The sequence below is a fragment of the Streptomyces sp. NPDC014870 genome (genome assembly GCF_043081505.1).
GTDB lineage: Bacteria > Actinomycetota > Actinomycetes > Streptomycetales > Streptomycetaceae > Streptomyces.
The window spans coordinates 1-56,305 of sequence record NZ_JBIBWQ010000011.1; the positions used below are offsets into that span (position 1 = coordinate 1).

Sequence of the window (56,305 nt, forward strand, 5' to 3'; positions counted from 1 at the left end):
CCTTGATGGCCTCCGGCGGCAGGCCCGACGGGGCGGGAGCCGCCCCGTCGGGAACCTTGTCGAACTTGTCAGTCACAACGACTGCCCTTCAGTGGTACGTACTTCAGTGGCACGGAGGGGTCAGGAGCCGCCGTTGATCTCGGCGGAGGTCACCGCACCTGTGCCCGCGCCCCACTTGTCCAGCGCCTTCTTGTACGAACCGTCGAGGATGATGGCGTCGAGCGCCTCCTTGAGCGCGTCGCGCAGCTGGGTGTTCTTCTTGTCCACGGCGATCCCGAAGGGGCCCGCGTCGACCTGGTCCCCGACGATCTCGAAGGCGTTCCCGCCCTCGGCGGTGCGCGCCAGGTGTGCCGCGACGGGGTAGTCGTTGATGCCCGCGTCCGCGCCGCCCGCCTTGACGCGGGTCTGGGCCTCGGCGTCGGTCGGGAACGACTCGATCCTGACGGCCGGCTTCCCGGCCTTCTCGCAGGCCTCCGACTGGGTCTTGGCCACCGTTTCGAAGGTCGTGCCGCGCTGCACGGCCGTCGTCTTCCCACAGAGGTCCTCGAGCGACGCGATCTTCTTCGGGTTGCCCTTCTGGACGTACACGATGGAGCCCGCGTTGAAGTAGTCGACGAAGTCGACACCGTTACCGGTCTTCTGGCCCTTGTCGTCCAGACCCTCCTGGCGGGCCTTGGTGTCGGTGATGGACGACATCGCGATGTCCGTACGGCCGGTCGGCAGCGCGGTGAGCAGGGTGTCGAACGTACCGCTGGTGAACTGGAACTCCACGCCGAGCTGCTTGCCGAGGGCGGCGGCGATGTCGGGGTCGACACCGACGATCTTCTCGCCCTCCTTGAACTCCATCGGGGCGTAGGTGGCGTCCGTGCCGACCTTGATGACACCGGACTTCTGGATGTCGGCGGGCAGCTTGGAGAACAGCGGGGCTTCGCTGTTACTCCCCTGGTTCGACGATCCGCTGCCGGTCTGGTCTCCACAGCCCGTGAGGGTCAGGGCTGCCGCGCTCACGAGGGCGAGGGTCGCGACCGTCCCTCTTCTTGCTGCCGCTCCGGTCATGATCGGTGGACTCCTTCGAGGAAAGGGTGGGAAACAGCGGGGAGTTGGACGTGCGGTGGTGCGTTGGCGGCCGGTGGTGGCCGCTCGGTCAGGCGTCGACGACCCGGAGGTGGGAGACCGTCGGGTCGACCGCGCCGCGGACGTGCCCGGTCGGCGCGGCCGCGGTGAGCTGCAGGAAACGCACCGTCTGACTGGTGATGACCTCACCGGGCAGCACATTGGGGATGCCGGGCGGGTAGGCGGCCAGGGTGTCCGCGGACACCCGGCCCACGGCCTCGACGGCGGGCACGACCCGGCCGGGGCTCATGAAGGCCTCGCGGGGGGTCAGGACGGCCTCGCCCGGCTCCGGGAGCGAGAGCCGTATCCCGCGGTCGGTGTCGGTCCCGAGCGGGCGCGGCAGGGTGTGCAGCGCTTCGACGAAGCGGTCGGTGTCCGGGGCGCTGCCCGCCCCGAGGACCGCGACGACGGCGGAGTCGGTGGAGACCTCGACCATGATCTGGTGGTCGCGGAACAGCAGGCGGCGGGCCTCGTGACCGCTGATCCCGCCGGCCCTGGTGTCGATGGCGACGCGCAGCGGGTCGGCGGCGACGATGTCCGGGAAGCCCCCGAAGCCGTCGCTGACCACCCCGTACCGGCCCAGCCTTCTGACGACCGACCGGATCCGGTCCGCGGCCTCGATCGACGCCCCGAGGGTCTCCTGACCGCAGGCCAGGGCCCTGCGCGCGACATCGAGCGAGGCCAGCAGGATCGCGCTCGCGCTCGTGGACTCCACGAGCCGGAAGGCACGGTCGACGAGGGGTTCGAGGAGATCCGCGAAGGGGCCGTGTCCCAGGTGCAGCATGGCCGACTGGGTCAGGCTCCCGGCCAGTTTGTGCGTGCTGGAGGTCACCAGGTCGGCGCCCTGGGCGAGGGCGCCCGAGGGCAGCCCCGGGTGGAACCCGAAGTGCGATCCCCACGCCTCGTCCACGATCAGCGGCACGCCGTGCGCGTGCGCCGTGTCGGCGATGGCCCGGATGTCGGCGACGGCGCCGAAATAGCTCGGCGAGACCACGTACACGGCCGCCGCGTCGGAGTGGGACGAGAGCGCCTCGGCGACCGCCTCGGCCGTGACGCCGTGCGCGATGCCCTGCCCGGTGTCGAGGGACGGCTGCACGAACGCGGCCTTCAGACCGGAGAGCACCAGGCCGTCGATCACGCTGGAGTGCACGCTGCGCTGCACGACGAGCGTGCGGCCGAGCATCGGCGTGACCAGGGAGGCGATCTGGTTGCCCTGCGAGGCACCGTTGGTCAGGAACCAGGTGCGGCGGGCGCCCCAGGCCTCCGCCGCCAGCTCCGTGGCCCGGTCCATCGGAGTGTCCGTGCCGAGGTCGAGCCCTTCGAGCAGCGGGGGGAAGTCCAGCGTGAGGAGGTCGGGGCCGAAGGTCTGGGCGAGGGGGCTCGTCGCCTCTGCGGCGTGACCCGGGACGTTGAGACGGAGCCAGGCGCGCTCGGCGTGCGTCCGCACGGCGTCCGCGTACGGCGCCACGTCCTGGCGTGTTCCGGTCGGGCAGGGGTGGGGTGCTACGGCTGTGGTGCTGTTCACGTCGCCCAGTGTGGGATTCGCCGACCGTTAAGGGAATGCTGCATTCCTTGAGGTATCTCCATACTCTGTCTATATGCTTGAAGTACGTCATCTCCATGTCCTGCGGGCCATCGCCCACGAGGGTTCCCTCGCCGGGGCCGCCCGCGCGCTGCACTACTCGCAACCGACGGTCACCCACCATCTGACCGTCCTGGAGCGGCACTTCGACGCCCCGCTGGTGCAGCGGGGCCCGCGCGGCGCCGCGCTCACGGAGCTGGGGGAGACGCTGCTGCCGCACGCCGAGGCGGTGCTCGCCCGGCTGCGCCTGGCGGAGCGTGAGGTACGCGCCCAAGCGGCGCGCGGCACCCGCACGCTGCACGTCGGGACCTTCCCCACCGCGGGGGCGCTGCTGCTGCCCGGCGCGGTCCGCGCGCTGCACGCACAGGGCGTGCACGTCTCCCTCACCGAGGGCGAGCTGCCCGTCCTCCTGAACGGACTGCGCTCCCGCGAACTGCAGGTCGCGCTCGTCTTCTCGCAGCCCGGCGACCGGCTCGACCTGGAGGACGCCTTCGAGGTGCACCCCCTGCTGACCGATCCGCTCCTGCTGGTCCTGCCCGCCGACCACCGGTGCGCGGCCCTGGAGCGGGTGCCGCTGGAGGAGCTGCGCGAGGACGACTGGGTCGGGGCCGCCGACCCCCGCGACCCCTGCGACCGGCTCCTGTCCTGGGCCTGCGCGCGGCACGGCTTCGAACCCGTCCATGTGATGCGCACCGACGACTACGGCGTCGTGCAGGGCTTCGTCGCGGCCGGTACGGGAGTCTCGCTCGTCCCCCGCCTGGCCCTCGGGGCCCCGCGCGCCGACGTCGTCGTACGCCCGCTGGAAGGGCCGCCGCTGGCCCGCGAGATCAGCGTCGCCGCCCTGCGCTCCACGGCCGCGCCCAGCGTGCAGGACCTGGTCGCCTCCCTGCAGAGCCAGGCGGCCCGCGTCACGGCGGCATGGGACGCGCAGCCCCTGGGCTGACGACCGGGAGCGGGCGCGGCGCCCCGACTCCGCACGGCGGGCTGGTGAAAACGGACCAGCGACGGTGAGTCCGGCCCACCCGCGGGACCCGGGGCCGGACCTAGCGTGGCCGGGCGGAGAACTCCCCGCGCCCCTCCCACCGAGGACCTGATCCCATGCCGATGCAACCCTGGTTCCCCGATGCCAAGTTGGGCATCTTCCTCCACTACGGCATCTACGCCGTCGACGGCGTCCCCGAGTCCTGGGCCTTCTACGACGGCCGGGTCCCGCACGAGAAGTACATGGGCCAGCTGGACCGCTTCACGGCGTCGGCGTACGACCCGCGCGCCTGGGCCGAGCTGTTCGCCCGGGTGGGCGCCCGCTACGCCGTGCTCACCGCGCGCCACCACGACGGCGTGGCCCTGTGGGACACCGAGCACGGCGACCTGAACGTCGTACGGCACACCCCGGCAGGCCGCGACCTGGTCGCCGGATACGCCGAGGCCCTGCGCGAGCACGGTCTCAAGGTCGGTCTGTACTACTCGCACTCCGACTGGAACCACCCCGACTACGCGAGCGTGGTCCACCCCGACGCGCCCAACGGGGACGTCGCCACGAACCCCCTCGTCACTCCGGCAGACGGCGTCGAGGACCCGGAGGCCTGGGCCCGCTACGTCGCCTACCGCGACGCCCAGGTCGGCGAGCTCGTCGCACGGTTCCGTCCCGACCTGCTGTGGTTCGACGGGGAGGGGGAGCGCAGCGAGGAACAGTGGGGGATGCGCCGGCTCGCCGAGCGGATCCTCGCCGGAAACCCGGACACGGTCCTGAACGCCCGGATGCTGAGCCACGGCGACTACGCCACCCCCGAGCAGGGCGTGCCGCTCCTGCCGCCGGACGGCCCCTGGGAGCTGTGCCTGACCGTCAACGACTCCTGGGGCTACCAGCACGGCGACCACAACCAGAAGTCGGTGCGCCAACTGGTGCGCTACTTCACCGAGACCATCGGCATGGGCGGCAACCTGCTGCTGGCCGTCGGCCCCCGCGAGGACGGCACGATCCCGGCCGAGCAGGTCGAGCGTCTGGAGGGCCTCGGCGACTGGATCGCCCGGCACGCCGAGGCCGTGTACGGCACCGTGGCCGGCCTCCCGGCGGGGCACCACTACGGACCCAGCACCCTCTCGGCCGACCGGCGCACGCTCTACCTGGTCTGCTTCGACCCGCCGCGCGAGTCGGTCTCCCTGCGCGGACTGCGGACACCGGTCAAGCGCGTCCGGGTGGTCGGCACCGGCGCCGAACGGGAGCACCGGACCGTCGGCGGCCTCGGCGAGGTGCCCGGCGTGCTGTGGATCGACGCCCCGGAGGGCGCGGACACCGACGAGCGGGCCACCGTCCTGGCCGTCGAACTCGACGGCGAGCTCGACCTCTACCGGGGGACCGGCCGGGACTGAGCCCCCGGGCCTCGACGAAAAACACCGGCGGACCGGGCGCACCGACGCGCCCGGTCCGCACGGGCCCGCCCCCTCGGGTGCCGGGACGGCGGCTACCCGAGGGGACGGAGTTCAGTGGTGGCGTGTTCGACCAGCGCGATCAGGACCTCCTTGCCCGACTCCCGCTCGCGCGCGTCGCACAGCACCACCGGGGTGCCCTCGTCGAGGTCGAGCGCGGCCGCCACATCCTCGGCGCTGTAGTCGCGCGCCCCGTCGAAGCAGTTGACGGCCACGACGAACGGCAGTCGCCTGCGCTCGAAGTAGTCGATCGCGGGAAAGGAGTCCACCAGCCGTCTGGTGTCCGCCAGCACCACCGCGCCCAGCGCGCCCCGCGCCAGTTCGTCCCAGAGGAACCAGAAACGGTTCTGGCCGGGTGTGCCGAAGAGGTACAGCGCCAGATCGTCGCCGAGCGTGATGCGGCCGAAGTCCAGGGCCACCGTCGTCGTGCGCTTCTCGGTCACGCCGTCGAGGCTGTCGGTCGGGCGGCCCGCCTCGGTCAGCAGCTCCTCGGTGTTCAGGGGCCGGATCTCGCTGACCGCCCCGATCAGGGTGGTCTTGCCGACGCCGAAGCCACCGGCCACGAGGATCTTCAGGGCGAGGAAGGATACGTCAGAGGGCTCGGAGTCCATCGATCACTCTCTTGAGGACGCGCTGGTCGGGGAGTTGGGCTGGGGGTACGGGAGGACTGACCCGGACGAGTCCGGCCTCCAGCAGGTTGCCGAGAAGCACCCGTACGACGGCGAGCGGCAGGCCCGCGTCGGACGCGATGTCGGCCACGGGCCGGGGGCGGGCACCGCAGAGCCGGTGGATCTCCGACTCCTCCGGCGAGATCACCGGGCCCCGTTCGGGGCGCGGCAGGCCGTGCACGAGGGTCATCAGGTCGAACGTCTCGCTGCCGGCGGGCCGCGCCCGGCCCGAGGTCATCGCGTAGAGGCGTACCAGCGGGCCCGCCTCGTCGTCGTACCAGCGCCTGCCGTGCTCAGTCATCGAGGAGCGGCATCGCACCCGCGTCGCCGCGTGCCGGTGTGCCGAGGTGGGCGCCGACCCGCTTGACCAACCGGGCCATCTCGTACGCGACGAGGCCCACGTCGGCGCTCGCGTCGCTGAACACGGCGAGACAGGAGCCGTGGCCGGCGGCGACGACGAAGAGGAAGCCGTCCTCCAGTTCGACCAGGGTCTGGATGACCTGGCCGGCGCTGAAGTGGTGTCCCGTGCCCTTGGCGAGGCTGTGGAACCCCGAGGCGATGGCGGCGAATCTCTCGCCGTCGTCCCTGGTCAGGGCCGCGGACATGCCGACGGGCAGCCCGTCGCCCGACAGGACGACGGCATGGTGGATCGCCGGAACGTGCGTGACCAGTTCCTCCAGCAGCCAGTCGAGTTCACCGGAGCGGTGGCGGTTGCCGGTCATCGGCTCTCTCCTTCACGATCTGTGGTGTCCCCGTGTGCGGTGTCCGGTCGAGGCACACGGTCGGAGTTCCCGCGGGCCCAGCCCGCACGGAACGAGGTCATGGCGGCCCGCGCCTGTTCCGGGGAGCGACGGGGCCCGTCCGGCGCCGGCGGCGCGTACGGGTCCGGCTCGGCGACACCGTCCGCGACGCCGGGCGCGGACCGCTGCCGCACGCGGCGCGGCAGCGCGGCCTTGTCGCCCGGCGCGGGGACGGCCGGAGACGGAGCGAGCACGTGCGGTGCGGCGGCAATCTGGGCCGTGTCCGGCAGGGCCGGCACGGGCGCCACGTCTGTCGCGGGTGCCGCTGATGCCGCCTCGGCCGGGGAGGACACGCCCGGCACGGACGTCACCGATGCCGCCCCCGTCACGGGGGCCACGACGTCCGGACGGGGCACGGCCGGTCGGTGCTGCTGCTGCGGGACCGCGAGCGGCTCGGCGGCCTCCACGGCGGGGGCCCGGTGACGACCTCCGCCGCGGCCCGCCCGCACCGGCCGCCGCTCCGGGCGGCGGCGCGGCAGGGAGTCGTCGCCCCCGTCCGCCTCCGATTCCGCCGGAGCCTCGCTGATCAGGGACGTCGGCAGCAGGATCACGGCCACGACACCGCCGTACACCGAGGGCTGCAGGGCGACCCGCGCGTCGAGGCGGTGGGCCAGCCGGTTCACCACGAACAGGCCCAGCTGCCCGCTGTCGAGCAAGTCGATCCTGCCCGTGTCCTCGATCCGGCTGTTGGCCTCGGCGAAGCCTTCGGTACTCATCCCGAGGCCGCGGTCCTCGATCTCCAGGGCGACCCCGGAACCCACCCGCTCACCGCGCACCCGCACCGTGGTGTGGGGCGGTGAGAAGGCCGTCGCGTTCTCAACGAGTTCGGCCAGCAGATGGATGAGGTCGGCGACCGCGGCGCCGTGCACGCGGACCTCGGGGACGGCGTGCACCTCGACCCGGCGGAAGTCCTCGACCTCCGCCACGGCGGACCTGACCACGTCGAGCAGCGGGACCGGCTGCCGCCAGCCACGCCCCGGCGCCGCGCCGGAGAGGATGATCAGGCTCTCGGAGTGCCGGCGCATACGGGTGGTGAGGTGGTCCAGGCGGAAGAGGTCCTCCAGCTCCACCGGGTCCTCGTTGCGCCGCTCCATGGTGTCGAGGAGGGCGAGCTGACGGTGCAGCAGGGCCTGGCTACGGCGCGCCAGATTGACGTACACACCGGAGATCCCGTGGAGGACCTGGGCACGCTCGGCCGCCGACACGACCGCCGCGCGGTGCACGGCGACGAGCGCGGCACCGACCTGCCCGACCTCGTCGTCGCGGTGCGCGCGCAGCGGTGCGAGGACGTCGAGGTCGACGCTCTCGCCCGTGTGCAGCTTCCGGATGGTCTCGGGCAGTTCGCGCCCGGCGAGGGTGAGGGCGGAGTTGCGCAGGTCCGTCAGCTCGCGGACCAGGCCGCGGCCGATCCGGACCGAGATGAAGAGGGAGAGCAGCACGCCGAGCAGTCCGAGCGCCACGGCGACGCCGGAGCCGCCGAGGACGGCGAAGGAGACCGGGCTTGCGGCGTCGATCGCGGCCGTGCTCGCCCCCGCCTGGGCCGTTGCGAACTGCTGGAGGACGTCGTCGGCCGACGCCTTCCACTCGGCGGACGAGGCCAGGCGGCCGGCCGCGGAGGCGCTGCCGGCGGCGCGCATCCGGTCCTCCGTCGCGCGCATCTCACGCATCGGGTTGCCGGAGAGGACCGCACGGTACGCGGCGGCTTCGGCAGACGGCAGATCGTCCACTGCCCCGAAGAGACGGCGCTGGGTGTGGGCCGAGCCCACGAACTCCTGGTACTGCTCACGGGTGAGGCGGTTCGCCGCCTGGGCGGTGCCCATCAGGGCGTCCTCACGGGCGATCATCTCCCGGGCCCACGCGAGTTCGAGGACGACCCGGGCAGGTGAGGCGTGCTCCGGTTCGTGCAGCGCGGCCAAGGAGCCCTGCACGGCGAAGGCGTGCTCGATCACGCGCCCGTAGGCGTCGTACACGTCCTTCCAGGCCTCGTCCGACGCACGGGCCTGCTTGCGCAGCGCCGTCACACCGTCGAGGTCCGCCATGAGCTGGTCGACGCGCCCTGAGAAGTCCGCGCCGACGGCCTGGACGTCCAGGGTGCTCGCCCGGGCGCCGCGGCGGAGGGCGGCGGAGGCGGAGTCGGTGTCCTTCTCCAGGCCGCCCAGGGAATCCGCCCGCTCCGTGCTCGGGGCGGCCAGATGACGCAGGGCTCCGGCGCGTTCCGCCTGGAGCGAGACGACCAGGGTGTCGATCGGTTTCAACAGGGTGGAGTTGGCCTCCTGGACGCGGCTCAGCTCCGAGACGCCGCGCGCGGTGGTGACGGTCGCGTACGCCCACAGCGCCATCAGGGACACGGCGGGGACCATCAGGAGGCAGACAATCTTCGCCCGGATCGAGCGTGGCACCAGACGTGCGCTCATCGGTTCCTCGAACAGTCAGGGGGAGGGGGATGCGGGGGAGGTCGGTGCTCAGCGGGACGGCACGACCGCCACGTCGAGCGAGGCGGCCTCGGCCGCCTCCGCGGCCTCCGCGGCCTCGGCGTTCTCCGCGCTCTCCCGCGCGGTGGGCGAGAGGGCGACGAAGGCGGAGGCGAGGAAGAGGAACGATCCGAGCACCACGGCGAGGGGGAAGACGAACTCCGTCGCCGTGACGCCGTCGAGCACCGTGCGGCGCGGGGCGAGTTCGACGACGACGGCGGCCATGCCCGTGTAGTGCATGCTGCTCACCGCGGCTCCCATGACCAGGGAGGCGATCACCGCGCCGGCCGCGCCGTGCACCGTGAGTGCCGCCCACAGGGCGGCGGTTGCCGCGACGACGGCGATGACGAGCGAGAGGGCGACCAACGGCGGGTCGTAGCTCACCGTTCCGTTCAGACGCAGCGCCGCCATGCCGAGGTAGTGCATCGCACCCACGCCGAGTCCGGTACCGAGACCGCCGAGCAGCAGGGAACGCCACCGGTTGCGACCGTGGCCGACGGTGAAGACGCCCAGGCCGACCACCGCCATGGCGACGACGAGGCTGAGGAGGGTGAGCGGGACGTCGTAGCGGATCGCCGACCCGGCGACGCCGAAGCCCAGCATCGCGACGAAGTGCATGGTCCAGATGCCGGAGGCGATGGCGACGGACGCCGTGACGAGCCAATTGCGTCGCGAACGGCCCTCGGCCGCAAGCGCCCTGACGGTACAGCGCAGTCCGAGTGCGGATCCGACACAGGCCATCGCATAGGCGAGGACCGGGGAAAGCCAGCCGGCGCCGAAGTGGTGCAGATGCGCCACAGTCCCTCCGTTCACGGTTCAGAGTTCAACTTCGCGGCGACGGACGCTAGCACCGAACCCGACCGGGGAAATTCCGTGAAAACGATCGGAGTCGGCATTCGGCTCGCGCGAGGGCACGGAGTGCTGTCCTACCAGCGAGTTCAGTGAGCGTCTATGCGCGTCATCCGGACAGAACCGTGCCCCGGAAACCGCCCCATCCGTTCGTCGAGTGATGCGGATCACCGGAATTCCCGACGCTTTTTCACCAAGGGGGACCACGGGGTCTTGACGTCTTCGCGACACATGGAAAGCGGCGCGGAAAGAGAACACCGCACGGAGTCCAGTTGACGGGGGATTCGGTACTCCGTGCGGTGTCTGTATCCATTCTCAGTTGCGCGGGAACGCTTCCGCGCTGACCTTGGTGACGGGTCGCGCTGACGAAAGTCACCGTCACCAGTCGGCGACCGATTCCTCGACCACCCGCAGGCCGAGACCGTCCGCGTCGGCGGCCCCGCTGACACGGCCCCCCTTCGACCGGGACACCGCGGTGAGAAAGGCCACCGTCTCCGCCGTGATGACCTCACCGGGCATCAGGACCGGCACACCGGGCGGGCACGCCGTGACCGTGGCGGCGGAGACCATGCCCACCGCCGTGGCCGAGGGCACCACCCGAGCCGTCCCGAAGAAGGCCTCGCGGACGGTGAGCCGGCCGGGCCCCGGTTCGGGGAGGGCCAGCCGCAGGGGCTCCGGCAGTTCGGTGGGGAGGACCGGCAGGGCGTGCAGCGCGTCGAGGAACCCTTCGGCGTCCGGCTCGACCTCGGTGCCGAGCACCACGGAGAGGACGGTCCCGGTGGCCGTCCCGACGGTCACGCCGCGGGCCGCGTCCGCCAGTTGCCGGAGCGCCCGGTGCCCGCGGACGCCACCGTCACGCGTGTTGACCGTGATGCGGAGCGGCTCCGCCGCGGCGATCCCGCCGATGCCGGCGAACCCCTCGTCGACCAGGGTGAACCGGCCCTCCTTCCGGACGCCCGCGCGGATCGTGACGGCAGCCTCCAGCGAGTCGAGGACGTGGTCCCAGCCGTGCGGGGGCCGTGCCGACGGCGGCACCTCCCCGTGCGCACGGCCCGCGAGGTCCACCGCGCGATCGATGAGCGGCCGCAGCAGGTCGGCGTGCGGCCCGTCTCCCAACCGGAGCACGGGAGTCGCGCCGCGTACGACCGTCAGGTCCGCGCCGTACGCGAGCGCGTCCGGCAGCACCTCCGGATGCCCGCCGAACAGCGGAGAACGCCAGGTCTCGTCGACGATCAGCGGAACCCCCGCTTCATGGGCCGCGTCGGCGAGCGCCCGGACGTCCGCCACGGCGCCGTACCGGGTGGGGGAGACGATGTGGGCCGCGGCCAGGTCGGCGCGGGTCGCGGCCGCTTCGGCCAGGTCCTCGGCCCTGACGCAGTGCGCGATCCCGTGGGCGAGGTCGACCGAGGGCCGCAGGAACGCCGCGTCGAGGCCGGACAGGACGAGGCCGTCCAGGACCGAGGCGGGGGCGTCCCGCTGGACGGCCACGCTCCGGCCCAGGGCCGGCACGACCAGAGCGGTGATGAAGTGTTCGAGTGGGCTGCCCTGGGACAGCACCCAGATCTTCCGGGCGGGCCGGACCTCGGTGGGGGACATGTCTGCCGTGCTTCTCCCCACCGGCCTGCGGCTGCCTGGAACGGTCGACGCCGTCCGGGCAGGTGGGGTGCGCCTCCGCACGGCATCCGTTCCATCGTCACCGCCCGGCGACGGCCCCCGACCTTTCGAAAGTCACGGCCGGGCCCGACCTCCGACAGGCCGAACGGCCCGGAGTCGACGACCTGGGGCTTTCGTTCGGATCATGCCGGCGACGCGAAGGCCTGAACGGGTCAGCCCCGGCGGCGCTCACCGAGCCCCGCCGGTGCGCGCTGGATACCGTGACAGCATGCCCGCGCCCCCGCACTCCCGCTGGCCACCGAGGCGTGTGGACGCCTTGGTCACCCTGGTCGTCGTCGCCCTGGGCATCGGCGACTCGTGGGTGAAGCCGTCCAGCGGTCTGCTGACCGGGCTGCCCACGCCGGTGATCGCGGCCTGCGCCGCGCTCGTCGGAGCCACGCTCTGGTGGCGCAGACGACGGCCGTACCTCGTGGCCGACTTCGTGCTCGTCATGCACGTGGTGTCCTTCACCCCGGTGGCGCTCGCCGTCGCGATGTACACCGTCGGCAGCCTCGACCGCAGGTTGAGGGTCCTCGTCGCCTACGGCGTGGCAGGCTTCGCCGCCGGCCTCGTCGGCCTGCACGGCGGACTGCCGACCGCAGGGGTACGGGAGGCCGCCTATTCGCTCGCCGCGATCGTCGGACCGCTCGCCGTCGGGTACGCGGTGGGTGTACGGCGCGACCTGACGGCGACCGTACAGGCCCGGGTCGCCGATCTGGAGCGCCAGAACCAGCTCCTGGACGAACGGGCGCGGGCCGAGGAGCGGGCCGAGATCGCCCGGGAGATGCACGACGTGGTCGGCCACCGGGTGAGCAACATGGTGCTGGCCGCCGGCGCCCTGGAGGTCGGCGCGGACGGACGCGCGCCGGAGACCGTCCGCACCGCCGCGCTCATCAGGTCCGACGGCTGGCAGGCGCTGGAGGAGTTGCGCGAGATTCTCGGCGTCCTGTCCCCGTCCCGTGCGGCCGCCGGGCAGGGCGGGCGGGGCGCGGAGCCGGACGCCGAAGGGGTGTCCGAGCTGGTGACGCAGGCGCGCGAGCGCGGACAGCGGGTGGAGCTCCGGGTGGACGGCCACCCCGAGACCCTGCCGCCCGCGGTGCAGCGCGCGCTGCACCGGATCGTGCGCGAGTCGCTCACCAACGCCGCCAAGTACGCCCCCGGCGCCACCGTGCGCGTGGCGGTGGACTGCCGCGCCGACGGCGTGCACCTGGCGGTCGCCAACACGGCGCCCACCGGTCCGCCCCAGGTCGACCTGCCCAGCGGGGGCCACGGCCTCGTCGGCATGACCGAGCGTGTGACGCTGCTCGGCGGGACACTCACAGCGGGGCCGCACGAGGGCGGCTTCCTGGTCTCGGCCGTCATCCCCCACCGCCGAGGAACGCCATGAGTATCCGGGTCCTCCTGACCGCCGTCTGCGGGCGGCGTGGACGGCCCATCGCGCGGGGCTCGACAGGCCCTGATCGGTGCTGATCGAAGCACCGCCGGAGTGGTAGGGCTATCGATCGGAATGATCGGAAGTTTTTTCCGTCGCCTCGCCACAGGACGCGCGTACCCGCAGCTCAGGCAGCAGATCGACGTGCCGGCGAGCCCCTCCCGAGGTCCCCGCGGCGTGCTCGCGCACCCGCTGGAGGAGCAGCTCGGCGGCGGTCGCCCCGACCTCGTACTTCGGTGGAGCGACCGCCGTGAGCGGGAGGTCGGAGAGCGCGGCCACGTCGTCGTCGTACGCCACGAGGGCGAGGTCCTCCGGGACGCGGAGGTGGGCCGCGCGGCTGCGCAGGCTCTGCAGGAGCAGGATCGCGTCGATGTCGCTGAGCACGAGCGCGGCGGTGACCTCGCCACCGTCCACCAGGGCGGCCAGCCGCTCCGCGACGGCGTCGATCCGCTCCGTGTCGATCTCGCCGCCCTGCAGGGCCAGGGGCTCGACCGGCGGGCCGGCCACCCCGAAGGCGCGCAGTGCCGCCTCGTAACCGCGCCTCACCTGGACCGCGGTCGGGCTGTCCCCGGCGACGAGCACGATCTTCCGGTGCCCCATCTCGATCAGGTGGCGCACCGCCACTCCGGCGCCCGCGGCGTGATCGGTGCAGACGTGGTCGAGCCCGGCGACGCGGGTGCCCACCTCGCCACGGCGCTCCACCAGGACCGCCGGCAACGTGAGCTCCCCGCCTGTGGCGTCCGCCCCGCCCGTGTCCCCGGCCCCGCCGGTGCCGCTCGGCCAGCTGGGCGTCAGGAGCAGACCGTGGACACCGGCCTCCAGCATGCGGTCCACCTGGGCCGTGTCCTGTTCGGGCCGGTAGCCGGAGTAGCCGAGGATGAGCCGGCCGCCGGCCGCGGCGACGGTCTCCCGGGCGCCCCGGATGATCTCGCCGAAGTAGTGCTGGGACTGCGGGACGACCATGCCGATCACCGGCGCTTCCGGCTCTTCCGCGGGGGCGGGACGCAGCTCGGGGATGGGCTGCGGCACGTTTCCGCGCGGCGCCGGGGTGCCCGGCCAGTGGACGGCTCCGCGCACCCGGTCGAGCCGGCCGCCGGAGGCCAGCGCCTCCACGTCACGGCGCGCGGTGACCAGGGAGATGCCGAGGTGGTGGGCGAGGTCGGCGACGCGCAGGCTGCCGTGCTCCCGCACGAGCTCCACGATCCGCTCGTGCCGTTCGTCCACCGTGTACCGCACACCGTCTCCCAGCTGTCCCTCGACTCCGCGCTCAGCTTCGCGCGATCACCCTACTCTTCCGATCAAACTGCGTGTTTTCATACTATCGCTCAAGCGATCTTGACGATCGAAAGAGCGATCAATATGGTCATGCGTCATGACCTCGCTGTACATCCGCACGGCCGAGCAGATCATGCGGGACGCCCGCGGCCGGGCCGGCGGCGAGTCCGGCGTGCGCAGAATCCCGAGCGAACGCGCCCTCGCCTCCTCCCTGGAGGTGAACAGGCAGACGGTGCGACGCGCCCTGGAGCACCTCCGCGCGGCCGGGCTGATCCGCACCGACAGAAGCGGCACCTACGCCTACACCGGGACGTCCACCCCGGAGCGGTCCGCCGCGGGCCTGGGCGCACAGCCCCTCTATCCCGGCGGAGCCGACTTCGGCGGCCTGACCGTCCGCGCCGCCGCCACGCTCTCGTACGAACCCGTACCGCCGCCCATCGAGGCGCTGCTGGGGCTCGACCCCGACAGGCCCACGCTCGTCCACCGGCACCGGCTCGTCCTCGGCTCGGGGGAGACCGTGCAGCGGGCCGTCTCGTACTTCTCGCACACCGCCCTGTCGCACGTGCCCAAGCTGAGTCGCGGGGTCCGCCGCGTCCGCCGTCATCCGTACGGGCCGCAACCCGATCTGCGCCATCTCTACGTGTGGATGGCGGAGGCAGGGCTGCGGCCCGTGCGACGGGACCGGGTGCGTGTGAACCCCGGCCAGCGCGGTGGACTCTGGCTCTCCATACGGAAGCTGGTGCACGATCAGCACGACCGGCTCCTGGAGGTCACGGACCTCAGCATCGACCCGCGGCGCGGGGAGGTCGGCTACGAGTTCGTGCTGCCGGCCCTCCCCTGACGCTCATAGCCAGTCGCCGGTGAGGGTGCCGGTCTTGTCGGTGCACAGCACGTCCATCGCGCCCAGGTTCTGGATCGCGTTGAGCTGCTTGACGACGACCTTCTTCTTCGCCATCGCCACCGCGCCGCGCGCCAGGTTGGCGGAGACGACCATCGGCAGCATCTCCGGGGTCAGCCCGACGGCGACGGCGACCGCGAACAGGAAGGCCTCGTGCCAGTCGCCCTTGGTGACCCCGTTGATCGCGAAGACCACCGGGACCATGACCAGCATGAAGCGGATCAGCAGGAAGCTGACCTTGCGGACGCCGATGTCGAAGGTGGTCTGCGGGCGCGCGCCCACGAGGGAACCGGCCATGGAGCCGAAGTACGTGTCGGAGCCGGTGGCCACGACGACGCCGGTCGCGGTGCCGGAGGTGACGGAGGTCCCCATCAGGCAGAGGGTGTCGGCCTCGGCGGGGTCGAAGCCGGTACGACCTGTCCGGCTCAGGGCCGTGGCGGTGCCCGTGGTGCCCGCCGTGCCCGCCGTGTCAGCCTTGGCGACGGGCAGCGACTCGCCGGAGAGCGAGGCCTGAGAGACCATCAGGTCCTTGGCCGTCAGCAACCGCAGGTCGGCGGGGACGAGGTCACCGGCGGCCAGCCGCACCACGTCACCGGGGACGACCTCGTCGATCGGGATCTCGACGGCGGTGGGCTCCGCCCCGCGCCCGGCCCTGCGCTGGACGGCGGTGGTCGTGGCGACGAGCGCCTTCAGCGCGTCCGCGGCCCGGCCGGAACGGTACTCCTGCCAGAAGCGGAGCAGTCCGCTGATCGCGACCATCGTCGACAGGATGACGACACCGGGGTCGGCGGGGTCCTGCCAGTACATGACGGCGGCCAGGAGGACGAGGACCGCGATGAACGGGTTGCAGTAGGCCTTGACCAACTGCACGGCCCAGCCGGGCGCGTGCTCCTCGGCCACGACGTTGCGGCCGTGGACCTGCAGGCGGTGGGCCGCCTCGCGGTGGTCGAGGCCTTCACGCCCGGCGGCGAGGTCGGCCAGCACGTCGGCGGAGGTCTGGTCCCGGACCTCGTGGAGCCGGTCGGCGGCGGCGTTCGTACGGGCCTGGAGTTCGGCGAAGCCGCGCTCTCGGCGCAGCGTCCTGGTGGTGAGCAGGGTCATGGTGAGCCTCCCTCCCGAGATCCGCGCGCGGCAGGGCCGGGCGTGGCTCAGGGAGTGGTCGTGGGGCACGCGGGCGGCACAGCCGGCCCGGGCCCTCACAGGAACAGGTGAAGGGGGAGCGCCCTGTGTCGAGGGCGCGCAGGAGACGTGGCCTTCGCCGGTCGACCGGCGGGAAGGCGCGCATGCGTCGACGTCCGCCGGAACGCGGGCCGTGTCGGGACCTGGTCAGGACCTGGTGTCAGGACCTGGCGTGAGGACCCGCTGAAGGGACCCGGTGTCGGGACGGCCTGGACCGGAGGGGCCGCGAGTGCCGCGAAGCCGGTCGGCCATACGGTGACGGGCGGCGACGGGAAGGCGGCCGGATCAGCGAGTCGGTTCAGACGGCCGACGCGGTACGGCAAGGACTTCCTTCGGGACTCATCCCGAACACCTCCTCGCTTCGTACCGACAGGACTGCCGCCGCGGCAGCTCACGCTCGCGGCGACAGGTCGACCCTAGCCCGGACCGCGTGGCACTCCCGATGACGAAAGTCGCGAAGGCGCATCGGCCGCGATCCGCCTCCCACCTCTCTGACCTGCGATTCCTCGACCGTCGCGGTCCGCGGCCGCGGCGCTCTCCCTTTGCCGGTTCCTTGTCGACCGATGACGACCGCAAGGGGTTCACGCGCGCGGAAGGCCCTCGCCCCATTTAATGGGAAGGTGACTGGTGAGGGATCAGAGCCCGCGATGATCAGTGTGCTGGTCGCGGACGACAGCGAGATCGTGCGCCGGGGACTGAGCGACATCCTCGCGTCGGCCGACGACATCCATGTCGTCGGTCAGGCGTGGGACGGACACAGCGCCGTCGACCTCGCCCGCCGGATGAGCCCCGACGTCGCCCTCGTCGACATCCGTATGCCGGGCATGGACGGCCTGGCCGCGACCCGCGAGCTGCGTGCGTTGCCCGCCGCGCCCCGCGTCCTGATCCTCACGACGTTCTCGGCCGACGAGTACGTCGAGGAGGCGATCGCGGCCGGGGCGGGCGGCTTCCTGCTGAAGAACAGCCCGCCCGAGGAGCTGCTGCGCGCCGTGCGCTACGTCGCGACCGGCCACGGGGTCCTCGACCCGGCCGTGGCGGGGCGGGTGATGGAGCAGGTGGCCCAGCGGAGCACCCGGCTCACGGCCGAGGAGCAGGGCCGGCTGGACAGCCTGAACGACAAGGAACGCCGACTGCTGGGCCTGATCGGCAGGGGCCTTTCGAACGCCGGGATCGGCGAGGAGATCCACGCCAGCGAGGGCACGGTGAAGAACCAGGTCAGCCGACTGCTGGCCAAGATCGGCGCGGACAACCGCGTACAGGCGGCCCGCCTGGCGTACCGGGCGGGCCTGGAGGACTGAGCCGGGGTCGCTCGGTCGGCCGGCACCCTCGGGGCGTCGGCGCCGCCGAAGCGGCGGGGATCACGCGGCGGCCGGGACCTGGAACCAGACCCACTTGCCCCGCGAACCGACCGTCGCCACGCCCCACGTCTCGGCCAGCATGTCGAGGAGGTCGAGACCGCGCCCGGTCTCCAGACCCGCCTCCTCTGCCTCGTCGACCTGGCAGGACCGGACGCCGGAGCCCAGGCCGGGCTCCGCGTCGAAGACCGCGCCGGTGATGACCCCGGTCCCCTCGTCGAACCCGACCGCGACCTCGATCTCGTCGCCCTTGGCGTAACGGACGGCATTGCCCACGACTTCGGAGAGCAGCAGCTCGGCCGCGTCGCCGCCGCTGTGGTCGCCGGGCGTGACGGCCTTCAGCACGCCACGGGCCTCGGCGGCCGCGCGCGGGTGACGGGACAGGACGGCCGTACCGCACAGCTCGTTCATGATGGCTCTCCACATCGAAGTGGTCGGCCCCCCTGGCTTCCTCTTCCAGCGTGACCGCGCGGAGGCCGCCGATCCGCTCACTTTCTCCCTCGCCTCGCGGTACGCGCGTCACCGAGGGGGGTGACGATCGTCATCGTGCGGGGAGGCGAAAGGCCGCGAAGAGTAGCTGGAAAGCGCTTGCCGAGTACTCTGGCGTGGTGCGTCGTGGCGGGCGTAGAGTACCGGCGTCCCGAGGCCCCGCCCGTGGCAGAACTGCTCGCTCACCACCACGCCCGAGGATCGTGCCATGACCGTCGTGCCCACCGCCGCACAGCTCGCCTGGCAGGAAAGCGGTTTCGGTCTCTTCCTGCATTTCGGCGTCAACACGTTCCACGGCAAGGAGTGGAGCGACGGGACTCTCGACCCGGCGACGTTCGACCCCACGGAGCTGGACGCGCGCCAGTGGGCGCGGACCGCGGCCGAGGCGGGAGCGGGCCATGTGATCCTGACCGCCAAGCACCACGACGGATTCTGCCTCTGGCCGACCGGCACGACCGCGTACTCCGTGGCCTCGTCCCCGTGGCGCGAAGGCCGCGGCGACGTCGTCGCCGAGCTGGCGGAAGCCTGCCGCGAGGTCGGCATCGGGCTGGGGCTCTACCTCTCGCCGTGGGACCGCAACGCGAGCTGCTACGACGACCCGGCCGCGTACGACGCCTTCTACGTCCGGCAGTTGACCGAACTCTGCACCCGCTACGGGCCGCTCACCGAACTGTGGTTCGACGGGGCGGGATCGGAGAACCGCCGCTACGACTGGGACGCCGTCATGGCCGTGGTCGACGCCCACCAGCCCGACGCCATGGTCTTCAACATGGGCCGGCCCACCCTGCGTTGGGCGGGCAACGAGGACGGACTCGCGGAAGACCCCTGCTGGTACGCCACGGACTCCACGGGCATCAGCGTCTACGACGACGGCGCCCACGGCCTCGACCAGGTGCGCTACCTGCCGCCGGAGTGCGACGTACCCATCCGGCGCAACTGGTTCTGGCACCCCGACGACCTGCACACCCTCAAGAGCCAGGAGCACCTCCTCGCTCTCTGGTACCGCTCCGTGGGGCTCGGCGCCGGTCTCCTCCTCAACGTCCCCCCGGACCGCCGCGGCCTCATCGACGCGACCGACCGGACCCGCCTGCTCGACTTCACCGCCGAGCTGCGGCGCCGCTTCGCCGCACCCCTGGCGGGCGACCTCAGCCCCGCGGGCGAGGGCGAGACCCTCGTCCGATTCCCCGGCCCGGTCAGCTTCGATCACCTCGAGCTGCGCGAGGAACTGACCTCGGGTCAGCACATCACCGGGCACGAGGTCCTCGCCGACGGCCGTCCCGTCGCGTCGGGCGGCACCGTCGGCGTACGGCGCGTCCACGCGACGCGCGCCACGACGGCCCGTGAACTCCTCGTCCGCCTCCGCGGCGGCTCCACTCTCGCCTCGGTCACCGCGTACCGCACCGGCCACACCTCCTTCCCCGCCCTCCAGCCGCAGCCGGCGTCCATGACGGACAAGTTCGACGCACCCCAACCCCGGTGACGCTGCGTCATCAGGAATGCGGCACGATGGCCGCATGAACGAACAACGGGGAAGCACAGCAGGGGAATCCACCACGGTCGAGGAGCCGCTCGGGGACCTCGCGCGCAGGCTCGTCGCGGCCGACACCGACGACTGGACGCCGGAGGGCATGCGGGCGTTGGCCGCCGAACTCGGCTGGGCCTGGGGCGGCACGGCGGACGCACCGGTGCTGGCCACGGGCCGCGCCGCGGGCGATGCCCGGCTGCGCCCGGTCGGCGAGTACGAGAAGCGGTACGTCGGCGGCGAGTCGTACGTCGAGATCGTGGTCCCGGTCGCGGTTCCCGCCCCGGACGCGCCGGCGCAGGCGGGCGCCTTCCGGGCCGCCAAGGAGGAGCTGACCAAGGCGCTCGGCGTGCCGTCGGTGATGGGCTCGCACGGCGACATGGGCCCCTTCTACGACAGCCAGCCGCTCTGGGGCGCACCCTTCCTGCGCTGGCGCGGCCAGGCGGACACGCTCGAACTGCGCGCCGGGAAGACCGGTCCCGAGCTGGTCCTGCAGCCGACCGACCCCGCGGAGAACTGGTTCTGGCGTCAGGGCGTCGGCGAGGAACACTCCATCAGCGGCTTCTTCGGCAGCAACCGCGACACGGCCAACGTCGGCCTCGGCTTCCCCGGCGGCTGGAAGGCCCGCAGCTGGGAGACCGTCACCCGGTCGCTCGCAGACTTCCTGGGAGCGCTGCCCGCCGAGACCGCCGCCCTGGACATCCGGATCGGGATGCCGATCTACGGGCGCAACGGGCAGAGCGCGCCCCTGCTCTTCGACGTGGCGTGCGGAGAGCGGCTCTCCATCGGCTGTTTCGCCCCGGACTCCGTGGATCTCGCCGCACTCGGCTGGGGCACGGTCGCCGACCACCCGCACACCGCGTCGGTCTTCTCCGACGACGACCCGGTGTGGCGCGTGGACGGCGGCGGCCCGGGCGAGCCGAAGGGCCACGCGCTCGCCGAGATGCTCGTGGCGACGGCCAGGGCTGCGGGCGCGAGCGAACCCACCGACCTGATCGTCGGCGGGGAGGCGTCCTACGTGGACGGCTACCACGTCACGTACTACGGCCTCGGCCTGCCGACCGGCTGACCCACCGCTCAACACCCTGAGGGGGCGCGCCGTAGCGGGTGCGCCCCCTCGGGCGTCCGGCCCCTCAGGCCTACGGCGCCCCAGGCGTCCAGCGCCCCAGGCGTGCGGCCCCTCTGGCGTCCACCGCCCGCCGCTCCGGCAATCCGGCCCGATCGGCGGGACACCCCCTAGAGTGCGCACGTGCGTAGTGAGACCTCCCCGTCGGACCGTCGGACCCGCGCGTGGCGGCGGGGTTGGCTCTGGTGGCTGCCGCTCCTGGGAGTGGGCCTCGCCCTCGTCGCCGACGTGGTCCTCGGGGGCCGGGAACCGGTCAGCTTCGTGCTCACCGGCGTCCCTCCGCTGGTCGCGGCGACGCGTGGGCCCAAGGGCACGGCCCTGTCGGCCGTGGTGTGCCTCGGTCTCCAGATGCTGCTGGCCGGACGGCGGCCCGGACACTTCGACGAGCAGCACCATGTGGCGCTGTACGTCGCGACGCTCGTCATCGGAGCGGTCAGCGTCCTCCTCGCCCAGCAGCGGGAGCGCGCGCAGCACCATCTGATCCGCGCGAACTCGGTCGCCGAGGCCATGCAGCGGACCCTGCTGCGACCCGTGCCCCGGCGGGTCGGTGATGTACGCGCCGCCGGCTTCTACACGGCCGGCGAGGGCGGCACCCTGGTCGGCGGTGACCTCTACAGCCTGTGCGAGACCCCCTTCGGCGTACGCGCGGTCATCGGCGACGTACGGGGCAAGGGTCTTGACGCCGTGCAGGCGGTCGCAGCGGTCCTGGGCAGCTTCCGGGTCTCCGCCCACGAATGGCGGGACCTCCCCGTCCTGGCGGACCGCCTGGAGCTCAGCATCGACCGCAACGTCCCGCGCGGGGCGGACGGCGATCCCGAACTGTTCGTGACCGCCCTCGTCATGGAACTCGCCGAGGGCACCGTACGCATCGTGGACTGCGGCCATCCGCCGCCGATCGCCGTCGGCCCCCGGGGCGCCCGCCCCCTGGACACCGTCCCCGACCTCCCGCTCGGCCTGCGGGAACTCCGCCCCGAACCGTCCCCGACCACCGAGCACAGGCTGAGCCCGGGCGAGGCGCTCGTCGTCTACACGGACGGCATCAGCGAGGCACGCAGTGCGGAAGGCGTCTTCTACCCGGTCCTGGAGCGTCTGGACGAACGCTTTCGCGACGGCTCCGCGGTGGATCCGGACACGGTCGTGTCCTTCCTGGAGGAGGACGTGAAGACGTGGTCGCCGACGGCAGAGGGGGACGATCAGGCGGTGCTCGCCATGACCTTCGTCCCCCGGTCGGCGGACTGAACCCCGCCGTCATCCCTGTGGAGCCCTGCGGCACCGGCGGCTAGGGTGAGGTGAGAAGGCCCGTGGGAAGCCGGGAGCCGTCATGCGCGGACACCGCGGACACCGCCCCGAGCCGCCCGACAGCGTGCAGGAACTTCTGGTCGCTCTCGGGCAGCTCGTCGACCAGGCCGTGGAACGGATCGAGTTCCAGCGGGCACGGGTCGAGCTGGCCCTGGCTCTGCAGCGCCACATGCTGCCGCCCGGGCTGCCGGAGCTGCCCGGGCTCCACCTCGCCGCCCGGTACGCGCCCTCACGCGACGGCCTGGACGTGGGCGGCGACTGGTACGACGCGTTCGTCATGCACGACGGGTCGCTCGGGCTCACCATCGGCGACGTCCAGGGCCATGACGTGGAGGCGATCGCCTTCATGGGGCAGGTGCGCACCAGCCTCCGTGCCCTCGCGCAGACGACGAGCGACACCCGGGAGGTCCTGGGCCGCGCCAACGACCTGCTGATCGCCATGGGCGTCGGCCGCTTCGCGACCTGCTGCTTCCTCCGCTTCGACCCGGCCACCCGCGATCTCACGGTCTCCCGGGCAGGCCACGTCCCCATGGTCTGGGCCACGGCAGGAGGCCGGTACGGTATCGCGCTCGACAACGGCGGGCCGCCGCTCGGCATCGTGTCGGGCGAGCAGTACCCGGTGACCCACCGGCGTCTGACCGAGGCCGGGGCGCTCGTGCTCCTCACCGACGGCGTGGTGGAGGGCCCGCACTATCCGATGGAGTCAGGGCTCGACGAGGTGGCCACCCTGGTGCGCGCGGGCTTCGACGCCGACCCCGACGTGCTGGCCTCCGCGGTCGTCAAGGTGGCCGACCTGACGGGACACCGGGACGACGCCGCGGTCCTCGTCGTCTGCTACGACGGCCCGGGGCCCGAAGCCTGAGCCGCGGCGGGCGCTGGGTCGCAGGCCGCGGGATCCGCGTGCAGACTGCTGTCGTGCGCAGTCTGGAGTGGAGTCGTCACGGGTCCGCCGCCCTGCGCATGCTCGCCGTCGCCGCCCTGTACTACGGCTCGGCACGGATCGGACTGCTCCAGCAGCTGGTACGCGACCAGGTCACGCCCCTGTGGCCGCCCACCGGTGTCGCGCTGGCGTCGCTGTTCCTGCTGGGGCCCCGCGTCTGGCCGGGCATCGCGCTGGGCGCGTTCCTGGTCAATGTGTCCCTCGGGCCCTCGCTGCTCGCGGTCCTCGTCATCACCGTCGGCAACACCCTGGCACCCGTCTGCGCCTTTCTGATGCTGCGGGCCGTGGGGTTCAGGACCCGGCTGGACCGCCTGCGGGACGTACTGGCGCTGGTCTTCCTCGGCGCGCTCGCCGGGATGTTGATCAGTTCGACCATCGGCAGCGGCGTCCTGGTCCTCTCCGGAGCCCTGGACGCCGGCGACTTCTGGCCCACCTGGTCGGTCTGGTGGACCGGCGACGCGATGGGGATCCTCGTCGTCACGCCGTTCCTGTTCGTGCTGCGCCGGGCGCGCTGGCCGTCGCGGGCCGGGCCCGGCCGCTGGATCGAGGCGGTGGCACTGGCGCTCGGTACGTTCCTCGTCACGCTCCTGGCGACCCGAACGGACGACTCCAACCTGCTCTTCCTCGTCTCGCCCTTCCTCATCTGGGCTGCCTTCCGCTTCCGCCTGGCGGGCGCGGCGCCCTGCGCGCTCGGCGTGACGATCCTCGCGGTGCTGGCCGCGGCCGGCGAGCACGGCCCGTTCACCGGCGAGGACGTCTTCGCCGACATGGTCACCCTGCAGGCCTTCAACGGCACGACGGCGCTGACCGCGCTGCTGCTCGCGGCCGTCATCACGGAACGTGACGAGACACACGAGGAGATCAAGCAGGTGTGCACGCGGCTCGCGGAGATGGTGGCCCGGCTGGAGCCCCGGCCCGAGACCTACCACGTGACACGCGAGCCCCCTGAGGATCCGCCCGGAACCCGGCCGGATCACCCGTCGTCCTGACACCGCCTGTCACCCTGACGCCGTCTGTCGCCCTGACACCGCCTGTCCGCCCTCGGCCTCCGAGGGCGGACTGGCGGGTGGGAGAGCGGGCTACGGAGCCATCTCGTACGCGCCCGACAGCGCCTCGACGCGCTGCCAGACCCGGCCCGAGCGGGCCTCGTCGACGACCGGCCGCCGGACGGCGCCCAGCGACCACCGCTGCTGCTCGTCGGTGGCGGAGTCCTTGCCGTGCAGCTCGACGGCGTGCGCGGAGAAGTCCCGTACGAGCACGGCGAACAGCTCGTCCAGGACGTCCTCGTCGAGCTCCGCGAGCCGGGCCTGCTCCAGGACCAGCTGGCCGTGGACGACGAGCGCGAAGAGCTGGCCGACGGCGAGGAGGAGGTCGAGGTCGCGGCTCTGCTCCTCGTCCGGGGCGGCGGTGGTGACGAACGCGCACAGCGCGTCGGCCTGCTCGCGGAAGCGCTCGACGTTGGGCAGGTGGGCGTACGCGTCGTACGCCGTACGCCAGTCGTGGAAGCGTACGGAGCCCAGGCCGCGGGCCGGGCCCTGACGGAACAGGAAGGCGTCGTCCGCCGCGTCCAGACGGGTCGGCACGGGCTCGTACGCGACCGGGTCGAGCAGGTGGTTCCTCATGAACTTCAGGATCAGCGCCAGGTTGACGTGGACGGTGCCCTCCAGCTTCGGCAGGCCCCGGATCTCGACGGCCGCCTGGGCGAAGTAGTTGTCCTTCTCGAACCCCTTCGCGGCGATGACGTCCCACATCAGGTCGATGACCTTCTCGCCCTCCGTGGTCACCTTCATCTTCGTCATCGGGTTGAAGAGGAGGTAGCGGCGGTCGTCGGGTCCCGCGGTGCGGAAGTAGTCGACGGCGCGGTCGCTGAACAGCTTCATGCCGACGAGCCGGACGTAGGCGTCGGTCAGCTCGCGCCGCACGTGCGGGAAGGCGGTGACGGGGCGGCCGTAGAGGATCCGGTTCTGGGCGTGGGTGACCGCCTCGTACATCGCGTGCTCGCAGATGCCGATCGAGGCGGTGCACAGGTTGAACTTGCCGACGTTGACCGTGTTGAGGGCGGCGTCGAAGGCGGCCCGCCCGGTGTGCAGGACGTCCTGCGCCGCCACGGGGTAGTCCTCCAGGCGGAACTCGCTGACGAACTTCGACGAGTCGACGACGTTCTTCACCAGGTGGTACGCCTCGTGCCGGCTGTCGGCGGCGAAGAAGACGTAGCCGTCGGGGCCTTCGACGTCGGTGCGGCGGCCGAAGACGGAGACGAGCCCGGCCGCGTTGCCGTTCCCGATGTAGTACTTGGAGCCGGTGGCGCGGAAGCCGCCGTCGCCGTCGGGGGTGAGCAGCATGTCGGTGGAGTAGATGTCGGCGCCGTGAGTCTTCTCGGACAGGCCGAAGGCGAACACCTCACCCTGGGAGAGGAGTTCGGCCGCGCGGGCGCGGGCGGCCGGGTTCTCGCTCTGCCAGACGGGGCCGAGGCCGAGGATGGTGACCTGCCAGGCGTACCAGTAGTCGAGTCCGTAGAAGCCGAGGATCTCGTTGAGGGCGGCGATGCGCGCGGTGTCCCAGCGCTTGTCGCCCTCGCCCTCGCCCTCGGCCTCGCCCTCGGCGGCGGCCGACGGCGTCAGGAACGTCGCGAACAGTCCCTCCTTGGCCGAGAAGGCCAGGAAGTCGGCCAGCCAGGCACGCGACCGGTAGTCCGCTATCAGCTTGCGCTTGCCACGCTCCTCGAACCAGTCGACGGTGGCGCGCAGGAGCCGGCGGGTCTCGGGGTCGAAGTGCGCCGGGTCGTAGGTGTGCGGGTTGAACAGCAGCGAGTCGGCCATGTGCTCCGTCTTTCGGTCCGGTGAGGGATGAGGGGTGAGGGTTCAGCGTTCGGAATCGAGTCGGTGGAGCGTGGCGAGGACGTCGTCGAGCCAGGCGAGGGTCATCCGCTCGTACGCGATGCCACCGCGCAGCACGACGTGCTGGAGCTCCGCCCCCGCGTCGGGCCGGTCGTCCGCCGTGTCCGGGGCGCCGGGGCCGGTGAAGTCCCTCTCCTCGCCCGCGAGGTAGTGGGCGAGGCGCTCGGCGTGGGCCTGCCGGTGCCGCTCGACCTCGCCGATGAGCGCGGTGGGGTCGTCGAAGGCCGCGCCCCGGATCTTCACGGCGAGGTCGTGCCGGACGCTCTCGGGCTCGACGGGCTCGTGCAGCCAGGTGGACAGGGCGGCGCGTCCGGGACCCGCGACGGAGTACTCCTTCTTGTCCGGGCGGCCCTGTTGCGGCACGTCCCTGACGTCGATCCAGCCGTCGCTCTCCATCCGCTTGAGGACGCGGTAGATCTGCTGATGGCTGGCGGTCCAGAAGTACCCGATGGACCGCTCGAAGCGCCGGGCCAGTTCGTAACCGGAACCCGGCTTCTCAAGGAGGGAGACAAGAATCGCGTGCTCGATCGCCACGGTCGAATCCTTCTATGCAACTCGTTGCATAGGCAAGCCCGGCCGCCCCGGTGAGACGTGACTCACCACCCCTCGCCGGGGCGGCCGGAGCACGGTCAGGACTGCTGCCCGCTGATGTTGACGAGCCAGGTGACGCCGAACCGGTCCGTACACATGCCGAAGACATCGCCCCACATCTGCATCTCCAGCGGGACCGAGACCGTGCCGTCGCCGGAGAGCTTGGCCCAGTAGCCGCGCAGCTCCGCGTCGTCCTCCCCGCTCACGCTCACCGAGATGGTGTTCCCGGGCCGGAACTCCATCCCCGGGGCCACGTCGCCGGCCATGAGGGTGAAGCCGCTGTCGGTCTCCAGTTGGCTGTGCATGATCTTGTCGACGGCGTCCCCGGCCTCCTTCTCGCCGAACTCGCCGTAGGTGTTCAGCGCCAGGGTGCCGCCGAAGACCTCCTTGTAGAACTCCATGGCCTGCCGGGCGTCTCCGTCGAACGTGAGGTACGGGTTGAGTCGGGACGGCATGAGATTCCTTTCGTGACGTTCTGTCGGCTCTGCGTAGATTGACATCTACGCCCGGAAACGCGGATGCCGTGGGGGCGTTGCCGACGGTAGGTTGACCCTGCTGGGTGAGGGGTGGCGAAGCAGGGGGGCGACGCCGATGCTGTTCGGGTACTCGGACGACTGGTGGGCGCTGCTCATGCTCCCGGCGCTGCTGTGGGTGCCGTTCGGGCCGTTCGCCATGGTCCTGCTGGGCGTGCGGTGCGCCTCGGCGCCCGGTCGGTGGCCCCGGCTGTGGTCGGTCCTCGTCCCGCTGACACCGGTGCTGACCTCGGCGATCCTCATGACCTTCCCGCTGGAGAAGTGGGAGCGGCCGCGGCGGGTGGACGGCGGCCTCGACCCGCCGCCGGCCCTGGACGACCTCCTCGGCTACCTGCTGGTGTACGTCGGCGGGATCACGGTGCTGCCCTGGCTCCTCGCCTACGGCATCACGCGACTGGTGCGCCTCGCACGAGCCCGCCGGCGCGGCCCGGCGGAGCAGCCCGGGGCGGGCGCGGCATGACGCCGCACGGCCGGACGCCCACCTGTGCGAAGGTGCCCCGGTGACCGACACGAACGAGACCACCGACCACCGACTCCTCCTGGGCTGCATGGGCCTGGGCGGAAGCTGGGACACGAGCCCCCACACCACCGCCGACATCGACGCCGCGGAGGCCGCCGTCGAGGCCGCCCTCGACAGCGGCATCACCGCCTTCGACCACGCGGACATCTACCGGCACGGAAAGTCCGAGGCCGTCTTCGGCGAGGTCCTGGCCCGCTCGGCCGGGCTGCGCGAGCGGATCACCCTGCAGACCAAGTGCGGTATCCGGCTGGCCGAGGGGGACCGGCCCGGCATGTACGACCTGCGCGGCGCCTCCGTCGTCCGCAGGGTCGAGGAGAGTCTGGAGCGGCTGCGCACCGACGTCCTCGACGTCCTCCTCCTGCACCGGCCCGACCCGCTGGCCGACCCCGCCGACATCGGCGAGGCCCTGACCTCTCTTCACCGGCAGGGGCTCGTCCGGCGGTTCGGCGTCTCGAACATGAACGCAGCGCAGATCGCCAGGCTCCAGGCCCACCTGGATCTGCCGCTGGTCGCCAACCAGCTGGAGATGAGTCTTCACCGGCGCGCCTGGCTGGAGGACGGAGTCCTCGTCAACACCCCCGAGTCCGCCGCCAACGGCTTCCCCGCGGGCACCGTCGAGCACTGCCTGTCCCACGGCCTCACCCTGCAGGCCTGGGGCGCGCTGGCGCAGGGGCGCTACGCCGGGGCCCAGCAGACCCCGCAGGAGACGGCCACGGCCGCGCTCGTCGGCCGGCTCGCCGCCGCCAAGGGCACCACGCCGGAGACGATCGTCCTCTGGTGGCTCCGCCGCCACCCGGCCCGTATCGCCCCCGTCATCGGCACGACGAACCCGCGGCGCATCCGCGCCTGCCGCGACGCCGCGACCGCCGAACCGGCCCTGAGCCACGACGAGTGGTACGCCCTGTGGATCTCGGCCCGCGGCGCCGCGCTGCCCTAGGTCACGTCCGGACTCCCCGGCCGGTGGCCTGTCTCCGTCGAAGCCGTCTCCGTCGAACCTGTCTTTGTCGAATCGGCCAATCCGGCGACCGGTGAACGCGCCGGCTCTCCGTTGTTCCCCGTGGGCCATGGCCTCAGGCTCACTCGCAACCCGCGGATCGAGCGGGTGCACAGGGATCCGAAGGAGACGCCATGGGCTCGTTGGCAGGGGAGTTGACGCGGCGCAAGCCGCTCGACCTGATGATCGCGGAGGCCGGCTCCGCGACGGAGTCCGGCCGCTCCGGGCCGCCGCTGCGGCGCACCATGGGGCTGTGGCAGCTCACGCTGCTCGGGATCAGCTCGGTCGTGGGCACGGGCATCTTCTTCGTCCTCGGCACCACCGTGCCCAAGGCCGGTCCCGGCGTGGTCCTGTCGTTCGCGCTCGCCGCGGTGGTGGCAGGGCTCGGCGCGCTCTGCTACGTCGAACTGGCCGGTGCCGTCCCCGTCGCCGGCAGCACGTACGCGTACGCCTACGCCTCCCTCGGCGAGGGCGCCGCGTACCTCGTCGCCTCCTGCCTGATCCTGGAGTACGGCGTCGCCGTCTCCACCGTGGCGGTCAGCTGGGGCCAGTACCTCAACGAGGTCACGAGCACCCTCTTCGGCTTCACGCTCCCGGATGCCGTCAGCCAGCCGCCCGGTGCGGGTGGTTACGTCAACGTCCCGGCGCTCGTCGTGGTCCTGCTGTGCTCCCTGCTCCTCGCCCGGGGGACGCGGGAGTCCGCCGCCGTGAACGCGGTCATGGTCTGCGTCAAGATCGGTGTACTGGTCTTCTTCGTCGCGGTCGCGCTGACCGCGTTCGACAGCGACCACTTCTCCGACTTCGCACCGCACGGCATGGGCGGCGTGGCCGTCGCCGCCTCGGGCGTCTTCTTCTCCTTCATCGGGTTCGACGCCGTCTCCACCGCGGGCGAGGAGGTACGCAACCCCCGTCGCACCATCCCGCTGGCGCTTCTCCTCACCCTGCTCACCGTCACCATCCTCTACATGGCCGTCGCCGGTGTCGGCGCCCAGCCGGCGGGCGAGTTCGGGAAGCAGGCGGACGCCGGCCAGGCCGTGCTCGCCGAGATCCTGCGCGACGTGACCGGAGCGGGCTGGCCCGCGCTGCTGCTCTCCGCCGGAGCCGTCGTCTCCATCTTCAGCGTCGTGCTCGTGACGCTCTTCGGCCAGACCCGCATCCTGTTCTCGATGGCGCGCGACGGGCTCGTGCCGGAGGTGTTCCGCCGCGTCGACCGCAAGCGCTACACCCCGGTCGGCAACACCTGGATCGTCGGCGCGGGCGTCGGGGCGCTCGCCGCGTTCGTGCCGCTCCAGCACCTGGCGGACCTGACGAGCCTGGGGACGCTGATCGCGTTCATCGCCGTCGCCGGTGCCCTCGTCGTCCTCCGCCGGATCGCCCCGGACGCCAGGCGCCCCTTCCGGGTGCCGTTCTACCCCGTCGTCCCCCTCCTGTCCGCGGCGTCGTGCCTGTACCTGGCGTGGCTGCTGCCCGGGCTCACCTGGACGCTGTTCGGAGGCTGGCTCCTGCTTGCGGCCGCCCTCTACCTCGGCTTCGGCCGCCGGCACTCACGGCTGCGTGCCGGAGCGGACGCGCCCGTACCGGACGCGCCCCAGGACGCGGACACGGCCGGGGCTACGTCCGGGGACGAGGCCCGGCCGTCGGCCGGACCGAGCGAGCCCGCTCCGCCGCACGTCTGAGTTCGATCCAGGCGATCAGCCGCACATCGGGGTCGTCGAGATCGACGCCGAACAGCTCTCGTATCCGCCGCAGCCGGTGGCGCAAGGTGTTGGGATGCACCCGCAGCCGCGCCGCGGCGGATGCGACGTCCCCCACCGCGTCGAGCCAGGCCGTGGCCGTCCTCGCGTACTCCGTGCCCTGGGTCTCGTCGTGGGCCACGAGGTCGTCCACGGCCGAGAGCCGCAGCCAGGGATCGCGTTCCAGTTCGTCGCCCAGCCGGTCGAGCAGGATCCGGTGCCGTACGTCCTCGGCCGTGGCGGCCGGACCGTCCGGCCCGCTCCGCGCGACCGCCCGCAGGACGCCGTCCGCCTCGCGGCGCAGCACGGCCGGATTGCCGAGGTCGGGGTACGGCCGTGTCACCGCCGCGCACACACCGTCCCCGACCGCCCGCCGGACGGTGGCGAGGGCGGCATCGGCGAAGCGCCTGCCGGCCTCCGGCCCCATGGCCGGCAGCAGGACGTAGACGGCGCCGGACGTGGCGGCGACGGTCGCCTCCGCGCGATGAGCGGCGCAGTGCCGCACGAGCACCAGCTCGACGTGCGTCAACAGCGCGGACTCGGCGGCACCCCGGGGACCGTCCGCCGGGACCCCGTCCGGCCGGGCGGGCGGCGCGAAGGCGGCCAGACAGATCTCCCCGCCGGGCCGCAGCCCCAGCAGCTCCGCGGCCTCCTCGGCGGACGGGCCGGAGTTGTTCAGGACGGCCCGCAGGGTGTCCCGCCGCATGCGCCGCTCCGCCTCCGGGAGGTTGAGCGCGCGCAGCAGGTGCGGTGCGGCGACCTTGGCCGCCTCCACCAGAGCCTTCTCGGCCGTCGCGGCCAGGCCCTCCTCGGGCTCGATCGCCCACAGGGTGCCCAGCGGCAGGGTGCCCGCCCGGATCGCCACGGCGGCCCGGGGCAGTTCCTCGCCCATGGCGGGGAACCGGACCGCTCCCGAGGCCGCGAGGACCTGCCGGTACTGCCGCCGCTGCTCCGGCACGTCCGGTACGCGACGCTGCAGGATGCCCCGTTCGCGTACGGCGTCGATACGTGCCCCGGCGACCTTGGAGTACGCGACGATGTTCTGGTCCAGGTCCTCGATGGCCACCGAACCGCCGACGACGGCCGCGAGGTCGTCGGCCAGGGCGAAGAGCTCCTCGCCGCCGGCCGGGGCCGAACCGGTCGGGACTCCGCTGCCGTAGGCCGCGAGCAGGGCGCTCAGGGCGGCGTCCGCGTCCCGCCACGACGTGTCGTCGGCCACCGCGAGCACGGCGATGCCGCAGGACCGCGCCTCCTCGACGAGCGCCGACACGTCCCGGCCGCGCTGCTTCACCACGACCGCGGCGAAGCCCCGGTCCGCCGAGCGGCGCAGCACGCCGGAGGCGCGGACGTCCAGCACGTTGACCCCGACCAGCAGGAGCAGGGCGCCCGGCGAGGGAGCCGGATCCTCCTCCGGGTCGTGGATCACGGTGCCCCGCACCGGGACGTCGAGCCCGGCGGGCGCCACCAGGGTCCGCGCGGGGGAGTGACCGAACCCGTCCACCAACCCTCGCAAGGTGGCCGAATCCCCGGCCGCCTCAAAGGCGGCCGCCTTTGTCGGCTCGGACAACGCGGACCTCGATTCATGGGCTGATCGGCCATCTCCGGCCGCCTCTGCGGCTGCCAGGATAGCCGTGCACCGTACCGCCGAAGCCGATGGGAAGCCTCGCTGATGAACGCGCCCCACCCCTCGCCCGCACCCGCGGCCGACCTCGTCTCGCTCTTTCCGCAGGGCTCTCACCTGGATGAAGACGGGCAACTCGTGATCGGCGGGTGCCGCGCGAGCGAGCTGGCGGACCGGTTCGGAACCCCTGCCGTCGTGGTCGACGAGAACGCCCTGCGCGCCCGTGCGCGCCAGTACGTACGAGCCCTCGCCGAGCATTGGCCGAACAGCCAAGCCGTCTTCGCCTCGAAGTCCTTCCCGTGCACGGCCGTCGTCCGCACCCTCGTCGAGGAGGGCCTCGGGGTGGACGTGGCGGGAGCGGGCGAACTGGTCGTCGCGCTCGCCGCCGGCGTCGACCCCGCGCTCCTCGTCGTCCACGGCAACGCCAAGACCGAGGAGGAACTGGCGATGGCGGTGGAAGCCGGCGCGGGCACGATCGTCGTGGACAACTTCCACGACATCGACCGCCTGGAACGCCTCGTCGGTGACGGCGGGCAGCGCGTCCTCCTGCGGGTCATCCCCGAGGTCGACGCGGACACGCACGCGGCGATGGCGACGGGCCACCGCGGTTCGAAGTTCGGCCTCTCCGTCCCCGACGCGGTGCGCGCCGCCGAACGGCTTCGCGCCAGTGACCGGCTCCGGCTGGACGGACTCCACGTCCACGTGGGCTCGCAGCTGCTCGGCACCGAACCCTTCCAGCGCGCCGTCGAAGCCCTGGCCCGGCTCGGTGAACTCGGTGAGCACGCGGTGTACGACCTCGGTGGGGGCCTGGGCGTCCGCTACACCTACGGCGACCGCCCGCCGACCGTCGAGGAGTACGTCCGCGCCCTGACCGACAGCGCCCGCAAGCACCTCCCGGCCGGCGCCCGTCTCCTCGTCGAACCCGGGCGCTCCCTCGTCGCCGAGGCCGCGACGACCCTGTACCGCGTGGTCACGGTCAAGCCGGGCGAGCGGACACTGGTCGCCGTCGACGGAGGCATGGCGGACAACCTCGAACCCATGCTCTACGGCCAGCGTTTCGAGGCCGCCATCGCCTCCCGGGTGGGCGGCGGCGAACCGTGCGACCTCGTGGGCCGGCACTGCGAATCGGGCGACACGCTCATTCGCGGCATCGACCTGCCGGCTCCCCGTCCCGGTGACGTCGTCGCCGTCCCGGTGACGGGGGCCTACTGCTACTCGCTCTCCAACAACTACAACGGTGCCCGCCGTCCACCGGTCGTCTTCTGCCGCGACGGCCGGGCACGCGAGGTCGTCCGCCGGGAGACCTTCGAGGACCTCCTGCGCCGGGACGTGTCCGAGGCCTGAACCGCCGTACGGCGGAGGGGAGGCGGCGAGCGGGCGGGGCTCAGGCGGTGCCGGCGGCGCGACGGATCGCGTCGAGGGTGCGCCGCACGTCGTCGTCCGAGGTCGACCAGTTGCTCACCGAGATGCGCATGACGCGCCTGCCGTGCCAGGTGGAGCCGCTGATCCACGCCGTACCGTCGTCGAGCAGCCGGGCCAGCACCCGGTCCGTCCGCGCGTCGTTCCCGAACTCGGCGCAGACCTGCGTGAACACGACGTCGTTGAGAACCGTCGCGCCGTCGATCCCGGCGATGCCGGCGGCGAACGCGGAGGCGTGCCGGCACAGCCGGTCGACGAGCTCGCCCACGCCCGACCGGCCGAGGGACCTGAGCGCGGCCCACACGGTGAAAGCCCTGCCGCGCCGGGACAGCTCGGGAACCTTGTCGATGGGATCGCCGTGCTCGTGCTGGATGAGGTAGTCGCCCTGCTCGCCCATCGCCGCCCGCAGGGCCGACGGATCGCGGACGATCGCCAGCCCGCAGTCGTACGGAACGTTCAGCGTCTTGTGCGCGTCCGTCGCCCAGGAGTCCGCGTCCTGGCAGCCCGCCGTCAGATGGGCGTGGCGCGGTGAGGCGGCCGCCCACAGCCCGAACGCGCCGTCGACATGGACCCAGGCGCCCGCCTCGCGCGCGAGCGCGACGCACTCCGTGAAGGGATCGAAGGCGCCGGAGTGGATGTCTCCGGCCTGAAGGACCACGATCGCGGGCGAGGGTCCCCGCCCGGCGCCGGCCAGTGCGCGTCGCAACGCATCGGGCTCGACACGTCCTTGAGGATCAGCCGCCACCAACTCGGGTCTGCCGAGCCCGAGATAGCGCAGGGCCAGATCGACGGCCATGTGCCGGGAGCGGCCGGCCAGGACCCGGACGGCAGGGCCGCCCGCGAGGCCGTCGCGGGCGACGTTCCGGCCCGCGTCCCGCAGCACCGCGTCCCGCCCGGCGGCGAGGCAGGTGAAGTTCGCCATCGTGGCGCCCGTGGTGAAGCCGACGGCACTCGTGCCCGGCAGGCCCAGCAGATCGAGCAGCCAGGCGCCGGCGATCTCCTCCACCGCCGCGTACGCCGGTGACACCGTGCGCATCACGCAGTTCTGGTCCCAGGCGCTGACCAGCCAGTCCACGGACAGCGCGGCCGGTTCCGTGCCGCCGACCACGAAGCCGTAGAAGCGGCCGCTCGGGAACGCGGTGAGCCCCGGCTCGCAGGCCGTGGCGAGGAGGTCGACGACATTGGCGGGCGGGCTCGGTCCCTCGGGCAGTTCCGGGCCGAGCGCGCGCACGATCGCCTCGACCGGGGCGCGGGCGGGGACCGGACGGTCGGGCAGGCTCGCGAGCCACCGGACCGCATGGTCGTACGCCTGTCGGAGCGCCGCCTCGCGCGGGTCCATACCTCGGACTATGCGACGGTCGCCGACGCGGGGCAAGCGGGGAAGAGAGTGTCAGGTGCATGACCATGGTGGTCCTGGGGCATGACGTCGTGTGGCCCCGGGGCGTCGACCGTCCGGTGCAGCTCTTCCCGCACTCTCGGCGCCGCCAGGTGCCGAGCCCCCATGAGTGAAGGAGAAGCAATGCCGCTCTGCGCTTGGCTGAAGGCGAGCACGATGACCGCGGCGGTCGTCCTCGCCACGACGACCGCGGCGTACGCCGCGCCCACCACCCTGTCCGCCCCCGAGCCGTCGGCCCCGAGCACGGCGGCCGTGGTGACCCTTCGCTACGACGACAGCCGGGCAGGCGGGTGGGAGGCCGCGATCGCGGCCGGAGTCGCCTCGTGGAACGCGAGCGTCGGCAACGTCCGGCTCGTCGAGGCCGCCCCGGGCACGCGGGCCGAGATCGTCATCGTGGCCACCACCGGCTGGCCCCAGGCCACCCTCGGCCCGGTCCGCCCCGGCCGGCAGGTCCGTGTCGAACTCGGCAGCCAGGCGGTGACCCAGGGCTACGACAAGACCCGGATCGCCGCGCACGAACTCGGCCACAGCCTGGGCCTCCCCGACACCAAGCCGGGCCCGTGCTCGCAGCTGATGTCGGGTTCCAGCGCCGGAACGGCGTGCGTGAACGCGGTCCCGAACGCGACCGAGCGCGCCCGGGTCGAATCCGCCTACGCCACCGGCGCCGCCGCACGCGTACCCACCGACGGCCGCGTCCTCGTCGACGCCCCCTGATCCACCACGCGGGCAGGCCGACCGACCGGCGGCCGACCCGTCCCCGGTCCACGGCGTCGTGGTCCGGGGACGGGCGAGCGGTGGACGCCTCAGGCGCGGACGGCCGCGGTCAGGGCGGTGAGGACCCGGCGCGTCTTGGTGTCGGGATGCTCGGAGAGCTCCACTCCCGCCGCCCGCACCGCGTCCTCCAGCTTCCGCTGCTTGCGCTCGGCCCGTTCCGTGAGCTGCTCGGCGTCGTCATCGTCCTTGGGCTTGACCCGTAGCGAGGCTTCCAGGAAGTCCAGATCGGTGACCGACCATGCCTCCAGGTTCACCTCCAGATCGCCGAGGGCGACGTCCTCGACCTTCGTCGCCACGATCGGCCCGAGCGCGACAAGCCCGCCGAGCCGGACCTCGGGCGCGCAGACATCGAGGAACTGGTTCTGCACCGCGTCGACGGCCGTGGCGGGATCCGCGCCCGGCGACGTCACCACGTCCGTCAGCACGCCCGGCGGATGGTCATGCACCAGAGACGCCGCCAGGACACGCCGGCTGCCTGTCCAGTCCTGCTCGATCTTGTACGTGAAGGGCCGGGCCTCGAAGGGCGCGGCGAAGCGGCCGATCAGCTGCTCCCGTGTGCACGGACGCAGCTTGACGGTCAGGTCGTCGGGACCTGCCCCGGCCCTGATCCGTACGATCACCCCCGCGTCGAGCAGCGGCACCCGGCCCTCGGCGGCGCCGATCCGGTCCTCGGCGAACCAGATGTGACGGACGGACATGCGGCCGGCGGACGCTCCGAGAGCGGCCATGGCCGCCCCCGCACCACCGTCGACATTGACCTTGATCTCGATGGGCAACAGGTCCATAGCAGCGCTCCTGCGTGCTTCGTGCTGTTGCTGGACGGTCGAGGCGGCTGCGAGCCGGAGCTGGTGTCACCACAGCCGACTCACCGACTCACGCGCGCGTCCATTCCAGGATATCCGCACCATCTCGGGCCCGCGAGCAGGGCGTTCGAGCGATCAACGATCGGCTTCGGGGCCCGTCACGACGGGGGGCGCGGGCTCAGGCGGGCGGCGCGGGTTCCGGCGTGGTGGGGAGGGAGGTCGTCGCTCCGCGCACCTTGTGAGTGCCTCGCGAGCGACGAGAGGGGCGTCGGGTCGACGCCGTAGGGGGTCCGGTCGGGGGGGAGGGCGAAAGGACCGGAAGAGGGAGGGAATTCCGACGGCGGGGAAGAGCGGGAGGAAAAGACGCGCGTCTTCCCGAGGCCGCTACTGCTGCGAAGCCTCGTCCCGGGCGGCCTGCTGGGCGATCTGCTCCAGCACGTTCTTCGGATCGGCGGAAGGAGCCACGGCCTTGCCGATGTTCCGCTTGATGGTATTGCTGACCTGGAGCCACGACGGTTCATTGACCGGATAGAGCTGGGCGCTGCGCAGCGCGGCCAGGAACTGCCCGTCGCTGGGGTCCGCCGCAGCGTCCTGGGACGCCTGGCTGGCGGAGACCGTCGAAGGCAGCAGGTGGTAGCGTCCGGCGAACTCGCTGAGGTTCTTGTCCTCGTAGACGAAATCCAGGAACGAACCCACGAGTTCGCGATTTCCGTCGTGCCTGAAGGCCATCATCCAGTCGGCGATGCCCGCCGCCGGCGGGGCCTCCCCCTCGCGCATCGCGTCGGAGACCGGCATGCGCAGCGTTCCGACCTTCAGGCCCTTCGCCTTCGCGTCATGCAGGAGCGAGGGGTAGCCGTTGACCATGCCGACGTCGCCGCGCAGGAAGGCGGCGAAGGCGTCCTGCCGGTTGAGCTCGCCGGGCGGGACCGGGCCGGTCAGGTCCGGCACGACCAGGTTGTCCTTGATCCAGCGGAACGTCTGCGTGTTCTTCTCGGAGGCGATGCTGTAGCCGCCGCTGCTGTCGGTGAAGCCGCCGCCGTTGCTCAACTCCCAGATCAGAGCCTCGGCATGGGCCTCCTCGGGGCCGAGCGGCAGGGCGTACGGGTAGAGCACGCCCTCCTTCTTCAGCGCCTTGGCCGCGTCCTTGAGCTCCGACCAGGTCTGCGGCGGCTTCGCGTCGGCCTCCTCGAACAACTCCTGGTTGTAGAAGAGCAGTCGGCTGCTCGCGACGAACGGCAGGCCGTAGAGGGTGCCGTCGACCGAGCCGGCGTCCGCGAGCGGGGGCAGGAAGTTCGCCTCCGCCTTGATCGACATCACCTCGTGCGCGGCGTACAGCCGGCCCTGCGCGGCGAAGTCGGAGTACGCGCCCATCAGGGCCACGTCGGGAGCGTTGCCCTCCTGGACCATGCGGGCGACCTCACGGTCGACGTCGGCCCACGGGTAGAGCGTCACCTCGATCTTCTTGCCGGGGTGGGCGGCGGTGAAGTCGGCGGTCAGTTCGTCCCAGTACGCCTTGGAGCTGGTCGCCGGAGTGGCGCCGTACTCGGGAACCACGAGGCGCAACGTCGTCCCGCCGCTCCCGGACGTGCCACAGGCGGTGGCCAGAGAGCCCAATAGTCCGAATGCGGCCACGGAGGCCGTCATACCGAAAAGTCTTCGTCGCACGGATCTTTCCTCTTGATCTTTTTGGACAGTGCGTCCGAAATTCTCTCCCGGTCGGCGAAGAGTGCGCGCCCCTTGTTCAACGGTTGTGTTCGTATCTCCAACGGTGCGGATTGCGCATGGTGTTTTCCGATATGCCGGGACGTGTTCCGACGCGCGTAGACCTCGGTCCGATCGACATCCGTGTGGCCAACGCCACGCCAACGCCATGCCGACCCCGCCCCCGGCCTCGCGGCCGCGGCGCGTCCTGACGGGTTCCGTAGGCGGTGTTGCCATGCATTTGACGGAGCCCGGGGGAGGGTACGGCCAGAATGAGTGGTGTCCGCACGCGGAGCCGATGCCACCGGGGCGCGGTGGAGCGAGCGCGATGAGGGAGGCGGAGTGGAGACGGGGGCCGTGGTCGTCCTCGCCGGGGTCATGCTCTTCGGCGGCCTGCTCGCCGCCCTCGCGGGCACCTACGGCCTGCGCCGGTCGCGCCGCGTGAGCGCCACGGGCGTCCGTGTTCCCGCCCTGGTCAAGCGACGCCCGGGACAGCCGGGCGACGAGCCCACCACGCTGCTGCAGTTCGTCACGGAGGACGACCGGGTGATGGAGGTCGCCTGCCCCTTCCACCCCGGTCGACGTCACCCCCTCCACGACGGCGACACCCTGCTGATCAGCTACGACCCCGCCGAACCGCGCGACGTCGTCGTCCAGGGCCATGAAGCCCTCGGCCGCGAACGGGCCTTCCTCGTCGGCGGCATGGCGGTCGCGCTGCTCTCGCTCGTGCTCCTCGTCGTCGCGATCGCGGCCCTCTGACCCACCTCCTCCCGGAACACGTCATTCACCGGACGCGCGATCCCCTGGCTGATCAAATGGACCGGCAGACGACAGCGGAGGGGGATGGTCGGGGTGGTTGAGGAGAAGGCCCGTGTGGCCGGGCTGGTCGCCGCGCAGGAGAAGGCGATCGCGCTGTTCGACGAGGTGGAGGCGCGCGGACTCGTCGCGCCCGGCCGGGGCGAGCGGGAGGTGAGCGACGCGATCCGTGACCTGGCGAACGGCATGTTCGGCACCACGAAGCACTGGCACAAGCGGATCATCCGCTCCGGTCCGAACACCCTCCTGCCGTACCGGGACAACCCGCCGGACCGGATCATCGGCGAGGACGACGTGGCCTTCGCCGACTTCGGCCCGATCTTCGAGGAGTACGAGGCGGACTTCGGGCGCACGTACGTCTTCGGCGACGACCCGGACAAGCACCGCCTCCTGAAGGATCTGCCGCGGATCTTCGACGCGGGACGCGCGGCCTTCGAGGCCGACGGCGCCATGACCGGCGCGCAGCTCCACCAGGTGGTCGAGGAGCTGGCCGCCGAAGCGGGCTGGTCCATCGGCATCTGGCACGCGGGCCACCTGGTCGGCGAGTTCCCGCACGAGACGAACGACGGAGCCAAGGCGGAGTCGTACATCACCCCGGAGAACACCACCCCGCTGCGGCGCACCGACCGGGCCGGACGCCGCTGCCACTGGATCCTCGAACTCCACTTCGTCGACCGCGAGAGGGGCTTCGGGGGCTTCCACGAGCAGCTCCTGGACCTCGGCTGACCGGGTGAAGGACCCGCACCGGACGTCGCACGCCCAGGGCCCGTCCGGCGGATCGGGGCGGCCGGACCCTGTCGGCGCGGCGGCGTGATCCCCCGCCAATCGGTCGGACGGGCGCCACGTTCGGGTGAGGTGCGGGCTCCGTCGAGCCTCCGCCCGGCCGGTGGTGACCGAGGATCGCAGGCGGTCGGTGGGCCCCGCCTCCGGGGCCGTACCGGCCACCGCACCCCGGAAGGGCCGCCATGCGCATCCTGCTCGTCGCCAGCAGCTTCAACAGCCTCACCCAGCGCGTCCTGGTCGAGCTGCGCGACCGCGGGCACGCCGTCGCCGTGGAGGTCACCCCCGACGGCGCAGCCGTGCGCGAGGCCGTGGCACGCCACACGCCCGACCTGGTCGTCGCCCCCATGCTGAAGGCCGTCGTGCCCCGGGACGTGTGGACGGCGCACCGCTGCCTCATCGTGCACCCGGGGCCCGTGGGAGACCGGGGTCCTTCCTCGCTCGACCACGCGATCCACGACGGGGCCGACACGTGGGGCGTCACCGTCCTCCAGGCCGACGAGGAGATGGACGCGGGCGACGTCTGGGCCTCCGCCGGTTTCCGCGTCCCGGAGGCCGGCAAGAGCGACCTCTACCGCAACGAGCTGTCCGACGCCGCGGTCGCCGCCGTGCTCCTCGCCGTCGAGCGGGTCGCCACCGGGGCCACCCCGCGTCCGCAGACCGGCGAGATCCGCGCCCGTCCCGCGCTCCGCCAGGAGGAGCGCCGCATCTCCTGGGGCGAGGACACCACCGAGACCGTCCTGCGCACCCTGCGGGCCGCCGACTCGCAGCCCGGCGTACCCGACCGGCTGCTCGGCGCCGAGTGGTTCCTGCACGGCGGCCACCCCGAGGACGGTCTGCGCGGACGGCCCGGCGACCTGCTCGCCACCCGGGCGGGCGCGGTCTGCCGGGCCACGGTGGACGGCGCCGTCTGGATTCCCGAGCTGCGCGCCCGCACCGGCCCCGGCCGGCCCCGGGCCTGCAAGCTCCCCGCCACCCTGGCCCTCGCGGGCCGCATGCCGGAGCTCCCCGAACTCCCCGCACCCCTCGGGCCCGGACGGCCGACCCGGCCGGGCGGGCGCACCTGGACCGACATCCGGTACGCCGAGCAGGGACCCGTCGGCGTCCTGTCGTTCACGTTCCCCGGCGGGGCGATGAGTACCGACCAGTGCCGCCGCCTCCTGGACGCGTACGAGACCGCCCGCGGGCGGCCCACGTCCGTCCTGGTGCTCGGCGGACAGCGCGACTTCTTCTCCAACGGCATCCATCTGCACGTGATCGAGGCCGCCGCCGACCCGGCCGCCGAGTCATGGGCCAACATCAACGCCATGAACGACCTGGTGGAGGCGGTCCTCACGACCACCGACCGGCTCGTCGTCAGCGCGATCGGCGGCAACGCCGCCGCGGGCGGGGTGATGCTCGCCCTGGCCGCCGACGAGGTCTGGTGCCGCTCGGGTTCCGTGCTCAATCCGCACTACCGCCGCATGGGCCTGTACGGGTCGGAGTACTGGACCCGCACCCTGCCCGGGAAGGTGGGCGAGGCGCTGGCCGCGCGGCTCACCGAAGAAGCCCGGCCGGTCTCCGCCGGGGCCTCGCTCGACATGGGTCTCGTCGACCGGATCGTCGACTGCGGCCCCGGGGAGTTCACCGCCGAAGTCACCCGATCGGCCCTCCGCCTGGCATCCCGTACCGGACTCCAGGCCCGCATCGCGGCGAAGAAGGCCGAGCACGAGCGGCGGGAGTCCGTCGCTCCCCTTGCCGCCTACCGCGAGCGCGAGCTTTCCCACATGCGGCGGATCTTCGACGATCCCGCCGCGAGCTACCACGCCCTGCGCCGGTCCTTCGTCCGGAAGGAGGCTCCCCGAGCGCCGTCCCCGGACGGAGCAGGTGCGGACGCGGCCGGATCGGCCGACTGTTAGGCAAGACCCAGGCCCGAAAAGAGGCCTTCGCCCCATCCCTCCTCAGGAGGCGACTCATGAGCGCAGTAACGCCGGCCCCGGTCGAGGAATCCGGCGCCGCACCCGGCAGCGAAGAGAAGCCGATCCACATCCTCTGGATCAACGCGGGTCTGAGCTGCGACGGCGACTCGGTGGCCCTGACCGCCGCCATGCAGCCCAGCATCGAGGAGATCGCCCTCGCAGGGCTGCCGGGGCTGCCCAGGATCGCGGTCCACTGGCCACTGATCGACTTCGAGTGCGGCCCGGTGGGCGGCGCCGACACGTTCATCGAGTGGTTCTTCAAGGGGGAGCGGGGCGAGATCGACCCGTTCGTCCTGGTCGTCGAGGGGTCCATCCCGAACGAGGCCATCAAACAGGAGGGCTACTGGAGCGGCTTCGGCGACGACCCGGAGACCGGCCAGCCCATCACCACGAGCGAGTGGGTCGACCGGCTGGCGCCCAAGGCGCTCGCGGTCGTCGCGATCGGCACCTGCGCCACGTACGGCGGCATCCACGCCATGGCGGGGAACCCGACCGGTGCGATGGGCCTCCCGGACTACCTGGGCTGGGACTGGAAGTCCCAGGCCGGCATCCCCATCGTGTGCGTGCCCGGCTGCCCCATCCAGCCGGACAACTTCGCCGAGACGCTGACCTACCTGCTCTACCAGGCGGCCGGCTCCGCGCCGATGATCCCGCTGGACGACAAGCTCCGCCCGACCTGGCTGTTCGGGGCGACCGTGCACGAGGGCTGCGACCGTGCCGGCTACTACGAGCAGGGCCAGTTCGCCTCGACGTACGACTCGCCCCAGTGCCTGGTCAAGCTGGGCTGCTGGGGGCCGGTCGTCAAGTGCAACGTCCCCAAGCGCGGCTGGATCAACGGAGTCGGCGGCTGTCCGAACGTCGGCGGCATCTGCATCGCCTGCACCATGCCCGGATTCCCGGACAAGTTCATGCCGTTCATGGACGAACCTCCCGGCGCCAGGGTCTCGGTCTCCGCCAGCGGCGTGTACGGCTCGTTGATCCGCCGGCTCCGGGGCATGACGGCCAGGACCGTCGACAAGGAGCCGAAGTGGCGGCACACCGGCGACCGGGTCACCACCGGCTACCGGCCGCCCTGGTGACCGTCACGGCACGGCACCCCACACCCCGCTGAACCCTCAACCAACCCCACTGTTCGCGAAGTCGAAGAGCTCACGAAGGGCACCACACACACCATGGCACCTCCGACGAAGACGACGGGTGACGGCTCCGGACTGGTGGAGATGGCGTGGGATCCCATCACCCGGATCGTGGGCAGTCTCGGCATCCACACGAAGATCGATTTCAAGCAGAAGCGCGTCGCGGAGTGCTACAGCACGTCCTCCGTCTTCCGCGGCTACAGCGTCTTCATGCGGGGCAAGGACCCCCGCGACGCGCACTTCATCACCAGCCGCATCTGCGGCATCTGCGGTGACAACCACGCCACCTGTTCCGTGTACGCCCAGAACATGGCGTACGGCGTGAAGCCCCCGCACCTGGGTGAGTGGGTCATCAACCTCGGCGAGTCCGCGGAGTACATGTTCGACCACAACATCTTCCAGGAGAACCTGGTCGGGGTCGACTACTGCGAGAAGATGGTCCGCGAGACCAACCCCGGGGTCCTGGAGCTCGCCGAGCGCACCGAGGCACCGCACGCCGCCGAGCACGGCTACCGCACCATCGCCGACATCATGCGCTCCCTCAACCCTCTAGAGGGCGAGTTCTACCGCGAGGCGCTGCAGGTCAGCCGCTACACCCGGGAGATGTTCTGCCTGATGGAGGGACGCCACGTCCACCCCTCCACGCTCTACCCCGGCGGTGTCGGCACGGTCGCGTCCGTGCAGCTGTTCACCGACTACATGAGCCGCCTCATGCGCTATGTCGAGTTCATGAAGCGGGTCGTCCCGCTCCACGACGACCTCTTCGACTTCTTCTACGAGGCGCTGCCCGGCTACGAGGAGGTCGGCCGGCGCCGCGTGCTGCTCGGCTGCTGGGGCGCGCTCAACGACCCCGAGCACTGCGACTTCACCTACGCCAACATGACCGACTGGGGACGGAAGATGTTCGTCACCCCGGGCGTCGTCGTCGACGGCAAGCTGGTGACCAACGACCTCACCGAGATCAACCTCGGCATCCGCATCCTGCTCGGCAGCTCGTACTACGAGGACTGGCAGGGGCAGGAGCAGTTCGTCACCCACGACCCGCTGGGCAACCCGGTCGACCCGCGCCACCCGTGGAACCAGCACACCATCCCGGCCCCGCAGAAGCGGAACTTCGACGACAAGTACAGCTGGGTGATGTCCCCGCGCTGGTTCGACGGCAAGGACCACCTGGCCCTGGACACCGGCGGCGGCCCCATCGCCCGCCTGTGGTCCACCGCGCTCTCCGGCCTCGTCGACATCGGCTACATCAAGGCCACCGGGCACAGCGTCGTCATCAACCTCCCCCGCACGATGACGAAGCCGGAGACCACCTTCGAGTGGAAGATCCCGAAGTGGAGCAACGCCCTGGAGCGCAACCGCGCCCGGACCTACTTCCAGGCGTACGCGGCGGCCGTCGCCCTGCACTGCGCCGAGAAGGGCCTGGAGGAGGTCCGCGCCGGACGCACCCAGACATGGGAGAAGTTCGAGGTGCCGGACGAGTCCATCGGTGTCGGCTTCACCGAGGCCGTACGGGGTGTCCTCTCGCACCACATGGTGATCAGGGACGGCAAGATCGCCAACTACCACCCCTATCCCCCAACGCCCTGGAACGCCTCCACGCGTGACACGTTCGGGACCCCCGGACCGTACGAGGACGCCGTGCAGAACACGCCGATCTTCGAGGAGAACCCGCCCGAGAACTTCAAGGGCATCGACATCATGCGCGCCGTGCGCAGCTTCGACCCCTGCCTGCCCTGCGGCGTCCACATGTACACGGGCAACGGCCGGACCGTGAAGCAGATGCACGTGCCCACCGGCCTGAGCGGTCTGGCCGGATGAGCGCGACCACCGCCGAACAGGCGGGCCGACGGGTCGAGGAGGTCCTGGACCGGCTGGCGGAGAGCGGCGACACCGAGGCCTGCGCGGCGGCCGAGGAGGTCGTCCGCGTCCTCATGGAGTTCTACGGCAGCGGCATCGCCCGCGTCGTCGACCTCCTCGGCCGCCCCGCCGCCCGACCGCCCGCCGACCCGCTGGCCCCGCTGCTCGCGGACGAACTCGTCGCGAGCCTGCTCAACCTGCACGGACTCCACCCCGAGGACGTGCCGACCCGGATCGCCCGTGCCCTGTCCGCGCTGCCGCAGCCGGTGGAGAACGCCGGGTTCGACCCGGCGACGGGCGTGCTGCGGCTGCGCGTCACCGCCTCGTCCGGCTGCGGCTGCGCCGGCACCCAGGACTCCGTCCGGCAGGCGGCCGTGGACGCCCTCGCCTGCTTCGCCCCCGAGGTGACCGGCGTGGAGCTGGAGAGCGGCGCCCGGCGCGAACCGGCGCTGCTGCAGATCGGCACCCGTCCGTCGCTCGCGGGCGCGGACGGCCGCGCGTCGGCCGCCCGGTGAACGGGCCGACGACCGAAGGCGCGCGGCCCCCGCGCGCCGGGGGCCTGCGCCGGTTCACCACCCCCCGCCCGCCCCGTGAAGAACGCTGTGAACTGTGCGGCGCCCCACTGGCGGCCGAGGAGCGCCACCCGCATCTCGTCGACACGGACAAGCGGGCCCTGGTCTGCGCCTGCCGCCCGTGCGCGCAGCTCATGGACCGCTCCGCCGCCTCCCCGGGGCGGTTCCGGGCGGTACCCGGCCGCTTCCTGAGCGACCCCGGGCACGGCATCGACGACCGGGCGTGGGAGTCGCTGCGCATCCCGGTCTCGGTGGCGTTCTTCTTCCGCAACTCCGCCCTCGACCGGCCGGTGGCGCTCTACCCGAGCCCCGCCGGCGCCACCGAGAGCGAACTCGACGACGAGGCCTGGCGTTCCGTCCTCGACGCCACCCGGCTCGCCGCCCACCTCGAACCCGACGTGGAGGCCCTGCTCCTGCGCCGCCACGACGGCCGCACCGAGTGCTACCTCGTGCCGATCGACCTCGCCTACGAACTCGTGGGCCGCATGCGACTGCACTGGCAGGGCTTCGACGGAGGCGCCGAGGCGCGGGCCGAACTCGACGCCCTCTTCAGCCACGTCCGAGGTCTGGCCCGCGAACCGCAGGGGAGCCGGCCGTGACCGAGTTCGCCTTCAGCTGCACCGACGTACGCGCCGACCCCTACGCGGCCGGACCCACGCTCGTGTTCCGGCTGCGGATCACCGCCACCGGCACCACCCGGGTCCATGCCATGGCCCTGCGCTGCCAGATCCGTATCGAACCCGCCCGGCGCGGCTACGACGACCATGAGGCCGCGGCCCTGGCCGACCTCTTCGGCGAACGCTCCCGGTGGGGCAGCAGCCTCAACCCGGTCCAGTTCGCCCACGCCTCCGTCATGGTGCCCGGCTTCACCGGCGAGATCGAGACCGACCTCGTCGTGCCGTGCACCTACGACACCGACATCGCCGCCTCGCGCTACTTCCGGGCGCTCTCCGACGGCGACGTCCCCCTGCTCCTGCTCTTCTCCGGCACCGCCTTCACCGGTGCGGGCGGCTTCCACGTCGAACCCGTCCCCTGGGACAAGGAGGTCTCCCACCGCATGCCGGTCAAGGTGTGGCGGGAGATGATCGACCAGCACTTCCCCGGCTGCGGCTGGATCCGGCTCCCGGGCGACGCGATGGACGCCCTGCTCGCCTACCGCTCACGCCGCGCCCTCCCGTCCTGGGAGGCCACCGTCGAGTCCCTGCTCGAAGCGGCGGGGGAGAGGACACGATGACCACCGTCGCCTTCGACCCAGGGACCGAGGCACGGTTCGCCGTCGCCCGGCACGTCGCCGACGCCGTCCTCTTCGAGGGGTACGTCCTCTATCCGTACCGCGCGTCCGCCGCGAAGAACCGGCTCCGCTGGCAGTTCGGGGTCCTGGTCCCGCCGTCCTGGAGCGCCGCCGCCGAGGAGCACGACTTCCAGCTCACCGAGTGCCTCATGGAGCCGAGGACCGGCGCCGAACTGGCCGTGGAGGTCCGCTTCCTGCGCGCCCAGCGGCGCACCGTCGAGGAACGCCGCGCGGACGGGACCTACGCGCCGACCGGCGAACTCCGCCTCGCCGAGCGCGTCCTGGTGGCCTGGGACGAGGGCGTCGAGGAACGCGTCACCCTCGTCGTCCCCGTCGGCGAGCTGCGCGGAGACGGCACCACCCTGCCCTTCACCCGCCCCGCCGCCGAGGATGTGGAGGAGGTCACCGACACCGACGGGACGGTCGTCGGCCGACTCGTCCGCCGCCGCGAGGAGATCAGCGGCACGCTGCGGATCTCGGCGGACGAACTCGACGGCCCGTACCGCGTCGAGCGCCTCTCGGTCACCGTGGAGAACACCAGCGCCTGGACCGCCGGGCCGGACACCGACCGCCACGCGGCCCTGCCGTACTCCCTCGTCGCCACGCACACGCTGCTCCGGCTCGAAGGCGGCTCCTTCCTGTCGATGACCGACCCGCCGGAGTGGGCGAAGGGCGCCGTCGTCGGCTGCCGCAACCTGCACACCTGGCCCGTCCTGGCCGGCGAACCCGGGAAGAGCGACCTGATGCTCTCCTCACCGATCATCCTCGAGGACCACCCGGCCATCGCGCCCGAGAGCCCCGGCGCCCTGTACGACGCGACCGAGATCGACGAGATCCTCGCCCTGCGCACGGCTGCCCTCACCGACGAGGAGAAACGCGAGGCCAGGGGGACCGACGCCCGCGCGGCAGCGGTGATCGATCTTGCGGACACCATGCCGCCCGAGGTCCTCGAACGCCTCCACGGAGCGGTACGCAGCCTCCAGAGCGTCACCGGCCCCCCGAAGTCGGCCGCCGGAAACATCCTCGAACCGGAGACGCCCTGGTGGGACCCGGGCGGTGACACCGGTGTCGACCCGGGCAGCGACCACGTCCTCGTCGACGGACGCGCGGTCCGCGCGGGCAGCCGGGTCGTCCTGCGCCCACGACTGCGCCGCACGGACGCCCAGGACCTGTTCCTCGACGGGCGCGGCGCGCTGGTCGAGGCGGTCCTCCACGACGTCGACGGCGGCGTCCACATCGCCGTGACCGTGGAGGACGACCCGGGCGCCGACATCCGGCGCGAGCAGGGCCGGTTCCTCTACTTCCAGCCGGACGAGGTCGAAGCCCTGGAGGAGCCGTGACCGGACCGGCGCCCGACGCCCCCGTACCCGGAGCCCCGGCGCCCGGCACGGCCCGCACCCTGGTGGCCGGGGTGGGCAACATCTTCCTCGGCGACGACGGCTTCGGCGTGGAGACCGTACGACGGCTCGGCCGGGAGGAACTCCCCGCCTCCGTCCAGCTGGCCGACGTCGGGGTCAGAGGCGTCCACCTCGCCTACGAACTCCTCGACGGCTGGGACACCCTCGTCCTCGTCGACGTCACCGCCCGCGGCGGCGAACCGGGGACGCTCTACCTGATCGACGCCTCGGCGGCCGGCGACCGCGGCTCCGGCACGGAGCACGCGCCGCTCGACGGCCACCGGATGACGCCCGACGCCGTCCTCGCCCTGCTCGACACCCTCTGCGCGGGAACCGGCGCCGCACCACCGCGGCGGATCCTCGTCGTCGGCTGCGAACCGGCCTGCCTCGACGAGGGCATCGGGCTCAGCCCCCAGGTCGCCGCCGCCGTGCCCGAGGCCGTGCGCATGGTGACCGAACTGGTCCGCCAGGAAGCCGTCGTATGAAGACCGAAACGGAGAGCACCATGCACAGGAACGTCCTCGGCACCGCAGCCGCCGCCACCGCCGCCCTGGCGGTCGTGGCCGTCGTCGTCGGAGTCCTCCCCGACCTCCGGCGCTATCTGCGCATCAGCAGGATGTGACGCCGCTCGGTCGCACGCCCCCGTCGGCTCCGGCGGACGAGCGGCTGCACCGAACGGACGACACCGCCGAGCGGTCCCGGCGCGCCGGTCGGGACCCCGCCGCCGCCCGTCCTCTAATGGCGCCCGAGACCCACCGCGGCACCCAGGACGGAGACCGATGCACGAGATGTCCCTCGCGGTCGCCGTCGTCGACCAGGTCGAGACCGCGGCGAGGTCCCGCGGGGCCGTCGGCGTCCACAGCATCGAACTGGACGTGGGCGAGCTGGCCGGCGTCGTCGCCGACGCCCTCGCCTTCTGCTTCGAACTCGCCTGCGCCGGAACCGTCGTCGAGGGCGCCGAACTGATCACCCGTACCGTCCCCGGCACCGCGCGCTGCGCACCCTGCGCCGAGGTCTGGGCGGTCGGCATGCCCCCGCGGCTCCTCTGCCCCCGATGCGGCGCCGCAGCCGACGAACTCGTCTCCGGCCGCGAACTCCAGATCCGGGAGGTCCGCTGGACCGACCCCGCGGCGGCGCGCCCGGGGCATCGCCAACCGATCACCGAGGAGAGCTGAGCATGTGCCGAGCCGTCGATCTCCAGCGCGCCGTCCTCGCCAAGAACGAGGCCGCGGCACAGATCCTGCGGACCGAACTCAACGCCCGCGGCACCACCGTGGTCAACCTGCTCTCCAGCCCCGGCAGCGGCAAGACCGCCCTGCTGGAGCGTGAGCTGCGGCTCGCCGGAGAACGGGGCGTCAGCGCGGCCGCCCTCACCGCCGACCTGGCCACCGAGAACGACGCCCGCCGGCTCGCCCGTTCGGGCGCGCCCGTCAAGCAGGTGCTCACCGACGGCCTCTGCCATCTGGAGGCCGACATGGTCGCCCGGCATCTGCACGACTGGCTGCCCGAGTCCACCCGGCTGCTCTTCGTCGAGAACGTCGGCAACCTCGTCTGCCCCGCCGGCTACGACCTGGGTGAGACGCTGCGTGTCGTGCTCGCCTCGGTCACCGAGGGCGAGGACAAGCCGCTGAAGTACCCCACCGCGTTCGGCCTCGCCCAGCTCGTGATCGTCACCAAGACCGACATGGCCGAGGCGGCGGAGTTCGACGAGGCGGCCTTCCGCGCCCACGTGGAGCAGGTCAACCCCGGTGTCGAGATCGTCCTCAGCTCGGTGCGGGACGGCCGCGGCGCCGGTGCCCTCCTCGACCGGGCCCTCGCGGCGGCCGAGGGCAACCGCGTCCACACCCCGGTGATGGCCCAGGCCGGCGCGTGACCACGGCGAGGCCGGACACCGGAGCCGCGGCCCTTCCCGACACCGCGACGGCCGCGGCCCCCCGGCGCACCCGGGTCGTCGTCAGGGGTGTCGTGCAGGGCGTGGGCTTCCGGCCCTTCGTCCACGCCCTCGCCGGCCGACTGCGCCTGTCCGGCCACGTCACCAACACGGCGGACGGCGTCGTCGCGGAGGTCGAGGGCGACCCCGAGGACGTCGCCGCCTTCTGCGCCCGCCTCGCCCCCGACGCGCCGCCGCTGGCACGGGTCGACTCCGTCGAGACGGCCGAGGTGACTCCGAGCGGCGGCAGCGGATTCACGATCGTGCCCTCCCGCCAGGGCGGTGCCGTCCGCACGCTCGTCCCGCCGGACACCGCGACCTGCGACGACTGCCTCGCGGAGCTGGCGGACCCGGCCGACCGGCGGTACCTGCACCCGTTCATCACGTGCACCCACTGCGGCCCCCGGTTCACGATCGTCACGGGTCTGCCCTACGACCGCGTGCACACCACCATGGCCGGATTCCCCATGTGCCCGGACTGCGCACGCGAGTACGCGGACCCCGCCGACCGGCGCTTCCACGCCCAGCCCGTCGCCTGCCCCCGCTGCGGCCCCCGACTGCGCCTGGTCACCGCGCCGGACGGCCCGCACACCGCCTCCGCCTGCGACACGGACGGCGATCCGGTCGCCGTCGCCCGCCGGATGCTCGCCGCCGGCGCGATCCTCGCCGTCAAGGGCCTCGGCGGCTACCACCTGGCCTGCGACGCGACCGCCCCCGACGCGGTCGCGGAACTGCGGCGCCGCAAGGCGCGCGGTGACAAACCGTTCGCGATGATGGCGGCGGACCTCTCGGACATCGAGCCCCTCGCGCACCTCGGCCCGCTCGAACGCGAACTGCTCACCGGCGCGGTCCGGCCCGTCGTCCTGCTGCGCCGCCGCGCCGACGCCCGCCCGCGCCAGGGCGCCGGCCCGGCTCCGTCGGTGGCTCCCGGCAGCCCCGACCTCGGCTTCATGCTCCCGTACACCCCTGTGCACCACCTCCTCCTCGGTCTCGGCGCGGCGGACGGGGAAGGGCCCCGGCTGCTCGTGATGACCAGTGGCAACCTCTCGGGCGAACCCATCGTCACGGACGACGCGGAGGCGCTCACCAGGCTCGCCGGCCTCGCGGACGCCTGGCTGCTGCACGACCGGCCCATCCATGTGCCCTGCGACGACTCCGTCGTCCGCGTCTGCGACGGCGAGCAGTTGACGCTGCGCCGCTCCCGGGGCTACGCGCCGCTGCCGGTCGCGCTGCCCGTCGAGGTCGGCCCCGCCCTCGCCGTCGGAGGGGACCTGAAGAACACCTTCTGCCTGGGTGCCGGACGGCAGGCATGGCTCTCCGCCCACATCGGCGACATGGACGACCTCGCCACCCAGCTCGCCCTGACCTCCGCCGCGAAGCAACTGGAGTCCGTCACGGGCGTGCGGCCCGCGCTGCTCGCCGCCGACCGCCACCCCGCGTACCGGTCCGCCCGCTGGGCCAGGGACCGGTCCGCCGGGCGCTCCGTCGTCCCTGTGCAGCACCATCACGCGCACGTCGCGGCGGCCATGGCGGAGCACGGCCTCGACGGCACGGCTCCCGTGATCGGCGTCGCCTTCGACGGCACCGGCTACGGCCTCGACGGCGCCGTGTGGGGCGGGGAGTTCCTGCTCGCGGACTACGCCGGTTTCCAGCGGTTCGCCCACCTGTCCTACGTATCCCTGCCGGGCGGCGACGCGGCCGTACGGCGGCCCTACCGCATGGCGCTGGCCCATCTGCGGGCGGCGGGTCTCGCCGCCGACCCCGCGCTGCCCTGCAGCCGAGCCTGCCCTCCCGAGGAACGGGCCGTACTGGAACGGCAGTTGGCACGCGAGCTGAACTGTGTGCCCACATCCAGCATGGGGCGGCTCTTCGACGCCGTCTCCTCCCTCGCGGGGATCTGCCACCACGCGGGGTACGAGGCGCAGGCCGCCATCGAGCTGGAGGCGGCGGCCCTGCGCGCACCCACCGCGGCCGAGGACGGGCGCTACGCCTTCCGGCTCCGCCCGCCGAAGGCCGGCGCCCCGCTCACCGCCGACCCCGCGCCCCTCCTGGCGGCGGTCACCGCCGACGTGCGCGACGGGACCCCCGTGGCGGTCGTCGCCGCGCGGTTCCACCACGCCGTGGCACGCCTGGTCCGCGCCGTCTGCGCGGCGGCCCGCGCCGAGACGGGCCTCGCGACGGTGGCGCTCACCGGGGGAGTGTTCGCCAACACCGTGCTCTCCTCGGCCTGCGCCGAAGGGCTGCGGGAGGACGGCTTCACCGTGCTGCGCCATCGCCTGATCCCGCCGAACGACGGCGGACTGGCGCTCGGCCAGCTCCTCGTGGCCGCCCGGGTCACGGACGGGGCGGCAGCCCCCGGCACGCCACGACGAGAGCGAGAGTGAGGAGACACCCATGTGCCTGGCGGTACCCGGAAAAGTGCTGGACGTCGAGGACCGGGACGGCACCCGGATGGCCACGGTCGACTTCGGCGGGGTGGTCAAGGAGGTGTGCCTGGAGTACCTGCCGGACCTGAAGCCCGGTGAGTACGCCATCGTCCATGTCGGGTTCGCCCTGCAGCGTCTGGACGAGGAGTCGGCCAGGAAGACGCTGGAGCTGTTCGAGACCCTCGGCATGCTCCAGGAGGAGTTCGGCGACCCGTGGGAGTCGGCCGCCGAGGCGAACGGAATCGAGCGGCCGGCGCGCGAGGGCGTGGCCGGAGAGGTGCGGCCGTGAAGTACATCGACGAGTTCCAGGACCCCGCGCTGGCCCGGCGGCTCCTCGACGAGATCCGGGCGACGGTGACCAGGCCCTGGGCGCTGATGGAGGTCTGCGGCGGCCAGACCCACACCATCATCCGGCACGGGATCGACCAACTGCTCCCGCCGGAGATCGAGTTGATCCACGGACCGGGCTGTCCCGTGTGCGTGACGCCGCTGGAGGTGATCGACAAGGCGCTGGAGATCGCCTCCCGCCCCGGCGTGATCTTCTGCTCGTTCGGCGACATGCTCCGGGTCCCCGGTACGGGCCGCGACCTGTTCCAGGTCCGCAGCCAGGGCGGTGACGTCAGGGTCGTCTACTCGCCGCTCGACGCGCTGCGGATCGCCGAGCAGAACCCGGACCGCGAAGTGGTCTTCTTCGGCATCGGGTTCGAGACCACCGCGCCGCCCAACGCGATGACGGTCCACCAGGCGCGCAAGCTCGGCATCCGCAACTTCAGCCTGCTCGTCTCGCACGTCCGGGTCCCCCCGGCGATCGAGGCGATCATGCGCTCGCCCGACTGCCGCGTCCAGGGCTTCCTGGCCGCGGGGCACGTGTGCAGCGTGATGGGTACCGCCGAGTACCCCGAACTCGCCGCGCGTCACCGGGTCCCGATCGTCGTCACCGGGTTCGAACCGCTGGACATCCTCGAAGGCGTCCGGCGGACCGTGCTCCAACTGGAGCGCGGAGAACACACCGTCGACAACGCCTACCCGCGCGCGGTCCTGCCCGAGGGCAACCCCGCCGCCCGGGCGATGCTGGACGACGTCTTCGAGGTCACCGACCGAGCGTGGCGCGGGATCGGCGTCATCCCGGACAGCGGCTGGCGGCTCTCGGAGCGGTACCGCGAACACGACGCCGAGCACCGGTTCTCCGTCGAGGGCATCGACACCCGCGAGCCGGCCGAGTGCCGCAGCGGCGAGGTGCTCCAGGGGCTGCTGAAGCCGCACGAGTGCGAGGCCTTCGGCACGCTGTGCACCCCCCGCACCCCGCTGGGCGCCACGATGGTCTCCAGCGAGGGCGCGTGCGCCGCGTACTACCTCTACCGACGGCTCGACCTGGGGACCCCGTCTCCGGCGTCTCCGGCGACCTCCGACGGCGCGCCGGTCGACTCCCCGGCTCTGGAAGGCAGTTCCGTTGTCTGAACTCATCCGTGACACCCCCGGCGCCCAGGCACCCGACATGCTCGCCTGGACCTGCCCGGCCCCGCTGCGCGACCAGCCGCGCGTCGTGATGGGCCACGGCGGAGGCGGCGCCCTCTCCGCCGAACTGGTCGAGCACATCTTCGCGCCCGCGTTCGGCGGCCCCGCGCTCTCGGTCACCACCGACGCCGCGACCGTCGAACTGGGCGGCGCCCGGCTGGCGTTCTCCACCGACTCCTTCGTCGTACGCCCTCTGTTCTTCCCCGGGGGCAGCATCGGCGACCTGGCCGTCAACGGCACCGTGAACGACCTCGCCATGAGCGGGGCGCGCGCCGCCTACCTCTCCTGCGGCTTCATCCTGGAGGAGGGGGTGGAGACCGACGTCGTGACCCGGGTGGCGAACGCGCTCGGCGCGGCGGCCCGCGCGGCCGGCGTCCAGGTGGCGACCGGTGACACCAAGGTGGTGGAGGCCGGCCACGGCGACGGTGTCTACATCAACACCTCCGGCATCGGTCTGATCCCGCCCGGCGTCGATATGCGGCCCCAGCGCGTCGTGCCCGGCGACGTGGTGATCGTCAGCGGACCCGTCGGCGTCCACGGCGTGGCGATCATGAGCGTGCGCGAGGGGCTCGAGTTCGGCGTCGAGATCGAGAGCGACTGCGCGCCGCTCGGCGGCCTGGTCGAGGCGATGCTCGCGGTCACCCCCGACCTGCACGTGCTGCGTGACCCCACCCGCGGGGGCCTCGCGGCCTCGCTCAACGAGATCGCGGCGGCTTCGGGCACCGGCATCGTCGTCCAGGAGCGGGCCGTGCCCGTGCCCGCCCCGGTGGCCAATGCCTGCGCGGTGCTCGGTCTCGACCCGATGTACGTGGCCAACGAGGGCAAGCTGGTGGCCTTCGTCCCGCGCGCGCGGGCCGAGGAGGTGCTCGCCGCGATGCGCGCGCACCCGCTGGGCGCGGGGGCGGCCGTGATCGGGGAAGTCGTCCAGGAGCATCCGGGCATGGTCGTCGCCCGTACCGGCCTCGGCGGGACGCGCGTGGTGGACATGCCGCTGGGTGAGCAGTTGCCGCGTATCTGCTGAGTCCGCGGAGGGTCAGCCCCGCGCGCCGCGGCGGCGGTCGCGGGCGGTGTCGAGGGTCCATGTGTGGGTGCAGTTCGGGCACTGCAGATGGACCTTGGGCCCCTTGTTGGCGATCAGGTAGCGCCAGTGCACCGAGCAGTTGCGGCGCTCCTCGCAGGGCCCGCACCCCTGGGCGTCGTCGCAGCCGGGGCAGGCGACCCAGGCGCGACGGGCCCGGTCCGCGTGGGGATCAATGGGAAGCCGCATCGCCCGGCTCCTGTCCCGGCAGCACACCCGCCGCCACCAGCATGGAGTGGATCCGCAGCTGCTCCTCGTCCAGACCCGAGTAGAGCAGGTCGTACGCGGCCTGCTCCTCCCGCAGGACGGCCACCGGGTCCCAGTCGGCCCCCAGGGCCGCCACGACCTCGGCCCGCCGACGGGCCTCCTCGAGGGTGAGGTCGATGGTGAAGGTGATGTGGTCCGGGTCGGAGGCCTGGTTCATGGGAAGCTCTCGATCGTGCTTTCGGCGTGCGTTCGCTGCACATCGAAATCGAACAGGATCCGACACGTCTACCAGAACGGGCACCGGGTACGAAAGGGCGTACATCACCTCCCGAGCCGTGTGCGCACGCACTGTGGCGCATCTCACTGTGTGCTCCGAGCCAGGTCCGGAGGCCGCCGCCGGCACGGACCGCGCCGGCGGCGGCACCCCGGAGCCGCGCGGGCTCAGTGCTCGCAGAGGGAGAACTCCCGTTCGTAGAGCTGCTCGTTGTGCTCGTCGACGAAGAACTTGCGTTCCCGCATGAGTTGTTCGCGGTAGTCCTTCGCCTGGTCGAGCGTCATGGTCGAGGTGTCGGACCACGGCTGCTGCGGTGGTACATCGGAGGTCGAGACGATCTTCTCCTCCGGGTCGACCAGGAAGAACGCGAGAATCTTGCGATGTCCCGGGCGGGTGGTGTCCGCGAGGCGGAAGGAGCCGACGCGGTGCTGCAGGACGTTCGGGAACGCCACACAGCGGCCCGCCGGCGTCGCCGTCGATCCCAGCACCTGGTTCAGCGCGTCCTCGTCCTCCAGGCCGTAGACCTCGCGCAGACCGTCGTCGTCGTTCTGCGCGTAGTCCGGGTCGTCCAGTGCCGCCCGGAAGCTCAGCCGGCTCTCGGTGATGTTCTCGCATTCCCAGTAGTAGATGCCGGTCGAGACGATCCGCTCGTTCAGCATCCCCTCGACGTGCCAGGAACCGCCGTCGTACTCGGGCTTCTCCGGCGTGAGGTGGATCGTGGCGAGCTTGACGATGACCTGGAGACGGCGGCCGCGCAGATCGACGCGGGCGGATGCGTCGGGCGACGGGGGCGGGGTGAAGTCGGGAGCGTCGGGGACGACCGGGTGGCGGTTCTCCCACCAGGCGTCATAGGCCTCGTCATAGGCGCGACGGGCCTGCGCGTGGGCCTCGGCGTCGCTGTAGGAGGACCGGTGCGGATACTCCGGCTTCGCGTCGTACCAGCCGTAGGGGTCGGCCTCGATCCGCAGCGGCCGGGGGTTCCGGAGATCGGTGAGCACGTTCTCC

The 56,305-nt window shown here is 72.4% G+C and carries 53 protein-coding genes (1 of these 53 cut by a window edge); 32 read left to right on the forward strand and 21 right to left on the reverse strand.

Features of this window, described 5'->3' with window-relative positions; translation table 11 throughout:
• Positions 1–120: 120 nt before the first annotated feature.
• On the reverse strand, positions 121–1,056 hold the full coding sequence (locus ACF09C_RS28535; RefSeq protein ID WP_392095582.1) for an ABC transporter substrate-binding protein: 936 nt from the start codon (positions 1,054–1,056) through the stop codon (positions 121–123).
• Positions 1,057–1,144: 88 nt separating this feature from the next.
• Positions 1,145–2,638 carry an aminotransferase class I/II-fold pyridoxal phosphate-dependent enzyme gene (locus tag ACF09C_RS28540; protein WP_392095583.1) on the reverse strand — a complete coding sequence of 498 codons (1,494 nt, stop codon included), beginning with the start codon at positions 2,636–2,638 and terminating at the stop codon, positions 1,145–1,147.
• Positions 2,639–2,711: 73 nt separating this feature from the next.
• Between ACF09C_RS28540 and ACF09C_RS28545 the strand changes: the two genes are divergently transcribed.
• Positions 2,712–3,638 (forward strand): LysR substrate-binding domain-containing protein, encoded by a 927-nt coding sequence (locus tag ACF09C_RS28545; protein WP_392095584.1) that lies wholly within the window; start codon positions 2,712–2,714, stop codon positions 3,636–3,638.
• Between the two features lie 155 nt (positions 3,639–3,793).
• A complete protein-coding gene (locus ACF09C_RS28550; RefSeq protein ID WP_392095585.1) occupies positions 3,794–5,065 on the forward strand; it encodes an alpha-L-fucosidase in 1,272 nt (423 codons plus the stop codon).
• Positions 5,066–5,157: 92 nt separating this feature from the next.
• Here the strand turns inward: ACF09C_RS28550 and ACF09C_RS28555 are convergent, their stop codons facing one another.
• The 6 genes from ACF09C_RS28555 to ACF09C_RS28580 form a co-directional block, all read right to left on the reverse strand.
• A complete protein-coding gene (locus ACF09C_RS28555; protein ID WP_392095587.1) occupies positions 5,158–5,733 on the reverse strand; it encodes an ATP/GTP-binding protein in 576 nt (191 codons plus the stop codon).
• Positions 5,714–6,091 carry a DUF742 domain-containing protein gene (locus ACF09C_RS28560; RefSeq protein ID WP_392095589.1) on the reverse strand — a complete coding sequence of 126 codons (378 nt, stop codon included), beginning with the start codon at positions 6,089–6,091 and terminating at the stop codon, positions 5,714–5,716. Before ACF09C_RS28560 ends, ACF09C_RS28555 begins: the two co-directional genes overlap by 20 nt.
• The gene (locus ACF09C_RS28565; protein ID WP_392095590.1) at positions 6,084–6,512 is read right to left on the reverse strand and encodes a roadblock/LC7 domain-containing protein; all 429 of its coding nucleotides are present in this window, start codon (positions 6,510–6,512) and stop codon (positions 6,084–6,086) included. The genes ACF09C_RS28560 and ACF09C_RS28565 overlap by 8 nt, the downstream gene beginning before the upstream one ends.
• Positions 6,509–9,004 carry a nitrate- and nitrite sensing domain-containing protein gene (locus ACF09C_RS28570; RefSeq protein WP_392095592.1) on the reverse strand — a complete coding sequence of 832 codons (2,496 nt, stop codon included), beginning with the start codon at positions 9,002–9,004 and terminating at the stop codon, positions 6,509–6,511. The genes ACF09C_RS28565 and ACF09C_RS28570 overlap by 4 nt, the downstream gene beginning before the upstream one ends.
• Positions 9,005–9,052: 48 nt before the next feature.
• Positions 9,053–9,859 (reverse strand): MHYT domain-containing protein, encoded by an 807-nt coding sequence (locus ACF09C_RS28575; protein ID WP_392095593.1) that lies wholly within the window; start codon positions 9,857–9,859, stop codon positions 9,053–9,055.
• A gap of 429 nt (positions 9,860–10,288) precedes the next feature.
• Positions 10,289–11,506, reverse strand: coding sequence for an amino acid decarboxylase (locus ACF09C_RS28580; RefSeq protein ID WP_392095594.1), 1,218 nt, complete (start codon positions 11,504–11,506; stop codon positions 10,289–10,291).
• Positions 11,507–11,792: 286 nt separating this feature from the next.
• Between ACF09C_RS28580 and ACF09C_RS28585 the strand changes: the two genes are divergently transcribed.
• Complete coding sequence (locus ACF09C_RS28585) at positions 11,793–12,950, forward strand: sensor histidine kinase (RefSeq protein WP_392095596.1); 1,158 nt, start codon at positions 11,793–11,795, stop codon at positions 12,948–12,950.
• Positions 12,951–13,058: 108 nt separating this feature from the next.
• Here ACF09C_RS28585 and ACF09C_RS28590 read toward each other — a convergent pair whose 3' ends face one another.
• Positions 13,059–14,231 (reverse strand): substrate-binding domain-containing protein, encoded by a 1,173-nt coding sequence (locus ACF09C_RS28590; protein ID WP_392095598.1) that lies wholly within the window; start codon positions 14,229–14,231, stop codon positions 13,059–13,061.
• 136 nt (positions 14,232–14,367) lie between these two features.
• Between ACF09C_RS28590 and ACF09C_RS28595 the strand changes: the two genes are divergently transcribed.
• The gene (locus ACF09C_RS28595) at positions 14,368–15,111 is read left to right on the forward strand and encodes a GntR family transcriptional regulator (RefSeq protein ID WP_392095599.1); all 744 of its coding nucleotides are present in this window, start codon (positions 14,368–14,370) and stop codon (positions 15,109–15,111) included.
• A 3-nt stretch (positions 15,112–15,114) separates the two neighbouring features.
• On the opposite strand, the gene ACF09C_RS28600 is transcribed toward ACF09C_RS28595, so the two are convergent.
• Positions 15,115–16,269 (reverse strand): HAD-IC family P-type ATPase, encoded by a 1,155-nt coding sequence (locus tag ACF09C_RS28600; protein ID WP_392095601.1) that lies wholly within the window; start codon positions 16,267–16,269, stop codon positions 15,115–15,117.
• Between the two features lie 725 nt (positions 16,270–16,994).
• Between ACF09C_RS28600 and ACF09C_RS28605 the strand changes: the two genes are divergently transcribed.
• The gene (locus tag ACF09C_RS28605) at positions 16,995–17,645 is read left to right on the forward strand and encodes a response regulator (protein ID WP_392095603.1); all 651 of its coding nucleotides are present in this window, start codon (positions 16,995–16,997) and stop codon (positions 17,643–17,645) included.
• Positions 17,646–17,705: 60 nt separating this feature from the next.
• On the opposite strand, the gene ACF09C_RS28610 is transcribed toward ACF09C_RS28605, so the two are convergent.
• Positions 17,706–18,113 carry an ATP-binding protein gene (locus ACF09C_RS28610; protein WP_392095604.1) on the reverse strand — a complete coding sequence of 136 codons (408 nt, stop codon included), beginning with the start codon at positions 18,111–18,113 and terminating at the stop codon, positions 17,706–17,708.
• A gap of 286 nt (positions 18,114–18,399) precedes the next feature.
• Between ACF09C_RS28610 and ACF09C_RS28615 the strand changes: the two genes are divergently transcribed.
• From ACF09C_RS28615 to ACF09C_RS28635, 5 genes are all read left to right on the forward strand, one after another.
• Complete coding sequence (locus ACF09C_RS28615) at positions 18,400–19,671, forward strand: alpha-L-fucosidase (protein WP_392095605.1); 1,272 nt, start codon at positions 18,400–18,402, stop codon at positions 19,669–19,671.
• A 34-nt stretch (positions 19,672–19,705) separates the two neighbouring features.
• The gene (locus tag ACF09C_RS28620) at positions 19,706–20,782 is read left to right on the forward strand and encodes a hypothetical protein (RefSeq protein WP_392095607.1); all 1,077 of its coding nucleotides are present in this window, start codon (positions 19,706–19,708) and stop codon (positions 20,780–20,782) included.
• A gap of 180 nt (positions 20,783–20,962) precedes the next feature.
• Positions 20,963–22,078 (forward strand): PP2C family protein-serine/threonine phosphatase, encoded by a 1,116-nt coding sequence (locus ACF09C_RS28625; protein ID WP_392095608.1) that lies wholly within the window; start codon positions 20,963–20,965, stop codon positions 22,076–22,078.
• A gap of 82 nt (positions 22,079–22,160) precedes the next feature.
• Positions 22,161–23,000 carry a PP2C family protein-serine/threonine phosphatase gene (locus ACF09C_RS28630; RefSeq protein WP_392095609.1) on the forward strand — a complete coding sequence of 280 codons (840 nt, stop codon included), beginning with the start codon at positions 22,161–22,163 and terminating at the stop codon, positions 22,998–23,000.
• 98 nt (positions 23,001–23,098) lie between these two features.
• Positions 23,099–24,067 carry an MASE1 domain-containing protein gene (locus ACF09C_RS28635; RefSeq protein WP_392096046.1) on the forward strand — a complete coding sequence of 323 codons (969 nt, stop codon included), beginning with the start codon at positions 23,099–23,101 and terminating at the stop codon, positions 24,065–24,067.
• A 90-nt stretch (positions 24,068–24,157) separates the two neighbouring features.
• Here the strand turns inward: ACF09C_RS28635 and ACF09C_RS28640 are convergent, their stop codons facing one another.
• The 3 genes from ACF09C_RS28640 to ACF09C_RS28650 form a co-directional block, all read right to left on the reverse strand.
• Positions 24,158–25,897 (reverse strand): acyl-CoA dehydrogenase family protein, encoded by a 1,740-nt coding sequence (locus tag ACF09C_RS28640; RefSeq protein WP_392095611.1) that lies wholly within the window; start codon positions 25,895–25,897, stop codon positions 24,158–24,160.
• A 42-nt stretch (positions 25,898–25,939) separates the two neighbouring features.
• Positions 25,940–26,509 (reverse strand): PadR family transcriptional regulator, encoded by a 570-nt coding sequence (locus ACF09C_RS28645; RefSeq protein ID WP_392095612.1) that lies wholly within the window; start codon positions 26,507–26,509, stop codon positions 25,940–25,942.
• A gap of 95 nt (positions 26,510–26,604) precedes the next feature.
• Positions 26,605–27,021 (reverse strand): VOC family protein, encoded by a 417-nt coding sequence (locus tag ACF09C_RS28650; RefSeq protein WP_392095614.1) that lies wholly within the window; start codon positions 27,019–27,021, stop codon positions 26,605–26,607.
• 136 nt (positions 27,022–27,157) lie between these two features.
• Here ACF09C_RS28650 and ACF09C_RS28655 point away from each other — a divergent pair, with 136 nt between their 5' ends.
• The 3 genes from ACF09C_RS28655 to ACF09C_RS28665 all read left to right on the forward strand — a co-directional run bounded on the left by ACF09C_RS28655 (position 27,158) and on the right by ACF09C_RS28665 (position 30,289).
• Positions 27,158–27,559: a hypothetical protein gene (locus ACF09C_RS28655; protein ID WP_392095615.1), complete on the forward strand. Its 402-nt coding sequence runs from the start codon at positions 27,158–27,160 to the stop codon at positions 27,557–27,559.
• Positions 27,560–27,599: 40 nt separating this feature from the next.
• Positions 27,600–28,556, forward strand: coding sequence for an aldo/keto reductase family oxidoreductase (locus ACF09C_RS28660; protein ID WP_392095617.1), 957 nt, complete (start codon positions 27,600–27,602; stop codon positions 28,554–28,556).
• Between the two features lie 191 nt (positions 28,557–28,747).
• Positions 28,748–30,289: an APC family permease gene (locus ACF09C_RS28665; protein WP_392095619.1), complete on the forward strand. Its 1,542-nt coding sequence runs from the start codon at positions 28,748–28,750 to the stop codon at positions 30,287–30,289.
• Here ACF09C_RS28665 and ACF09C_RS28670 read toward each other — a convergent pair.
• The gene (locus ACF09C_RS28670) at positions 30,225–31,847 is read right to left on the reverse strand and encodes a PucR family transcriptional regulator (RefSeq protein ID WP_392096048.1); all 1,623 of its coding nucleotides are present in this window, start codon (positions 31,845–31,847) and stop codon (positions 30,225–30,227) included. The genes ACF09C_RS28665 and ACF09C_RS28670 overlap by 65 nt on opposite strands.
• Before the next feature lie 168 nt (positions 31,848–32,015).
• On the opposite strand from ACF09C_RS28670, the gene lysA reads away from it, so the two are divergent.
• Positions 32,016–33,311 carry a diaminopimelate decarboxylase gene (gene lysA, locus ACF09C_RS28675; protein WP_392095620.1) on the forward strand — a complete coding sequence of 432 codons (1,296 nt, stop codon included), beginning with the start codon at positions 32,016–32,018 and terminating at the stop codon, positions 33,309–33,311.
• A gap of 40 nt (positions 33,312–33,351) precedes the next feature.
• Here lysA and ACF09C_RS28680 read toward each other — a convergent pair whose 3' ends face one another.
• Complete coding sequence (locus ACF09C_RS28680) at positions 33,352–34,725, reverse strand: pyridoxal phosphate-dependent decarboxylase family protein (RefSeq protein WP_392095622.1); 1,374 nt, start codon at positions 34,723–34,725, stop codon at positions 33,352–33,354.
• A 180-nt stretch (positions 34,726–34,905) separates the two neighbouring features.
• Between ACF09C_RS28680 and ACF09C_RS28685 the strand changes: the two genes are divergently transcribed.
• Entirely contained in the window at positions 34,906–35,496 is a 591-nt protein-coding gene (locus ACF09C_RS28685; protein ID WP_392095624.1) for a snapalysin family zinc-dependent metalloprotease, read from the forward strand.
• A gap of 89 nt (positions 35,497–35,585) precedes the next feature.
• Here ACF09C_RS28685 and ACF09C_RS28690 read toward each other — a convergent pair whose 3' ends face one another.
• A complete protein-coding gene (locus ACF09C_RS28690; protein WP_392095626.1) occupies positions 35,586–36,341 on the reverse strand; it encodes a hypothetical protein in 756 nt (251 codons plus the stop codon).
• Between the two features lie 402 nt (positions 36,342–36,743).
• Positions 36,744–38,003 carry an extracellular solute-binding protein gene (locus ACF09C_RS28695; protein ID WP_392095627.1) on the reverse strand — a complete coding sequence of 420 codons (1,260 nt, stop codon included), beginning with the start codon at positions 38,001–38,003 and terminating at the stop codon, positions 36,744–36,746.
• Positions 38,004–38,402: 399 nt separating this feature from the next.
• Here ACF09C_RS28695 and ACF09C_RS28700 point away from each other — a divergent pair, with 399 nt between their 5' ends.
• The 17 genes from ACF09C_RS28700 to hypE all read left to right on the forward strand — a co-directional run bounded on the left by ACF09C_RS28700 (position 38,403) and on the right by hypE (position 54,762).
• Complete coding sequence (locus ACF09C_RS28700; RefSeq protein ID WP_392095629.1) at positions 38,403–38,819, forward strand: DUF3592 domain-containing protein; 417 nt, start codon at positions 38,403–38,405, stop codon at positions 38,817–38,819.
• A 93-nt stretch (positions 38,820–38,912) separates the two neighbouring features.
• Positions 38,913–39,602: a M24 family metallopeptidase gene (locus tag ACF09C_RS28705; RefSeq protein WP_392095630.1), complete on the forward strand. Its 690-nt coding sequence runs from the start codon at positions 38,913–38,915 to the stop codon at positions 39,600–39,602.
• Between the two features lie 239 nt (positions 39,603–39,841).
• Positions 39,842–41,554 (forward strand): hydrogenase maturation protein, encoded by a 1,713-nt coding sequence (locus tag ACF09C_RS28710; protein ID WP_392095632.1) that lies wholly within the window; start codon positions 39,842–39,844, stop codon positions 41,552–41,554.
• Positions 41,555–41,610: 56 nt separating this feature from the next.
• The gene (locus tag ACF09C_RS28715) at positions 41,611–42,693 is read left to right on the forward strand and encodes a hydrogenase expression protein HypE (RefSeq protein WP_392095633.1); all 1,083 of its coding nucleotides are present in this window, start codon (positions 41,611–41,613) and stop codon (positions 42,691–42,693) included.
• 93 nt (positions 42,694–42,786) lie between these two features.
• Positions 42,787–44,571, forward strand: a complete 1,785-nt coding sequence (locus ACF09C_RS28720) for a nickel-dependent hydrogenase large subunit (RefSeq protein ID WP_392095635.1) — start codon at positions 42,787–42,789, stop codon at positions 44,569–44,571.
• Positions 44,568–45,125, forward strand: a complete 558-nt coding sequence (locus ACF09C_RS28725; protein ID WP_392095636.1) for a hypothetical protein — start codon at positions 44,568–44,570, stop codon at positions 45,123–45,125. Before ACF09C_RS28720 ends, ACF09C_RS28725 begins: the two co-directional genes overlap by 4 nt.
• A complete protein-coding gene (locus ACF09C_RS28730; RefSeq protein ID WP_392095637.1) occupies positions 45,122–45,781 on the forward strand; it encodes a DUF5947 family protein in 660 nt (219 codons plus the stop codon). The genes ACF09C_RS28725 and ACF09C_RS28730 overlap by 4 nt, the downstream gene beginning before the upstream one ends.
• Entirely contained in the window at positions 45,778–46,416 is a 639-nt protein-coding gene (locus tag ACF09C_RS28735) for a DUF6084 family protein (RefSeq protein WP_392095638.1), read from the forward strand. The genes ACF09C_RS28730 and ACF09C_RS28735 overlap by 4 nt, the downstream gene beginning before the upstream one ends.
• On the forward strand, positions 46,413–47,813 hold the full coding sequence (locus ACF09C_RS28740; RefSeq protein WP_392095639.1) for a hypothetical protein: 1,401 nt from the start codon (positions 46,413–46,415) through the stop codon (positions 47,811–47,813). The genes ACF09C_RS28735 and ACF09C_RS28740 overlap by 4 nt, the downstream gene beginning before the upstream one ends.
• Positions 47,810–48,355 carry a hydrogenase maturation protease gene (locus ACF09C_RS28745; protein ID WP_392095640.1) on the forward strand — a complete coding sequence of 182 codons (546 nt, stop codon included), beginning with the start codon at positions 47,810–47,812 and terminating at the stop codon, positions 48,353–48,355. Before ACF09C_RS28740 ends, ACF09C_RS28745 begins: the two co-directional genes overlap by 4 nt.
• Entirely contained in the window at positions 48,352–48,492 is a 141-nt protein-coding gene (locus tag ACF09C_RS28750) for a DUF6893 family small protein (protein ID WP_392095641.1), read from the forward strand. Before ACF09C_RS28745 ends, ACF09C_RS28750 begins: the two co-directional genes overlap by 4 nt.
• Positions 48,493–48,649: 157 nt before the next feature.
• On the forward strand, positions 48,650–49,045 hold the full coding sequence (locus tag ACF09C_RS28755) for a hydrogenase maturation nickel metallochaperone HypA (RefSeq protein ID WP_392095642.1): 396 nt from the start codon (positions 48,650–48,652) through the stop codon (positions 49,043–49,045).
• A gap of 2 nt (positions 49,046–49,047) precedes the next feature.
• Entirely contained in the window at positions 49,048–49,743 is a 696-nt protein-coding gene (gene hypB / locus ACF09C_RS28760; RefSeq protein ID WP_392095643.1) for a hydrogenase nickel incorporation protein HypB, read from the forward strand.
• On the forward strand, positions 49,740–52,184 hold the full coding sequence (gene hypF, locus ACF09C_RS28765; RefSeq protein WP_392095644.1) for a carbamoyltransferase HypF: 2,445 nt from the start codon (positions 49,740–49,742) through the stop codon (positions 52,182–52,184). The genes hypB and hypF overlap by 4 nt, the downstream gene beginning before the upstream one ends.
• 10 nt (positions 52,185–52,194) lie before the next feature.
• A complete protein-coding gene (locus tag ACF09C_RS28770; RefSeq protein WP_392095646.1) occupies positions 52,195–52,515 on the forward strand; it encodes a HypC/HybG/HupF family hydrogenase formation chaperone in 321 nt (106 codons plus the stop codon).
• Positions 52,512–53,684 carry a hydrogenase formation protein HypD gene (gene hypD / locus ACF09C_RS28775; protein WP_392095647.1) on the forward strand — a complete coding sequence of 391 codons (1,173 nt, stop codon included), beginning with the start codon at positions 52,512–52,514 and terminating at the stop codon, positions 53,682–53,684. The genes ACF09C_RS28770 and hypD overlap by 4 nt, the downstream gene beginning before the upstream one ends.
• A 37-nt stretch (positions 53,685–53,721) precedes the next feature.
• Positions 53,722–54,762, forward strand: a complete 1,041-nt coding sequence (gene hypE / locus ACF09C_RS28780) for a hydrogenase expression/formation protein HypE (RefSeq protein WP_392096050.1) — start codon at positions 53,722–53,724, stop codon at positions 54,760–54,762.
• Between the two features lie 12 nt (positions 54,763–54,774).
• On the opposite strand, the gene ACF09C_RS28785 is transcribed toward hypE, so the two are convergent.
• The 3 genes from ACF09C_RS28785 to ACF09C_RS28795 form a co-directional block, all read right to left on the reverse strand.
• Entirely contained in the window at positions 54,775–55,008 is a 234-nt protein-coding gene (locus ACF09C_RS28785; RefSeq protein WP_392095649.1) for a hypothetical protein, read from the reverse strand.
• On the reverse strand, positions 54,992–55,243 hold the full coding sequence (locus ACF09C_RS28790) for a DUF6400 family protein (RefSeq protein ID WP_392095651.1): 252 nt from the start codon (positions 55,241–55,243) through the stop codon (positions 54,992–54,994). Before ACF09C_RS28790 ends, ACF09C_RS28785 begins: the two co-directional genes overlap by 17 nt.
• A gap of 224 nt (positions 55,244–55,467) precedes the next feature.
• A protein-coding gene (locus tag ACF09C_RS28795; RefSeq protein WP_392095653.1) for a DUF4246 domain-containing protein crosses the window boundary here: on the reverse strand, positions 55,468–56,305 show its 3' portion. Its footprint extends 671 nt past the window's final position; the window shows 838 of its 1,509 coding nt (coding positions 672–1,509); its start codon lies beyond the right edge, outside the window; it ends in the stop codon at positions 55,468–55,470.

Bases quoted from the DNA above. Each gene is read 5' to 3' on its own strand.
- ACF09C_RS28535 (WP_392095582.1), bottom strand. From the start codon at position 1,056: ATGACCGGAGCGGCAGCAAGAAGAGGGACGGTCGCGACCCTCGCCCTC.
- ACF09C_RS28545 (WP_392095584.1), top strand. From the start codon at position 2,712: ATGCTTGAAGTACGTCATCTCCATGTCCTGCGGGCCATCGCCCACGAG.
- ACF09C_RS28550 (WP_392095585.1), top strand. From the start codon at position 3,794: ATGCCGATGCAACCCTGGTTCCCCGATGCCAAGTTGGGCATCTTCCTC.
- ACF09C_RS28555 (WP_392095587.1), bottom strand. From the start codon at position 5,733: ATGGACTCCGAGCCCTCTGACGTATCCTTCCTCGCCCTGAAGATCCTC.
- ACF09C_RS28560 (WP_392095589.1), bottom strand. From the start codon at position 6,091: ATGACTGAGCACGGCAGGCGCTGGTACGACGACGAGGCGGGCCCGCTG.
- ACF09C_RS28565 (WP_392095590.1), bottom strand. From the start codon at position 6,512: ATGACCGGCAACCGCCACCGCTCCGGTGAACTCGACTGGCTGCTGGAG.
- ACF09C_RS28570 (WP_392095592.1), bottom strand. From the start codon at position 9,004: ATGAGCGCACGTCTGGTGCCACGCTCGATCCGGGCGAAGATTGTCTGC.
- ACF09C_RS28580 (WP_392095594.1), bottom strand. From the start codon at position 11,506: ATGTCCCCCACCGAGGTCCGGCCCGCCCGGAAGATCTGGGTGCTGTCC.
- ACF09C_RS28585 (WP_392095596.1), top strand. From the start codon at position 11,793: ATGCCCGCGCCCCCGCACTCCCGCTGGCCACCGAGGCGTGTGGACGCC.
- ACF09C_RS28595 (WP_392095599.1), top strand. From the start codon at position 14,368: ATGACCTCGCTGTACATCCGCACGGCCGAGCAGATCATGCGGGACGCC.
- ACF09C_RS28600 (WP_392095601.1), bottom strand. From the start codon at position 16,269: ATGACCCTGCTCACCACCAGGACGCTGCGCCGAGAGCGCGGCTTCGCC.
- ACF09C_RS28605 (WP_392095603.1), top strand. From the start codon at position 16,995: ATGATCAGTGTGCTGGTCGCGGACGACAGCGAGATCGTGCGCCGGGGA.
- ACF09C_RS28610 (WP_392095604.1), bottom strand. From the start codon at position 18,113: ATGAACGAGCTGTGCGGTACGGCCGTCCTGTCCCGTCACCCGCGCGCG.
- ACF09C_RS28615 (WP_392095605.1), top strand. From the start codon at position 18,400: ATGACCGTCGTGCCCACCGCCGCACAGCTCGCCTGGCAGGAAAGCGGT.
- ACF09C_RS28620 (WP_392095607.1), top strand. From the start codon at position 19,706: ATGAACGAACAACGGGGAAGCACAGCAGGGGAATCCACCACGGTCGAG.
- ACF09C_RS28630 (WP_392095609.1), top strand. From the start codon at position 22,161: ATGCGCGGACACCGCGGACACCGCCCCGAGCCGCCCGACAGCGTGCAG.
- ACF09C_RS28635 (WP_392096046.1), top strand. From the start codon at position 23,099: ATGCTCGCCGTCGCCGCCCTGTACTACGGCTCGGCACGGATCGGACTG.
- ACF09C_RS28640 (WP_392095611.1), bottom strand. From the start codon at position 25,897: ATGGCCGACTCGCTGCTGTTCAACCCGCACACCTACGACCCGGCGCAC.
- ACF09C_RS28650 (WP_392095614.1), bottom strand. From the start codon at position 27,021: ATGCCGTCCCGACTCAACCCGTACCTCACGTTCGACGGAGACGCCCGG.
- ACF09C_RS28655 (WP_392095615.1), top strand. From the start codon at position 27,158: ATGCTGTTCGGGTACTCGGACGACTGGTGGGCGCTGCTCATGCTCCCG.
- ACF09C_RS28665 (WP_392095619.1), top strand. From the start codon at position 28,748: ATGGGCTCGTTGGCAGGGGAGTTGACGCGGCGCAAGCCGCTCGACCTG.
- lysA (WP_392095620.1), top strand. From the start codon at position 32,016: ATGAACGCGCCCCACCCCTCGCCCGCACCCGCGGCCGACCTCGTCTCG.
- ACF09C_RS28680 (WP_392095622.1), bottom strand. From the start codon at position 34,725: ATGGACCCGCGCGAGGCGGCGCTCCGACAGGCGTACGACCATGCGGTC.
- ACF09C_RS28685 (WP_392095624.1), top strand. From the start codon at position 34,906: ATGCCGCTCTGCGCTTGGCTGAAGGCGAGCACGATGACCGCGGCGGTC.
- ACF09C_RS28690 (WP_392095626.1), bottom strand. From the start codon at position 36,341: ATGGACCTGTTGCCCATCGAGATCAAGGTCAATGTCGACGGTGGTGCG.
- ACF09C_RS28695 (WP_392095627.1), bottom strand. From the start codon at position 38,003: ATGACGGCCTCCGTGGCCGCATTCGGACTATTGGGCTCTCTGGCCACC.
- ACF09C_RS28710 (WP_392095632.1), top strand. From the start codon at position 39,842: ATGCGCATCCTGCTCGTCGCCAGCAGCTTCAACAGCCTCACCCAGCGC.
- ACF09C_RS28715 (WP_392095633.1), top strand. From the start codon at position 41,611: ATGAGCGCAGTAACGCCGGCCCCGGTCGAGGAATCCGGCGCCGCACCC.
- ACF09C_RS28720 (WP_392095635.1), top strand. From the start codon at position 42,787: ATGGCACCTCCGACGAAGACGACGGGTGACGGCTCCGGACTGGTGGAG.
- ACF09C_RS28725 (WP_392095636.1), top strand. From the start codon at position 44,568: ATGAGCGCGACCACCGCCGAACAGGCGGGCCGACGGGTCGAGGAGGTC.
- ACF09C_RS28740 (WP_392095639.1), top strand. From the start codon at position 46,413: ATGACCACCGTCGCCTTCGACCCAGGGACCGAGGCACGGTTCGCCGTC.
- ACF09C_RS28750 (WP_392095641.1), top strand. From the start codon at position 48,352: ATGAAGACCGAAACGGAGAGCACCATGCACAGGAACGTCCTCGGCACC.
- ACF09C_RS28755 (WP_392095642.1), top strand. From the start codon at position 48,650: ATGCACGAGATGTCCCTCGCGGTCGCCGTCGTCGACCAGGTCGAGACC.
- hypB (WP_392095643.1), top strand. From the start codon at position 49,048: ATGTGCCGAGCCGTCGATCTCCAGCGCGCCGTCCTCGCCAAGAACGAG.
- ACF09C_RS28770 (WP_392095646.1), top strand. From the start codon at position 52,195: ATGTGCCTGGCGGTACCCGGAAAAGTGCTGGACGTCGAGGACCGGGAC.
- hypE (WP_392096050.1), top strand. From the start codon at position 53,722: ATGCTCGCCTGGACCTGCCCGGCCCCGCTGCGCGACCAGCCGCGCGTC.
- ACF09C_RS28785 (WP_392095649.1), bottom strand. From the start codon at position 55,008: ATGCGGCTTCCCATTGATCCCCACGCGGACCGGGCCCGTCGCGCCTGG.
- ACF09C_RS28790 (WP_392095651.1), bottom strand. From the start codon at position 55,243: ATGAACCAGGCCTCCGACCCGGACCACATCACCTTCACCATCGACCTC.